Source organism: Luteimonas sp. YGD11-2 (assembly GCF_004118975.1).
Classification (GTDB): Bacteria; Pseudomonadota; Gammaproteobacteria; order Xanthomonadales; family Xanthomonadaceae; genus Luteimonas; species Luteimonas muca.
In genome coordinates, this window is the sequence record NZ_CP035376.1 from 623,767 (window position 1) to 679,343 (window position 55,577).

A 55,577-nucleotide genomic window follows, 5' to 3' on the forward strand; every position below is an offset into this window, starting at 1 on the left:
ATTCAGCAATCGGAGCGCCATGACCCGCCTGCAACTCGAACGCCACCAGGTATGGATCTATCTGGCCGCCATTGCCACCGGCCTGGTGCTGGGCGGCGTGCTCCCGGAAGTGCGTGCATCCGGCGAACTGCTGCTGTGGCCGGCGCTGGTGCTGTTGCTGTATGCCGCCTTCGCGCAGGTGCCGCTGCTGCAACTGCGGGCGGCCTTCGGCGACCGGCGCTTCCTGGTCGCGGTGGTGACCGGCAACTTCGTGCTGGTGCCACTGCTGGTGTTCGCGCTGGTGCAGCTGCTGCCGGCCGACCCGGCGCTGCGACTGGGCGTGGCGCTGGTGCTGCTGGTGCCCTGCACCGACTGGTTCATCGGTTTCGCGCAGATGGGCGGCGGCGACACCTCGCGGGCGATCGCGGTCACGCCGCTCAACCTGCTGCTGCAGTTGCTGCTGTTGCCGCTCTACCTGTGGGGGCTGCCCGGGGTGCCGTCGCTGCAGGGGGTGCCGGCGGCATCGGCATGGTCGGCCGCAGGCGTGGTGCTGGTGCCACTGGCCGCCGCATTCGCCACCGAGCGCTGGATCGGCCGGCAACCGGCGCGCGAATCCTTGCGCGAACGGCTGGCCTGGTGGCCGGTACCGCTGCTGGCGGTGGTGGTGCTGCTGGTGGCCGCCTCGCAGGCGGCGACGGTGCGGGCCGCGGCCGACATCCTGCCTCTGCTGGTGCCGCTGTTCACGGCCTACCTGCTGGGTGCAGCGCTGATCGCCGGGGCGCTGGCGCGGATGTTGCGCCTGCCCGCCCGCCACGGCCGCACGCTGTGCTTCAGCCTCGGCACCCGCAACTCGTTCGTGGTGCTGCCGCTGGCGCTGGCACTGCCGCAGGGCTGGTCGATCGCGGCGGTGGTGGTGGTGACGCAGTCGCTGGTGGAACTGCTGGGGATGCTGCTGTACCTGCGCTGGGTGCCGCGACTGTTCCGGGACTGATGCGTCGAGACCCCTCTCCCGCGTGCGGGAGAGGGGCAGGGGTGAGGGCTGTTCGGGCGGCCTACGGTTGCTGCCAGCTGGCGCGAAGGGCAAGGCCTGCGAAGTCGCGGATGCCTTCGACGCGGACATACCAGACGCCCGCCGCCGGCGCCGCGACCTGCACGGCCTCGTTGTTGCCCGGCCGTGCGGAGCGCGCATCCCAGGCTTGGGTGGTCGCGGGCTCGCCATGGCGCAGCAGCAGCGTCACGTCGCCGCTGCCGCCGTAGCTCATCACCCGCAGGTTGCGTGCGCCGGGCGGCAGTTCGATGCGGTAGAGCAGCGAGGTGCCCGCATCTCCCGCAAGCCCCGTGACCGGCACGCCATTGGCGAGTCCGGGCGCAGTCTGCGGATCCTCGACGATGCGCGTCGTCGCGCTGGCGCTGTTGTTCTCTTCCTCCGGGTCCGCGGTCTGCGAAGTCGCCGCCACCGCCAGGGTCAGCTCGCGGCCGAGTGCGTCGGCGGGTGCGGTGGCGGCGAGGCCGAAGACCGCATCGGCGCCGGCGCCGAGGCTGTCGATGGTGCAGGCCAGCGTGGTCCCGGTGGCACCTTGTTCCGGGGCGTCACAGCTCCAGCCCGCGGGTGCATCGATCTCCAGATCATCGAGCCCTGCATCGACCGCGAACCCGATGCCGGCGAACTGCGCCGCATCCGGACCGGCATTGGCGAGCGTTGCGGCGAATGCCATGGTCCGGCCGACCGCGGTTTCGGTCGCGTCCGCCTCGGCGGTCACCACGAGGTCGGCGTGCTGCACCGGTGCCATCCGCACCAGCAGCAGCGTCGGGTCGTGGTCGGACAGGCGCGTCGGGGTGTCCGCTTCGTTGCGGGCGATCTCCGGGAAGTCGGCATTGATGCGCGCGTGGCTGACCGCATGGCCGGCGACCGCAGGCGACTCCAGCAGCGCGCGGTTGACCAGGATGTGGTCGAGTGTCTGCGCCTGGTAGTCGAACACGAACGAGTAGCGCTGGGCCGCATCGGCATCGAGGGTGGTGTTGCGCAGATCGGGGTCGACCAGGTCCACGCCGTCGCCATCCACCGCGGTCTCGCCATCGGGGCTGGGCTGGCCGGTGACCACGCCCATCGCATGGACATGGCCGTCGTTGAACTCGAATGCGTTGAAGTCGCCCAGCACCACCAGCCCGCGCGCCGGATCCGCCTGCTGGATGCCCTGCACCAGACCGGCGAGGAATTCCGCCTGCGCCTGGCGCTTGGCGCGCACGCGTGCACCTGTGCTGATCCAGCCGCTGGCACCGCCGGTGTCGTCCTCGATGCCGCTCAGGGAACGCTGGTGGACGACGATCGCGGTCACCGGCAACGCACGGCCGTCGGCGAAGCGGATCGCGGCGTCCAGTCGCAGCGGCGGGCGGTCATTGAGCAGGCTGGTGCTGCCATCGGGATTGGCCAGCACGGCATCGGCGCCCTCCTGGACCACCGCGTGCACGTCCACCCGGGCAACGCCCGCGCCGTTGTCGCCACCGCGTACGAGCAGACCCACATCGATGCCACCGACGTCGTTGCCCTCTTCAAGGTAGGCCACATAGCCGGGATCGCCCTGGCCGTTGGCGATCGCATCGGCGTTGATGCGCGTGGCCAGCGCCTGCAGGGTGGACAGGTTTTCGACCTCGGTCACGCCGAGGATGTCGGGCAGGTGCAGGTAGCCGCGCACCGCCAGCGAGGCTTTGCGCAGGCGCCGTTCGAAGGCCTCGGCGGTGAGCACCGGCTCGCCGATCGCCGGGTCGTTGCCGGTGTCGAAGAAGCGCTCGAGGTTGTAGGTGGCGAAGGTCGCGTGGTCGGGGCCCGGCAGCAGTGCGGGACGCGGCTGGTCGGCGCCATCGCAGGCGACCGACAGTTCGGCTTCCGGATAGATGGTGTAGCGGCGGAAGCTGTAGTCCAGCGGGCCGGCGAGGCTGCCGTCGACGATGCGGCAGCCGGCGGCGAGGTTGGCGGTCGGCGCACCGATGGTGCTGCTGTTGACGGCGATCAGTTCCGGGTTGAAGTCCCAGCGCGGGATCGCCGGCGCACTGCTGCCCAGCGGGGCGGGGTCCATCAGCGGCAGGCCCGGCTCGCGGAACGGCCGCGGCGTGCCGGTCACCACCACCGCGAAGCGGCCGTTGCTGGTGGCCGTGGCCTGGGCTTCGTTGACGTTGCCGCCGGTGGGCGCGACCACGGTGAAGTCGGCCGCGCTGACCCGCATGCCCTCGTAGGGTTCGAGCTGGTCCAGTGCGCCGTCCGGACGCGGCAGTGCGGTGGTCAGCAGCACCGGTGCGGGAAGCGGATGCCCGCTGGAAAGCTGCACCACGCGCGCATCGGTGATCTCGGTCAGCGGCAGCTGGAACGGGTCGGCAGACGGCACATATTCGATCACCGTGCCCTGCACCAGCACGCGGTTGCCGACCGCGGCCGCATCCGGCGGCGCGGTGGACGTGAACACGAACACGCCCTCGGAGGTGGCCGGGTCGCCGTCGTCCTCGCCGTCGGCAGTCTGCAGGAAGAAGCCGTTGTTCCTGCGCGCGGTGACGATGCCTTCGGTCGCGACCGCGACGTTCTCGTATGGCGAACGCGCGCCGGCGCCCTGGATCGCATGGATCGCCAGCCGGGTGACGTCGTCGTTGAGGATGGTGCCGGTGGCCTCGCCACGCTGCAGCTGCGCGCCGTCCGGGCTGGACAGGGTGACCACGAAGGTCTCGTCGGGCTCGGTGACGGTGTCGCCGCGCACCTGCACCACCACGGTCTGCGATGTGTCGCCCTCGGCGAACTCGAGCGTGCCCGATGCGGCCAGGTAGTCGTCGTCGGCCAGGGTGGCGCTGCCGTCTGCGGTGGCGTAATCGACGCGCACGCCACCGGCGGGTGCGGGGCGGTCGAGGCGCACGTTGAAGAAGAACGGCGTGGAGCCGCTGTCGCCTTCGGCCGCCGCGGTGTCGGCGATGCTCAGCCACGGCGTGCCGCCGCCTGCGCAGGGCAGGGTGGGGGTGGCGCGATTGCGTGGCGCAGGCGCGCGAGCCGAGAAATCCGCGGCGTTGTCGTTGCTGTCGCTGCAGCCGTCGTCGGCGCGCCAGCCCGCCAGTGCCGCCGACAGCGCCGGCGCCGGGCCGCTGCCCTCGTACCAGTTGGCGCCGCCGAAACCGACCAGGTCGAGGATGCGCGCGACCTGGTCCGGGCTGCACGGCGTGCTGCCGCCGTTGCAGCCGAGGCCGGTGGTGCCGTCCACCAGCGCGACCTTGCCGGCCGCCGCGGCCATGTTGATGGTGCCGGTGGCGTTTACTTCCGGCAGCGGTGCGCCGTTGGCGCCGCCCGCCAGGCCGACCAGGAAGTACTGCCCCGGGGCGAGGTCGACATCCGGCAGGACCACCAGCTGCGTGGCGCTGGCGCCGAAGTTGCCGGTGCCGGTGGCACTGGCGTACTGCAGCGACCTGCCGCCCAGTGCTTCGGGCGTGTCGCCACGGTTGAACAGTTCGATGTAGTCGGCGTTGTGGACCGCACCGCTGTTGCCGCCGGCGCCGTACACCTGGCTGACCACCACCTGGGCATGGGCGGTCGCGCCCGGGCCGCACCCCAAAGCCACGGCCAGCAACAGCCGGCCTGCGAGCATGCGCATCGCGCCTCTCCCTGTCTGGCCCCCCGGTCCCGTGGCGATTCTGCACCGATCCCGTGGCCGGCGCATGACAGCGGGGCACGCGGATTGATCGGGTACCCTTCCGCCAATGAGCACCGACCGCAAACCGCCGGCTCCCGGCCACGCCGCGAACCTGCCGGCCTCGACCCGGCCGGCGTCGGAGCCGGCGACGGACAACCAGCGCGACCTTGAAGCCGGCATCCACACCGATCTCGAAGGGCGGATGACCTACGGCGGCTACCTGCGCCTGGACCGCCTGCTGTCGGCACAGGTGCCGCTGTCGGATCCGCCGCACCACGACGAGATGCTGTTCATCGTCCAGCACCACGTCTCCGAACTGTGGATCAAGCTGATGATCCACGAGCTGGGCGCCGCGATCGTGCACCTGCGGCGCGACGAGGTCGGGCGCTGCCGCAAGGTGCTGGCGCGCTGCAAGCAGGTGCTGCGCCAGCTGACCGAGCAGTGGTCGGTGCTGGAAACGCTCACCCCGTCGGAGTACATGGAATTCCGCGGGATCCTGGGGCCGTCGTCGGGGTTCCAGTCGCTGCAGTACCGCACGGTGGAATTCCTGCTGGGCAACAAGAACGAGCAGATGCTCGACGTGTTCGCCCACGACGCCGACGGCCAGGCCGCGCTCGAGAGCGTGCTGCGTGCGCCCAGCCTCTACGACGAATTCCTGCGCTACCTCGCGCGCTGGGGCCATGCGATCCCGCCCGCGCACCTCGAGCGCGACTGGAGCCGGCCGCACGTCATGGACCCGGCACTGGTGGAGGTGATGCGGGTGATCTACGCGGATACCGGCACCTGGTGGCGCGAGTACTCGCTGTGCGAGGACCTCGTCGATCTCGAGTCGCAGTTCCAGCTGTGGCGTTTCCGCCACATGCGCACGGTGATGCGCATCATCGGCTTCAAGCGCGGCACCGGAGGTTCCAGCGGCGTCGGCTTCCTGCGCCAGGCACTCGACCTCACCTTCTTCCCCGAGCTGTTCGAGGTGCGCACGCATCTCGCGCCACCTGCCGGCGCAACCGGCCGCTACTGACAGGCAGCCGCGGCAAAGCGGCTGCTAGGATGCCGGCACTCGAGTCACCGCACAGGGGAACCCCAGCATGAGTCATCCCGCTCCGGACGCCACGCCGACGCCGCGTGGCGCCGTCGCCCGATTCCTCGACGCCGTCGAGCGCGTAGGCAACAAGCTGCCTGATCCGGCAGTCCTGTTCCTGGGGCTGATGCTGGTGGTATGGGTGGTCTCCGCCGCGCTGGCGCAGGTCAACTTCGCCGAGATCGACCCGCGCAGCGGCGATCCGATCCAGATCAACAATCTCCTCGCTGGAACCAGCTTCACCGCCTTCATGGCGACGATGGTCTCCACCTTCGTCAACTTCGCGCCGCTCGGTGTGGTGCTGGTGGCGATGCTCGGCCTCGGCGTCGCCGAGCACACCGGCTTCATCAACGCGGCGCTGCGCGCGATCCTGTCGGTGACGCCGCGGATGCTGCTCACGCCGGTGCTGATCGCGGTCGGCATCTTCAGCCACGTCGCGGTGGATGCCGGTTACGTGTTGGTGATCCCGCTGGGCGCGGTGATCTTCTACGCCGCCGGGCGCCACCCGCTGGCGGGCATCGCCGCGGCCTTCGCGGGCGTATCCGGCGGGTTCTCCGCGACCTTCATTCCGTCGAGCCTCGATCCGCTGCTGGCGGGCCTGAGCCAGGAAGCCGCGCGCCTGATCGATCCGACCATCGTCCTGAGCCCGCTCAACAACTACTACTTCACCACCGCATCGACGGCGCTGGTGGTGGCGGTCGGCTGGTTCCTGACCGACCGCGTCATCGAACCGCGCCTTCGCAACACCGCGGTCGACGGCGACATGGCCGACATGCCCGCGATGGAAACGCTGACCGCGCGCGAGCGCACCGGGCTGTGGGCCGCGGTGGCATCGATGCTCGTGCTGGTCGCGGCGCTGGTGCTGACCAGCGTGCCCGTGGGCTCGGCGTGGCGTGCCGGCCCCGACTCGCCCAACGCCGGCGAACTGCTGGTGGCGACCGCACCGCTGATGCAGTCGATCGTGCCCCTGATCTTCATCCTGTTCCTGGTGCCGGGCATCGTCTACGGCTACATGGCGGGCACGGTGAAGAACCACCGCGACGTCGTCCAGGGCATGAGCCGGGCGATGAGCGGCATGGGCTACTACATCGTCATGGCGTTCTTCGCCGCGCAGTTCATCTACGCCTTCGGGCAGAGCAACCTCGGCGCGCTGCTGGCGATCAAGGGGGCCAACGCGCTGCAGGCGATGGGGCTGCCGATGGGCGTGACCCTGATCGGCATCGTGGCGCTGTCGGGCTTCGTCAACCTGATGGTCGGCTCGGCATCGGCGAAGTGGGCGCTGATTGGCGCGATCATGGTGCCGATGCTGATGCAGCTGGGCATCTCGCCCGACCTCACCCAGGCCGCGTACCGGGTGGGCGATTCCAGCACCAACATCATCACCCCGTTGCTGCCGTACTTCCCGCTGATCGTGGTGTTCTGCCAGCGCTACGTGAAGTCGAGCGGCATCGGCACGCTGCTGGCGCTGATGCTGCCGTATTCGCTGGCCCTGCTGGTGGTGTGGACGCTGTTCCTGCTGGCGTTCTGGGGCGTTGGCATCCCACTGGGCGTGGGCGCCAGCTACGAATACGTGCCGGGCTGATCCCGCACGTCGACGGACGTGCCCGCGGGTTTGACGCGGGCCGTCCCGGCGATCCATCCTCGCGCGTCCGCCGCGGCGGACAGCACCAGCCTCGTACCGAACATCCCTGGGGGAGTCCCGTCGCATGAGTTCCACGCCCACTGTCGAGCCGGCCGGCCCCGGCATGCACATGCCGGTTTCCGGCTCTCCACCCGACTTCCCGCAGGTCATGGGTCATCCGCGTCCGCTGTGGATGCTGTTCATGACCGAGTTCTGGGAACGCTTCGCGTTCTACGGCATGCGCTGGGCGCTGGTGCTCTACATCGTGGCGCAGTTCTATCGCGGCGATTCCTCGGGCGAAGCCCCGGCCAGCGAGCTCTACGGTGCCTACCTGGCGCTGGTCTATGCGGCGGCGATCTTCGGCGGCTATGTCGCCGACAAGCTGATCGGCTACCAGCGCTCGATCCTGCTCGGCGCGGTGTTCATGGCCATCGGCCTGTTCCTGATCGCGCTGCCCAGCGAGCAGTGGCTCAAGCTCGGCCTGGCCACGGTGATCGTCGGCAACGGCCTGTTCAAGCCGATCATCTCGACGATGGTGGGCAAGCTCTACGCCACCGGCGACCACCGCCGCGATTCCGGTTTCACCATCTTCTACATGGGCATCAACATGGGCGCGTTCATCGCGCCGATCCTGACCGGCCTGCTGGCCGAGAAGGTGTTCGGCAGCGACGGCATGCCGGCCTATACCGCGGTGTTCATCGCATCCGGCATCGGCATGCTGCTGAGCCTGGTGTGGTTCTGGTTCGGCCGCAGCCAGCTGCAGGGCGTCGGCGCGGCGCCGGTCGCAGCGTCCGGTAACGGCATGGGCCGCCTGTTGATGGTGGCGATCGGCACCGTCGTGGCGATCCCGGTGTTCTATTTCCTGCTCACCATCGAGGCCGGGCTGCTCAACTGGATCCTGCTGGCGCTGTTCGTGGTGCCGGCGATCATGCTGCTGGTCGAGGGCATCCGTGAAGGTTCCAGGCAGCGCGACATGGTGATCGCGATGCTGATCATCTTCGGCTTCAACGTGCTGTTCTGGATGTTCTTCGAACAGGCCGGCAGCTCGTTCAACTTCCTTGCCCAGAACATCGTCAACCGCGACCTCGGCGGCTGGATCTTCCCGGTGGGCTGGTTCCAGTCGGTGAATTCCATCGCGATCATCACCCTGGCACCGATCATCGCCTGGCTGTGGGTGAAGATGGGCAGTGCCAATCCGTCGATCCCGCGCAAGTTCGGCCTGGGGCTCATCTTCAACGGCCTGGCCTTCCTGCTGCTGATGCTCGCGCTGTCGAGCATGGTCGACCCGGAGACGCTGAAGATCCCGTTCTGGACGCTGTTCATGGTCTACGTGATCCAGTCCATCGGTGAGCTGTGCCTGTCGCCGATCGGGCTGTCGATGACCACCAAGCTGGCGCCGTCCAGGCTCACCGGTCTGGCGATGGGCGGCTGGTTCCTGTCGATCGCGATCGGCAACAACCTCTCGGGCATGTTCGCCTCCAGCGTGAGTGGCGAGGGCGGCATGACGGTGGCCTCCGCGCATGCCGGCTACACCTTCGGCTTCTGGGCGCTGCTGGGTGCCGGCGTGCTGCTGTTCCTGATCGCGCCGCTGATCCAGAAACTGATGCACGGCGTGAAGTAACCGCCGTCGCCTGCCCGCCTCGCGGGCAGGTGCTGCATGTCGCCGGTCCCGCGCGGGCCGGCGACGACATCCACGCCCTGTCCCGAGCCCTCGTCCGATGACCGACCACGCTGCCAACGTCCTGCCCCGCCCGTCGCCGCTGCAGCGCTGGGTCGCGCTGGTCCTGGTCAGCGTCGCGATGTTCGGCAACTACTACATCTACGACGCGTTCGGCCCGGTGGTGGACCTGCTGCGCGAGCAGGAAGGCTTCACCTACGACCAGATCAGCATGATCTTCAGTGCCTACAGCATCGCCGCGGTGGTGGTGCTGCTGATCGGCGGCTACGTGATCGACCGCTGGGGCACCAAGCGCTCGATCACCCTGTTCGCGCTGATCTGCCTGGCCGCCGCGGCGCTGATGGCGTCCACCGCGCGCTTCGAGACCATGCTGGCCGGCCGTTTCCTGCTCGGCATCGGCGCCGAGCCGTTGATCGTCGCCGCCACCGCGGCGCTGGCGAAATGGTTCAAGGGCAAGGAGCTGTCGTTCGCCTTCGGCATCAACCTGTCGATCGCCCGGCTCGGCTCGGCCTCCGCCGACTGGTCGACGTCGTTCGCAAGTCCGCTGTATTCGAACTGGCAGGACCCGCTGTGGCTGGCGACCGGCGTGGCCACGGTGGGCGTGACCGCGGCGATGCTGTACTGGATGGCCGAGTCGCGCGCCGAGGGCCGCGTGGACCTGGGCCAGGTCGACCGCACCGACAAGCTGCAGCTCAAGGGCATGTACGCCTTCAGCGCGTCGTACTGGTACATCGTCGGCCTGTGCGTGGTGTTCTACGCCACCGTGTTCCCGTTCCGTGCCTTCGCGATCGACTACTTCCAGCAGGCGCATGGTCTGGACCGCGAGACCGCCGGCATGCTCAGCAGCCTGCTGCCGATGGCCGCGATCGTGGTCACCCCGCTGTTCGGTCTGTGGGTGGACCGGGTCGGGCGGCGCTCGCTGTTCATGGCGGTCGGTTCGCTGGTGATGCTGCCGCTGTTCCTGCTGGTCACGTATGCGCCACCTGGCCCCGCCATCGGGATCTGGATTCCGTTTGCCGGCAGTGCCGAAGTGCCGCTCACCCTGCTGCTGGTGATGCTGATGCTGGGCGGCGTGTTCTCGCTGATCCCGGCGGTGATGTGGCCGTCGGTGGCCTATATCGTGCGTGAGAGCCGGCTGGGCGCGGCGTACTCGATGATGACGTTGTGCCAGCAGGTCGGCGTGGCACTGGTGCCGCTGGCGGTGGGACGCTTCAACACCGCGTTCGCGGCGGGGCCGCAGAACCCCGCGGGCTACGCGCCCGGCATGTGGTTCTACACCGCGCTCGCCGCGCTCGGCCTGCTGTTCTCGTGGCTGCTGTGGCGCGCGGAATCCGGCCCGGGTGCACACGGGCTCGAATACGCCTCCGGCCGCAAGCCCGGCTAGGCGCGCACCGCCGGTTCGCCGGCGGCTTCCAGTTCGGCCTCCATCTCCAGCGCATCCAGCCGGTCGAGCAGGCCGAACAGCAGGTCGCGTTCGTTCGTGGACATGCCGCGCAGCAGGCGCTGCTCGAATGCCAGCGCCAGCGGCGCGACCTCGCGATGGATGCGCCGGCCTTCCGCCGACAGCCGCAGCACCGAGCGGCGGCGGTCGCCGTCGTGGATCTCGCGCTCCAGCCGCCCACCTTCGAGCAGGCGCGACACCGCACGACTGACCGCCACCTTGTCCATCGCGGTGCGTTGCGCGACCTCGTTGGCCGACAGCCCGGGAAAGCGTTCGAGCACCGCGATCACGCGCCATTCGGTGATCGCGAGGCCGAAACGCTGCGAATAGACCTGGGCGATGGCGCTGCTCAGTCGGTTGGACAGCACGCTCAGCCGGTACGGCAGGAAGCGCTCCAGCTGCAGTGCATCGGCCGGTGACGGCGGGTGGGGCGGGGGTCGGATGGCCATGCTGCGACGCACCTTGCAAATGGTTACACGTGAAACTATAACGGCGGATACGTCCACCACAAGGCCGCGCACGCGGCCGGCCACCGAATCAAGGAGCCGCACATGAGCGCGCAACCGCAGACCTCGCCCCGGGCACCGAATCTCGGCATGCAGGTCACCACCTTCGAGAACCCGATGGGCATCAACGGGTTCGAGTTCGTCGAGTTCGCCGCGCCGGAAGGCCAGGGCGCGCGCATGCGCGACTACCTCGAGAAGCTCGGCTTCACCGCGATCGCAAAACACCGCAAGCGCGCGATCACCCTCTTCCGGCAGGGCACGATCAACTTCCTGTTGAACGAGGAACCCGATTCCTTCGCGTCCGACTTCGCCGCCCAGCACGGCCCGTCGGCCTGCGGGTTCGCGATCCGCTTCAAAAAGAAGCCTGCCGAAGTGCTCGAACACGTGCTCGCCCAGGGCGGCGAGAAGGCCGACCACAAGGCCGAGACCGGCGCGGTCGGCTTCCCGGCGATCAAGGGCATCGGCGACTGCATGCTGTACCTGGTCGACGATTCCGCGCCGGATGTCTATGCCGACTACGAGCCGCTGCCGGGCGTGGACCAGCATCCGCGCGGCTTCGGCCTGACCTTCATCGACCACCTCACCCACAACCTGTTCCTCGGAAACATGCAGAAGTGGTCGGACTACTACGAAAAGCTGTTCAACTTCCGCGAGATCCGCTATTTCGACATCAAGGGCGCCAAGACCGGCCTGCTGTCGAAGGCGATGACCGCACCCGACGGCGTGGTGCGCATCCCGCTCAACGAGTCCTCGGACGAGAAGAGCCAGATCAACGAATACCTGCGCGACTACAAGGGCGAGGGCATCCAGCACATCGCGCTGTTCACCGACGACATCTACGAGACGGTGGAGAAGATGCGCGAGGCCGGCATCGCCTTCCTCGACACGCCCGATGCGTATTTCGACGTCATCGACCAGCGCGTGCCCGACCATGGCGAGGATGTCGAGCGCCTGCGTCGCAATGCGATCCTGATCGACGCCGATCCCGAGACCAAGCAGCGCAAGCTGCTGCAGATCTTCGGCCAGAACGCGTTCGGCCCGATCTTCTTCGAGATCATCCAGCGCAAGGGCAACGAGGGCTTCGGCGAGGGCAACTTCCAGGCCCTGTTCGAGTCGATCGAGCGCGACCAGATGAAGCGCGGCGTGCTGTAACGCCGCATCCCTTCTCCCGCATGCGGGAGAAGCCGCCCCGAAGGGGCGGATGAGGGCACCACGCGTCGCCCTCACCCCACCCCCCTCCCACGTGCGGGAGAGGGGCTTCACCACAGGCAACGCCATGAACGCATCCACCGACGACAGCGTGATCCCGATGCCACAGGCCGATGCGCGGGCCATGCAGCCGCGCGGCTACATGAGCGGCTTCGGCAACCATTTCGCGACCGAGGCCGAGGCCGGCACCCTGCCGGAAGGGCAGAACTCGCCGCAACGTGTTGCCCATGGCCTGTATGCCGAGCAGCTGTCGGGGTCGGCGTTCACCGCGCCGCGTGCGGAGAACCGCCGCAGCTGGCTCTACCGCATCCGCCCGGCGGCGATGCACGGGCCGTTCGAGCGCTGCATGCAGCCGCGGCTGCACGACGACTTCGGCGACGGCCCGGTTTCGCCCGACCAGATGCGCTGGAGCCCGATGCCGCTGCCGGAAACGCCGGTGGATTTCATCGACGGCCTCTACACCGTGGCCGGCAACGGCTCGGCCGCGGCACAGACCGGCATCGCGGTGCGCGTATATGCCGCCAGCACGTCGATGCAGGGCCGTTACTACTACAGCGCCGACGGCGAGCAGCTGATCGTCCCGCAGCAGGGCCGGCTGCGCATCGCCACCGAAATGGGCGTGCTGGACGTGGAGCCGCAGGAGATCGCGGTAATCCCGCGCGGCGTGCGCTTCCGCGTCGAACTCCCGGATGGCCCGTCACGTGGCTATCTTTGCGAGAACTTCGGTGCCCACCTGCGCCTGCCCGACCTCGGGCCGATCGGTTCGAACGGCCTGGCCAACCCGCGCGACTTCCTCAGCCCGCAGGCCGCCTACGAGGACCTCGAGGGCAGCTTCGAACTCGTCGCCAAGTTCCAGGGTCACCTGTGGCGTGCCGATATCGGCCATTCGCCGCTCGACGTGGTCGGCTGGCACGGCAACTACGCGCCGTACAAGTACGATCTGCGCCGTTTCAACACCATCGGCTCGATCAGCTTCGACCACCCCGATCCGAGCATCTTCCTGGTGCTGACCTCGCCCAGCGACACGGCCGGCGTGGGCAACCTCGATTTCGCGATCTTCCCGCCGCGCTGGCTGGTGCAGCAGCACACGTTCCGGCCGCCGTGGTTCCACCGCAACGTGGCCAGCGAATTCATGGGCCTGGTGCACGGCGAGTACGACGCCAAGGCCGAAGGCTTCGCGCCCGGTGGCTGCTCGCTGCACAACTGCATGACCGGGCACGGCCCGGATGCGGCGACCTTCGAGAAGGCATCGAATGCGGATCTCTCCAGGCCCGACGTGATCCGCGACACCATGGCCTTCATGTTCGAGTCGCGGGCGGTGATCCGCCCGACGCAGCAGGCGGTCGATGCCGCCCACCGCCAGCGCGACTACCAGGCCTGCTGGGCCGGCCTGAAGCGCAACTTCAGCCCGCCACGCGGCTGAGCCGGGTCGGTACGACGCGCGACCCGCGCGCTGTCGCCGGCCACTCGCCGGCGCCGCAGGCATCCTGCCGATGCGACCCGGCGTGACTGACTGACACGCCGACTGGCTGCGCGCACATGCGCAGCCGTGCTCATTCCACGTGCGGGCGCTCGGCCTGCCGGGCGCGTTCATCCGCGCGCTCGTCGGCGTCATCGCGGATATGTCCGCCCGGGTCCGGCGTTGCCGAAGGGTCGCCGGGGCGGCCTTCCATCAGCGACAGCGCTGCGCGTGACATCAGGTGCGCCGAGACCGGCGCGGTCATGAAGAGGAACAGCGTGATCAGCAGCTCGCGCGGATGCAGGCCGGCCCCGTGCACGGTGTGGTAGAGGATCGAGGCGGCCAGGATGCAGCCGACGCCGAGCGTGCTCGCCTTGGTCGGGCCGTGGATGCGGGTGAAGAAGCTCGACAGCTTGACCAGCGCGAACGCGCCGAGGAACACGAAGAAGCAACCCACGACCAGCAGGAAGATGGCGAGGGTGTCGATGACGGCGTTCATTCCACGATGTCCCGGCGGATGACGTACTTCGACAGCACCACGGTGCCGAAGAACCCGAGCATGGCGATGATCAGTGCGGCCTCGAAATAGATTTCCGAGTCGAGGTGCATGCCGAACAGGATCAGCTGGGCGATGGTGCTGACGTACAGCGTGTCGAGCGCGAGGATGCGGTCGGGCGCGGAGGGGCCGCGGATCAACCGTATCAGCGAAAGCAGCATCGCCGAACCGACGACGACCATGCCAGCGACCACAGCGATATCGATCATGGGAACACCTTGCGCAGGGGCGCTTCGTAGCGTTGCTTGATGCCGGCCACCACCGCTTCCGGATCGTCGACATCGAGGAAGTGCACCAGCAGGTGCCTGCGGTCCTCCGACAGTTCCGCCGACACCGTGCCCGGGGTCAGGGTGATGACGCTGGTCAGGGCCGAGATTCCATGGATGTTGGTGAGTTCGAGTGGCACCCAGATGAACGCGGAGCGCAGTTTGCGTTCGGGCCCCAGGACCTGGCGGGCGACGGTGATGTTGGCGACCACCACGTCCCAGGCCAGCTTGAAGGCCAGCGGGATCAGCGCGGACGCATTCCCGATCTGCGCGAATTCGCGCTCCAGCCGCGCGGAGATCTGCGGCATCAACAGCGCCAGCAACAGCGCCATCAGCAGCGTGCCGAGGCTGTAGTCCTCCGCCATCAACACCCAGAAGATGAAGACGGTGATGCTCTGCGGTACCGAGGGAAACAGCTGTAGTTTCATGTCACGGCGTCCTCAGCAGGGGACGGGTCCCGCGGACCGACTCGATGTAATCGTCAGGCGACAGCAGCTGGGCCGCGGTCGCGCCGGTGTAGCGCAGCACCGGTTCGGCGGCGACGGTCATGGCGATGCCATAGGCCAGCAGCAGGCCGGTGGCGGCTAGTTCGAGCCGGGGAATCGTCGGTGGGGGCGAGCGGGGCAGGTCGCTTTCCTCGACACGCCAGAACAACCGGGTGCCGGTGCGGGTCAGCCCGATGATCGCCAGCAGGCTGCTGCCCAGCACGGCGGCAAACACCCAGCCGGTGTCCCCGTCCGGGGCCGCGCCCAGCAGCGCGAACTTGCCGATGAACCCCGACAGCGGCGGCAGGCCGGCGATGGAGATGGCGGCCACCATGTACAGCGACCCGGTCAGCCTCGGCAGCGGCGGTGCGGTGGGCAACACGCGGTCACCGAGAAGCCCGCGTTCGCGCTGCACGATGTGGGCAATCATGAACATCGCGGCGCCGGCAAAGCAGCTGTGCGGCAGGTAATACAGGCCGGCGGAGATGGTGCCGGGCTGCGCCAGCGCGAACGCCACGAACAGCGTACCGGCCGACAGCAGCACCAGGTACGCCGCGCTGATGCGCAGGCGCAGCGAACCCACCACGCCCACGCCGGCAAGCACCAGGGTGACGAGTCCGAACGCCAGCAGCGTGTCGCTGGCGAATCCGGCAAGCAGGCCGGCCTCTTCGCCGAACATCAGCGTCGACAGCCTGAGCAGTGCGTACAGCCCGACCTTGGTCATGATCGTGAACAACGCGGCGACGGTGGCCGGCGCCCGCGAGTAGGTTTCCGGCAGCCACAGGTACAGCGGCAGCAGCGCGGCCTTGGCGCAGAACACCACCAGCAGCAGCCCGCACGTCGCGCGCACGATGGCGAGATCCTCCGGTGCCACCTCGCGCAGGCGCACCGCGATCTCGGCCATGTTGAGCGTGCCGAGCAGGCCATAGAGCAGGCCGAGCGCCACCAGGAACAGGGTCGAAGCGACGATGTTGAAGACCACGTAGTGCATGCCGGCCTTCATGCGGTCGCCGCGGCCACCCGACAGCAGCAGGCCGTAGGAGGCGATCAGCAGCACCTCGAAGAACACGAACAGGTTGAATACGTCGCCGGTCAGGAAGGCACCGTTGAGGCCCGCGAGCTGGATCTGGAACAGGGCGTGGAAGTGCAGTGCGCGCTTGTCCCAGCCCGCGCAGGCGTACAGCAGGCAGGGGATCGCCAGCAACGTGCTGGTCAGTACCATCAATGCGCTGAGCCGGTCGAGCATCAGCACGATGCCCAGCCGCGCCGGCCAGTCGCCCAGCAGGTAGACGTCGATGCCGCCCTGCGACGCGCGTGCCATCAGCGCGACTGACGAGGCCAGCAGCAGGGCCATGCCGATCCACGCGCCGGTGCGCAGGACCTGGCTGTCGTGCCGGCGTTCGAGCAGCAGCAGAAACGCGCCGGTGATCAGCGGAATCAGGATCGGCGCGAGGACCAGGTGCTGCGTCATCGGTCACCCTTGTAGCCGGGCTCGCGGCCATCCACGTGGTCGCTCTGCAGGTCGGCGTGGTTGCGCATCGCCACCACCACCGCCACCGCGGTCATCGCGAAGGCGATGACGATCGCGGTCAGCACCAGCGCCTGGGGCAACGGGTCGGCATGGTTGGCCAGCGTCGCCTCGACGCCGTCGCGCAGCACCGGCGCCTTGCCGACCACCAGCCGGCCGGACGAGAAGATCAGCAGGTTGGTGGCGTACGACAACAGTGTCAGGCCCAGGATCACGTCGAACGTGCGGGCGCGCAGCAGCAGGTAGACGCCCGAGGCGGTGAGTACGCCGATCGCGCTGGCGAATGCGAATTCCATCAGTAGTTCTCCTCTGCGGCCCGCTGGCGGTGCTTGACGGTGCCCATCGTCGACAGGATCAGCAGCGCACCCGCGAAGACCACGATGTACACGCCGGTGTCGAACACCAGCGCGCTGGCAAGCGGCAGGCTGCCCACGATCGGCAGCTCGAGGTCGTAATGTCCGCTGGTCAGGAACGGCAGCCCGAACAGCAGCGAGCCGAGCCCGCCGATGCAGGCGATGAGCAGGCCCAGGCCCACGCCGCGCAGGTAATCGAAGCCGAACGTCGCCTCCACCGCGCGCGCACCCTGCAGCACGTACTTGATCAGCACCGGCACCGCGATCGCCAGGCCGGCGATGAAACCACCGCCGGGTGCGTTGTGGCCACGCAGGAACAGGTAGATCGACACCGTCAGCGTCAGCGGGAACAGCAGCTGGGTGAGGTCGGCGGGGATCGGCAGCTGCACCGGTGGCCCGGGCATGATCTCGTCGGGCTTGAGCCGCGCCCAGCGCAGCAGTGCGTGCACCACCAGCGCCGCCACCGCGAACACGGTGATCTCGCCGAAGGTATCGAAGCCGCGGAAGTCGACCAGGATGACGTTGACCACGTTGGCGCCATAGGCCTCGGGCAGCGAGCGTGCCAGCAACTCGCCGGAGATCGTCTGCGACGGCCTGAGCAGCATCCCGTATGCCAGCGCGAAGATGCCGATGCCGGCGGCCGCCGAGATGCCGGCATCGCGCCAGCGCCGGAACGGGGTGCGGGCCTGTTTCGACTGCTTGGGCAGGTAGTTGAGCGCCATCATCATCAGCGCGATGGTCACCATCTCCACCAGCAGCTGGGTCAGCGCGAGATCCGGTGCCGACAGCAGCGCGAACACCGCGCAGAGCATCAACCCGACCGCGCCGATCACGATGAGCGCCGTCAACCTGCGCCCGTGTGCGGCCACGGTCGCCAGGGTGCTGCCGACAAGCACGGTCCAGACAATCCACCCGATCAACGGCATCGGCTGCGGCGATGGCAGGGCGCCGTAGCCCGCGGCCTCCGCCGCCGCATCGCCGAGGAACGGCGCCGCGCCCACCACCAGCACCACCACGATCATCCAGAACAGGCTGCGGCGGATGCCCCCTGCGGCGACCCGTTCGGTGAAGCGGCCGGCGGCGGCGAACAGCTTCTCGATGTTGACCTGGAACAGGTGCCGGCCCCACGAGCGCAGCATGGCGTCGTGCAGGGCGAACAGCCGGCGCAGGGTGAAATACAGGAACACGCCGCCGACCAGGCCGATGATGCTCATCGCCAGCGGCAGGTTCCAGCCATGCCACACGGCGAGGCTGAACTCCGGTGCTGCAGGCCCCAGCGTGCCGGCGACCGCGGTCTCGAGGATGCCACTGACGGTCAGCGCGGGCAGCACGCCCACCGCCAGGCACATCACCACCAGCACCGCCACCGGCACGCGCATCCAGCGCACCGGCTCGTGCGGATCGGTATCGAGGTCGCGCGGGCCATCGCCGAAGAAGGTGTCGTGCACGAAACGCAGGCTGTAGGCCACGCCCAGCACGCCCGCCAGCCCCGCGGCAACGGTCACGAACAGCTGCATCGCACCCTGCGCTTCCACCTGCAGCGCCTCGGCGAAGAACATTTCCTTGGACAGGAAGCCGTTGAGCAGCGGCACGCCTGCCATCGCCAGCGAGGCGATGATCGCCAGCGCCGCGGTGTAGGGCATGAAGCGCCGCAGGTTGCCGAGCCGGCGCATGTCGCGGGTGCCGGTCTCGTGGTCGATGATGCCGGCGGCCATGAACAGCGAGGCCTTGAAGGTCGCGTGGTTGAGGATGTGGAACACGCCGGCGACCACCGCCATCGGCGTCGACAGCCCGAACAGCATGGTGATCAGGCCGAGGTGCGAGATGGTGGAATACGCCAGCAGGCCCTTGAGGTCATGCTGGAAGATCGCGTACCACGCACCCACCAGCAGGGTGATCGCACCGACGGTGGTGACCACGTAGAAGAACAGGTCGGTGCCGGCCAGCGCCGGATGCAGCCGCGCCAGCAGGAACACGCCCGCTTTCACCATCGTCGCCGAGTGCAGGTAGGCCGACACCGGGGTCGGCGCGGCCATCGCCTGCGGCAGCCAGAAGTGGAACGGGAACTGCGCGCTCTTGGTGAAGATGCCGAGCAGCACCAGGCCCAGGATCGCCGGATACCAGGTGTCGTCGCGGATCGCGTCGCCGGCCGCGAACACCGCATCGAGTTCGAAACTGCCCACCACGCGCCCGATCAGCAGGACGCCGCCAAGCAGGGCCAGTCCACCGAGTGCGGTGATCGTCAGCGCCATGCGCGCGCCCTGGCGTGCGTCCTCGCGGTGGGTCCAGAAGCCGATCAGCAGGAAGGAGCTGATCGAGGTGAGCTCCCAGAAGACCACCAGCAGCAACAGGTTGCCGGACAGCACCATGCCGAGCATGGCGCCCATGAAAAGCAGCAGGAACGAGTAGAAGCGCGGTGCGTTGTCGCGGCTGTCGAGGTAGTAGTGGGCGTACATCACGATCAGCGCGCCGATGCCCAGCACCAGGCCCGCGAACATCCACGCCAGGCCATCCAGCCGCAGCGACAGGTCGAGCCCGGCCGACGGTATCCACGGCAGGCTGGCGCGCAGGATGTCGCCGTCGATCACCGCCGGCGACATCAGCCCCAGCAACACGAGCCCAACCAGTGGCGCTGCCGCGGCCGTCCACGACACCGCGCCACGCGAGAGCGTGCGCGGCAGAGCGGCCACGACTGCCGCTGCCAGGAATGGGAGCGACAGCAGGAGATGCAGGGTCAAGGGCATGCAGGGAATACGTGATTCACGAGCGGCGCCCGATTCTAGCAGTGCCCTGCGACGGTCCTGTCCATACTCGCGCGCACGCGTAACCGCAAACGCCGCGTCCTGGAAACAGGCCGCCGTGGCGTTGTGTTGGCACCTGGGGCGCAAGCGCCGACACTAGCGGGCCCCTGTGTGCAAGGCCGCCCCGGTGTACGTGATCTTCGCTGATGCACTCGCGGAATCTTCCGTCCGGCACGCATGCGGGGCGGTCGCCGTGCTGGCTGGCGATATCTTCCGGTGACGCGGACGGACGCACGCCGTGCGCTGGTGTTCGGGGCCAGCGGACAGATCGGTGCGGCGCTGCTGGCGCGGCTGGCCGCGGCCGGCTGGGATGTCGACGCGGTCTCGCGTGCGCCGCCCTCCGCCAACGGGCCCGGCCTGCGCTGGCATGCGGGTGGCTTTCCCGACGTGGTGGCACCCGATGCCCACTTCGATGCGGTGTTCAGTTGCGGCCCGCTGGATGCATTCTCGTTGTGGTACGCGGATGCCACGCTGCGGGCCGCGCGGGTGATCGCATTCGGCTCCACCAGCCTCGAGACCAAACGTGCGGCGGGCGATCCCGGCGAGCGGGCGCTGGCGGCCACGCTGGCTGCCTCCGAAGCGCGGGTCTTCGCCGCGGCGCACGCCAGTGGCGCCACCGCCACGCTGTTGCGCCCGACGCTGGTCTACGGCGCCGCGCGCGATGCCAGCCTGAGCCGGATCGCCGCGCTCGCGCGGCGGACCGGTGTGTTCGTGCTGCCGCGCGATGCACGCGGCCTGCGCCAGCCGGTGCATGTCGACGATCTCGCGGAGGCGGCGCTGGCCGCAGTGTCGGCGCCTGCCGCCGCCGGCCAGGCCTATGCGCTGCCGGGTGGTGAAACGCTGCCCTACGACGCGATGGTACGGCGGGTGCTGGCGGCGCTGCCGGAGAGGCCGCGGCTGCTGCGGGTGCCGTCGCCGCTGTTCCGCATCGCTCTCGCGGCTGCGCACGCGGGCGGTCGACTGCACGGCCTGCCCGCCGGTGCGGTGGCGCGGATGCGCGAGGACCTGGTGTTCGATGCCACCCCGGCCGCGCGCGACCTCGGCTACGCGCCGCGGGAGTTCAGGCCGACGCGGGAGATGCTGGTCGCGGGCTGAAGGAAACGCTGTGCGCGGCGGCGCTCCGCTGCCCGGGCGCGGCTGTCAGCCCCCATCACCTCGAAACCGGGTGTCCTTTGCCTGGGGCCGAGTTTTCTTTTCCGGCTTACCAGCGCAGGCCGAGCTTCCGGTAGAGCTTCGACAGCACCCAGGCCGGGCCGATCAGCAGGTAGCGCAGGTCGGTGAAGAAGCTTGGCTTCTTCCCCTCGTAGAGCCTGCTGTGGCCGACGAACTGCGCGATCCACGCGACCACGAACACGATGATCGCGGTGACCAGCAGCCCGCGGGTGCCCAGCGACTGGTGCAGCAGCTGGGTGACCGCGGCCATCACCAGGAACACCGCGGCCATGCCGATGCCCAGCGGCCGCGAGGCGCGGAAGTAGAACAGCCATGCCGCGAACATCGCCATCGCCGCCCAGATACCGGGGCGGAACAGCCCGCCTTCAGCGACCGGGATGCACCACAGCAGCGCGATCACGCTCCACAGGATCAGCGGCACCGCGGCCACGTGGATGGCCTGGTTGGCCGGGTTGCGGTGGTCGTCGGAGTAGCTGGCGAACCAGCGGTCGATCGCGCGCGGGCCGTCGTCGTGTGTCGCGGTCATCCTCCCCTCCCGTGGGTCAATGCGCGGCGGCTTTCGAGAATAGCTGCAAAACCGCGACCCCGCTGACGATCAGGCCGATGCCGATCACCGCCGGAAGGTCCAGCGGCTGGCCCAGCACCAGCCAGCCGATCAGCGCGATCAGTGCGACGCCGACCCCCGACCAGATCGCGTAGGCCACCCCCACCGGCACCGTGCGCAGCACCAGCGACAGGCAGTAGAACGCGATCGCGTAGCCGACCACCACGACCAGCGAAGGCCACAGGCGGGTGAAGCCTTGGGATGCCTTCAGCGCGCTGGTGGCGATCACCTCGGCGATGATCGCCACCGCAAGAAACAGATAGCCGGTGTGCATGCCTGCGCTCCGATCGAAGCCGGCGGCCATGCTCGCACGCGGCCAGCGGGCCGGGCGCGAACGGCCGGCTCAGTCGATGCGGATGCCGGCCAGTTTCTGCAGGGCGTCGGCGTAGCGGGCGCGGGTGCGCTCGATCACCCCGGCCGGCAGCCGCGGGCCGGGCGGTGTCTTGTCCCAGTCCTGCGTTTCCAGCCAGTCGCGCACGATCTGCTTGTCGTAGCTCGGCGGGCTGGTGCCGACCCGGTATTCGTCGGCGGGCCAGTAGCGCGACGAGTCCGGGGTCAGCATCTCGTCCATCACGTACAGGCGGCCGTCGGCGTCGGTGCCGAACTCGAACTTGGTGTCGGCCAGCAGGATGCCGCGCGCCGCCGCGTATTCCGCGGCGTAGCGGTACAGCCGCAGGGTGGCATCGCGGATCTGCTCGGCGAGTTCCGCGCCGACCGTGCGCACCATGGTGTCGAAGTCGATGTTCTCGTCGTGCTCGCCCACCGCCGCCTTGGTCGACGGGGTGAAGATCGGCTCGGCCAGCTGCTCGGCCTGGCGCAGGCCGTCCGGCAGGCGGATGCCGCTGATGCGGCCGGTGCGCTGGTAGTCCTTCCAGCCGCTGCCGATGACATAACCGCGCGCGATCGCTTCCACCGGCACCGGCTTCAGCCGCCGGGTCACCACCGAGCGCTGCACGTAGGCGGCCGGATCCACGCCCTCGGGCAGCACCGCCTCGACCGGGATGCCGGTGAGATGGTTGGGCATCAGGTGCGCGGTCTTCTCGAACCAGAAGTTGCTGATCTGGCAGAGCATCTCGCCCTTGCCGGGAATCGGGTCGGGCAGCACCACATCGAACGCGGAGAGGCGGTCGGTGGCCACGATCAGCAGGTGGTCGCCGTTGCCGCGCTCGTCGGCAGGCAGCAGGGCGTCCGGCACGTCGAACACGTCGCGCACCTTGCCGCGGTGGCGCAGGGGCAGGGCGGGCAGCTCGGCTTCGGTCAGCGTCGTGGTCAAGGGCATAGCCCCGTGCGTGAGGGGTCGGCCAGTGTAGTGCGGTTTATGGCGGCGGTGCATGGTCATCGGACACCGCGGTTGCGGTCGCCTGTTCACCCCGATGCCGCGGCGGCGACGCCCCCTGCGTTTACACTGCCGGGATGAAACCCTGGTACGGAAAACTGCTCGGCTTCATCGCCGGCTGGCTGCTGCTCAGGCACCCGGTGGGCGGGCTGATCGGCCTGGTCATCGGGCACGCCTTCGATGCCGACTGGCTGCTTCCGCAGCGCGCCGCGCCGTACCGGGTGTTGGGCCTCGAGCGCGGTGCCAGCGACGAGGACATCGATCGCACCTACCGCAAGCTGATGGCGCAGTACCACCCGGACCGCGTTGCCAATGCGGCGCCGGAGCTGCAGGAGCAGGCCGCGCGACGTGCCGCCGAGATCAACGCCGCCTATTCGAAGATCCGCGGCAAGCGCCGCGGTCGCTGATCCCCTTTCCCGCTACCGCGAGCCGCAATGCAACCGACCGTCATCGCTCCGTCCATCCTGTCCGCCAACTTCGCCCGCCTCGGCGAGGAGGTCGATGCGGTACTCGCCGCGGGCGCGGACTGGGTCCATTTCGACGTGATGGACAACCATTACGTGCCCAACCTCACCATCGGCCCGCTGGTGTGCGAGGCGCTGCGCAGGCACGGCGTGACCGCGCCGATCGACGTGCACCTGATGGTCGAGCCGGTGGACCGCATCGTGCCGGACTTCGCGAAGGCCGGTGCCAGCCTGATCAGCTTCCATCCCGAGGCCTCGAAGCATGTGCACCGCACGATCCAGCTGATCCGCGCGGAAGGCTGCCAGGCCGGGCTGGTGCTCAACCCTGCAACGCCGGTCGAGGTGCTTGACTACGTGCTCGACGAGCTCGACCTGGTGCTGCTGATGTCGGTCAATCCCGGCTTCGGCGGCCAGGCCTTCATTCCGTCCACGCTGGAGAAGCTGCGCCGGGTGCGCGAACGAATCGATGCCAGCGGGCGCGCCATCCGCCTGGAGATCGACGGCGGGGTGAAGCCGGACAACATCGGCGGGATCGCAGCCGCCGGTGCCGATACCTTCGTGGCCGGCTCGGCGATCTTCGGCCAGCCGGACTATGCCGACGTGGTCCGCCGGATGCGTGCCGGGGTGGATGCCGTGCGCGGGCAGCGCCCCGCCTGACCGCCGCCGCGGCCGGGAGCGTCCGTGCTCCCGGCCGCATGACATGGAGGCAATCCCGCCTCCGCCCGTCGTCCCTGCAATGGCCTCCCATGCTGGACAGGTGCGATGACGTGCCGGTGACACAGCGCTGACGCGGTGATGTCGCGCGCCGCCTTCATGCGCGGCCGGCATGTCCGCGCCCTACACTCCGCCGCGGCACCTCCGCCGCGTCCTGCCTGTCCACCATGACCCCACCGTGCTGGTACCTGATCCTCAATGCCAAGGCTGCCGGCAACGACGCGGTGCGCGAGGCGGTCACCGCCGCGCGTGCATCCGGTCATGCGATCGAGGTGCGGCTGACCTGGGAAGACGGTGACGCCCTGCGCTACGTGCGCGAAGCACTCGCCGCCGGCGCGCAGCGGGTGATCGCGGGCGGCGGCGATGGCACCCTGCGCGATGTCGCCGCCGCGCTGGCCGATGCCGCGGGCGATGCCGATGCACTGCCGGTGTTCGGCGTGCTGCCACTGGGCACCGCCAACGACTTCGCCACCGCTGCCGGCGTGCCGGAGGCGCTGGACGAGGCCTTCGCTCTGGCGACCCGCGGCAGGGCCATGGCAATCGACCTGCTGCGCATCACCCACGACGATGGGGCCACCTGGTCGCTCAACCTCGTCAGCGGCGGCTTCGGTACCGAGATCACCGTGGAGACCCGCGAAGGGCTGAAGAAGATGCTCGGCGGCCTGGCCTACCTGGTCACCGGGATCGCGCGGATGGGCCGCATCGACCCGGTGCCGGTGTCGCTGCGCGGCCCCGGCTTCGAATGGGAGGGCGACTTCATCGCGCTGGGGGTCGGCAATGGCCGCCAGGCCGGCGGCGGCCAGGCACTGTGTCCGGATGCACAGGTGGACGACGGCCTGCTCGACGTCACCGTGGTGCCGCAGCTCGAAGGCGAGGTCGCCGCGACGGTGGGCACCCTGGTGGGTTCCGGCAAGGACGCCGCACTCGACCGCGTTGCCACCCGCGCACGCCTGCCGTGGATCGGGATCACCATGCCGCAGCCGCTGATGCTCAACATCGACGGCGAGCCGGTGACCGGCACGCGCTTCCGCATCGACTGCGTGCCGCGACGGCTGCGGGTGGTGCTGCCGGAGGATTCGCCGCTGCTGTCGGCGGGCGTCGCGCTGGCGTCGTGAACCGTCGCCGGCCGCAGGGCGAGCCGGTACAGTAGCGCCCATGCAACGTTCCGACTTCCCGGCCCGCGCCCACGCGTGGCGATGGTGACGCCACCGCGTCGCCGTCCGTCCGTCCACCGTGGAGCCAGCGCTTGATCACCCAGCAGCAGTTCGACCGTTTCGCCGCCGAAGGCCATACCCGCATCCCCGTCGCCCGTGAGGTCCTGTCCGACCTCGATACGCCGCTGTCGGTGTATCTGAAGCTCGCCGACGGGCCGTACACCTACCTGTTCGAATCGGTCGAGGGCGGCGAGCGCTTCGGCCGCTACTCGATCATCGGCCTGCCGGCCTCCCGCGTGGTCGAGTTCCACGGCCACGCGATGTCGGTGCGCGAGCACGGCGAGGTGGTGGAGCACCGCGAGGTCGAGGACCCGTTCGTCGAGGTCGAGCGACTGCGCACCGCGGAGTCGGTGCCGCGCATCGAGGGCCTGCCGGCGTTCACCGGCGGCCTGGTCGGCTGGTTCGGCTTCGAATGCATCGGCTATATCGAGCCGCGCCTGGCCGATGCGGCCGATGCCCCCGCGCGCCGAGACGAACTCGGCACCGCCGACATCCTGCTGATGCAGTCCGAAGAAGTGGCGGTGTTCGACAACCTGCGCGGGCGGCTGTACCTGGTCGTCCACGCCGATCCGCGCCTGCCCCAGGCCTGGGCACGCGCCAACCGCCGCCTCGATGCGCTGGCCCACCGGCTGCGCCACGGTGGCGCCGGCTATCCGGAGACCCTGCAGCCGGCCGCGCTCGACGAGGCCGACTTCGTATCCGGCTTCACCCGCGAAGGCTTCATCGACGCGGTCGAGCGGTCGAAGGAATACATCCGCGCCGGCGACGTGTTCCAGGTGGTGCTGTCGCAGCGGATGTCGGTGCCGTTCAACGCGCGCCCGGTGGACGTCTACCGCGCGCTGCGTGCGTTGAATCCATCGCCGTACATGTACTTCCTGGATGTTGGCGGTACCCAGGTGGTGGGTTCGTCACCGGAGATCCTGGTGCGCCAGCAGGGCGGCACGGTCACCGTGCGGCCGATCGCCGGCACCCGCCCGCGCGGCGCCACGCCGGACGAGGACGCCGCGCTGGAAGCCGAGCTGCTGGCCGACCCCAAGGAACGCGCCGAGCACCTGATGCTGATCGACCTCGGTCGCAACGACGTCGGCCGCGTGGCCGAGGCGGGCAGCGTGGAGGTCGGCGAACGGTTCGTCATCGAACGCTACAGCCACGTCATGCATATCGTCAGCGAGGTCACCGGCCGCCTGCGCGAGGGCCTCGACTATGTCGACGTGCTGCGCGCGACCTTCCCGGCGGGCACCGTCAGCGGCGCGCCGAAGATCCGCGCGCTGGAAGTGATCCGCGAGCTCGAACCGGTGCGGCGCAATGTCTATTCGGGCGCGGTGGGATACATCGGCTGGCATGGCGATGCCGATACCGCCATCGCCATCCGCACCGCGGTGATCCAGGACGGCCGCCTGCACGTGCAGGCCGGCGCCGGCATCGTCTACGACTCCGACCCGCAGAAGGAGTGGGACGAGACGATGAACAAGGGCCGCGCGCTGTTCCGCGCGGTGGCGCAGGCGGCGAAGGGCCTGTAGCGCACTACCCCTCTCCCGCGCGCGGGAGAGGGGCAGGGGTGAGGGTGTCTCCGGCATCGCCCGTCACCGCCCGCCGCGCCTGCGCACGCCCCAGCCACAGCGCCAGCACCGCCCACACCAGTGCCAGCGGGATCACCACGCTCACCAGCCCACCCATGGCCAGGCCCAGCCGGCCGAGCATGCCTTCGGTCTGCGCGCCGACCACGTCGCCGGCGCGGTACACGAAGGTGTCGATAAAGGCCTTGGCCTTGTACTTGTCCTCGCGCGCGACCACGGTGAACAGCGCCTCGCGCGCGGGCCGGGTGATGCCGCGCTGCACCGCGCGGTTGGTGGCCTCCAGCAGCACCAGCACCACGAACGAGCCGTAGATCGCCAGCCCGATGAAGCCGATGGCGGTGGCGATCGGCAGGATCGCCAGCGCGACGCCGAGGCCGAAGCGGCGGATGATCCGGCCGGTCAGCGTGACCTGCAGTACCAGCACCGCCACCTGCGTCCACATGTCGATGTTGCCGAGGATCGCGGCGCGCGTGTCCATGTCGTCGGCGACCGCCGCGACCATCTGCAGGCGGGTGAAGTAGATGAAGGTCGCGACCACCGTCATCAGCAGCACATAGCCGGCGATGCCGGCCAGGTACGGCGAGGCGAACACCGCGCGCAATCCCGCCCATGCGCTGCCGCCGATGCGCTCGGGATCGTGGGTACGCGCAGGCGCATTGCCCGCCGCCGATGTCGGACGCAGGCGCACCAGCAGCCATGCGCAGGCCAGAGCCAGCAGCAGGAAGCCGCCGGCCACCAGCAGCAGCGCCGGCGTGCCCAGCGGTTCGGCCAGCCGAGAGGTCAGCCAGGGGCCGAAGATCGCGCCCAGCGTGCCGCCCACCGAGACCAGCGCGAACACCCGCTTGCCCTGGTCGCTGGTGAAGCGATCGGCCATCAGCGCCCAGAACACCATGGTCACGAACAGGTTGAAGACGCTGAACCAGACGTAGAACACCTGCCCGCTGCGCGCGCCGATGGCGCCGGGCGCGAACACCAGCAGCGCCCAGAAGCCGACCAGGCTGGCAACGAAGAACCCGTACGTTGCACCGATCGCCTGCAGTCGCCTGAAGCGGCTGACCAGCCAGCCGAACACCGGGTTGACCGCAAGCGTCACCACCGCGGTACCGATAAACAGCCAGCGCACGCTGTCGATGCCGCGCTCCATGCCGAGCGCATCGCGCGCCGGCCGCAGCAGCATCAGCGCGGTCAGCACGAAGAAGAAGAACAGGGCCGCGACCAGCACCGGTGTGCCCTCGCCCTGGCGCAGGTTGACGAACCGCAGCAGGCGGGACGTGCTGGACGCGCTGGATGGGGGCTCGGCGACAGGTGGCATCGGGGCTCCTCGGGAATGGCGGCCGCATGCGGATGCGGACTTCCGCAGTATGCCGCGCAGGGCCTGCCACGCATGTGTCCCGCGGCATGGGTGGCGCCGCCATCAGGGGTCGGTGCGGCTGCTAAGCTTGCCCGCCTTTTACACCCACCCCTGCGCGCGGACCGACCGATGCTGTTGATGATCGACAATTACGACAGCTTCACCTGGAACCTCGTGCAGTACCTGCAGGCACTGGGCGCCGAGGTACGGGTGGTGCGCAACGACGAGCTGACGGTCGCGGAGATCGACCGGCTGGCACCGGAGCGCATCGTGATCTCGCCGGGGCCGTGCACGCCGAACGAGGCCGGTGTCTCGGTGGCGGTGGTGGAAACGCTCGGTCCGCGGATTCCGATCCTCGGCGTGTGCCTCGGGCACCAGGGCATCGGCCAGGCCTATGGCGGCCGGGTGGTGCGCGCAGGCCGGATCATGCACGGCAAGACCTCGCCGATCCGCCACCACGGGCTGGGCGTGTTCGCCGGGCTCCCGGACGGCTACGAGGCCACCCGCTACCACTCGCTGGTGGTCGAGCGCGAGTCGCTGCCGGATTGCCTCGAGGTCACCGCGTGGACCGAGCACGACGGCGGCGGCATCGAGGAGATCATGGGCCTGCGCCACCGCGAGCATCCGGTGGAGGGCGTGCAGTTCCATCCGGAATCCATCCTCACCGAGCATGGCCACGCGCTGCTGAAGAACTTCCTGGTGCGCTGAGCGGCACCCGGCACGCTGCGATCCACGCCCGCGGGTTTCGCGCGGCCGGCGGTTGCGGGTAAGGTCATCCGCCGCATTCGCGACCCCACGGATCCAGCATGCCCATCACCCCGCAGGACGCGCTGCAGCGCACGATCGAACACCGCGAGATCTTCCACGACGAGATGGTCGATCTGATGCGCCAGATCATGCGCGGCGAGGTGTCGCCGATGATGACCGCGGCGATCCTGACCGGGTTGCGGGTCAAGAAGGAAACGGTCGGCGAGATCGCCGGCGCCGCCGCTGTGATGCGCGAGTTCGCGCGTCCGGTGGAGATCGCCGACCGACGTCACCTGGTCGACGTGGTCGGCACCGGCGGCGATGGCGCGCACACCTTCAACATCTCGACCTGCTCGGCATTCGTCGCGGCGGCGGCCGGAGCACGCGTTGCCAAGCACGGCAACCGCAGCGTGTCGTCGAAGTCCGGCGCCGCCGACGTGCTGGAAGCGCTGGGCGCGGCAATCGAACTGCAGCCGCCGCAGGTGGCCGAATCGGTGGCGCGCACCGGCGTCGGCTTCATGTTCGCGCCGGTGCACCACCCGGCGATGAAGGTGGTGGCGCCGGTACGCCGCGAGATGGGTGTGCGCACGATCTTCAACATCCTGGGCCCGCTGACCAACCCCGCCCATGCGCCGGCGATCCTGATGGGCGTGTTCCATCCCGACCTCGTCGGCATCCAGACCCGCGTGCTGCAGCGGCTGGGTGCCGAACGCGCGCTCGTTGTGTGGGGCCGCGACGGCATGGACGAACTCTCGCTCGGTGCCGGCACCCTGGTGGGCGAACTGCGCGACGGCGAGGTCCGCGAATACGAGGTGCATCCCGAGGACTTCGGCATCGCGATGTCGGCCAGCCGCAACCTCAAGGTGGCCGATGCGGCCGAATCGAAGGCGATGCTGCTGTCGGTACTGGATGGGGCGCCGGGCCCCGCGCGCGACATCGTCCTGCTCAACGCCGGCGCGACGCTGTACGTGGCGGGCGTGACCGGCTCGATCGCCGAAGGCATCGAGCGGGCACGCGCGGTGCTCGCCGATGGCAGCGCACGCCGGAAGCTGGACGGGTTTGTCGCCACCACCGTGGAGCTGGCGCAGGCGGAAGACGGCGCGAACGGGGACAATGGCGGCGGTTCCTCCGTCGCGGCAGCAGGCCCATGACCGACATCCTCGAACGCATCCTCCAACGCAAGCGCGAGGAGGTCGCCGAACGCCGGCGTGTCCGCCCGCTGGACGAACTGCGCGAGCGGGTGCCGCACGCACCGGCACCGCGCGGCTTCGCCCGTGCCATCGAGCGGGCCATCTCCGCCGGGCGGCCGGCGGTGATTGCCGAGGTCAAGAAGGCGAGCCCGTCGAAGGGCGTCATCCGCGAGGACTTCCGCCCCGACGACATCGCGCGCAGCTACGCCGCCGCCGGTGCTGCCTGCCTGTCGGTGCTCACCGACCGCGACTTCTTCCAGGGCGCCGATGAATACCTGGTCGCCGCACGTGCCAGCTGCGAGCTGCCGGTGCTGCGCAAGGACTTCGTCGTCGACCCGTACCAGATCCACGAGGCGCGCGTGCTGGGCGCCGACTGCGTGCTGCTGATCGTCGCCGCGCTCGACGATGCGGCGCTGCAGTCACTGTCGGCGCTGGCGCAGTCGCTGGGCATGGACGTGCTGGTCGAGGCCCACGATGGCGACGAGCTCACGCGTGCATTGCAACTGCCGGCGCATGCCGGCCGGCCGCCGCTGATCGGCATCAACAACCGCAGCCTGCGCAGCTTCGAGGTCTCGCTGGAGACCACGCTGTCGCTGCGCGACCGCGTCACCGGTGGGCGGCGGCTGGTGACCGAGAGCGGCGTCCACACGCGCGCCGATGTCGAACGCCTGCGTGCGGCCGACATCCACGCGTTCCTGGTCGGCGAGGCGTTCATGCGCGAAGCCGATCCGGGCGAGGCGCTGCGGCGGCTGTTCTTCGCGGAGGCCGCGGCATGAACGCGCCGTTGCCGTTTCCGATCGAGCGCGAGGGCGCGCCGACCATCGTGTTCGACTTCGACCACACGCTCTACGACGGCGACTCCGGCAGCCACCTGTTCGCCTGGCTGATCAGGCGCAGCGCGTGGCGGATGGCGCTGGCGCTGCTGGCCACGCCGGTGCTGGGCCCGATGATCGCGTTCCTGCCCACGCGCCGGCGTGGCATCTCAGGGTTCGTCTGGATCGGCACCGTCGGCCTGCACCGGCCGCGCACGCTCGAGCTGCTGATCGACCGCTACGTGGCGCAGCACACCGAGGAACTGCGCAGCCGCCTGTTGCCGGTCGCCCTGGACGTGCTGCACGGCCACCGCATGGCCGGCGACCGCGTGGTGGTCGCCACCGGCGCGCCGCCGGAACTGGCCCGCGCGATCCTCGGCTTCGTCGCCCATGAAACGGTGCCGGTGATCGGCAGCCTGACCGGGCCGCGTGCCGGGGCCATCCTCGTTACCCGCCACTGCCATGCCGAGGAGAAGATGCGGATGCTGCGCGAGGCCGGCTACGACGGCGTCGACATCGCCTATTCCGACAGCACCGCCGACATGCCACTGCTGCGCGCCGCGCGTGCGCCGGTGGTGGTCAACCCCAAGCACGGCGCGATCGAGCTGTTCCGGCGCGTGCTGCCGCCAGGCACGCCGATCCTCAACTGGGGTTGCGCGGGCCGCGGCGGGGAGCCGGTGGCGTCCTGAGCGCCGGCACGAGGCGCGCTGTCACCGGCGCGTTCTGTCCACAGCGCGTGTGGATGGGGCATGGCGAACGCTGTGCACAAGTGGGGCAAGTCGTTGGCCGGCAAGGCGGGGCTGTTGCACTGGCGAGGAATTGGCCAGTGCCCGGACGCTTCAGAACATCGTCAGTCCCGCGCGCACGATGTTGTAGCCGCTGATCGCGGCGACCAGCACGCCCACCGCGCCCAGCACCCAGCGCTCGCGCACGTGCCTGACCAGCACCGCCGACAGCGGCGCCGCGACCATGCCGCCGACCAGCAGGCCGAGCACGGTCTCCAGATGCTCCAGGCCCATCGACAGGAAGAACGTCAGCGAGATGGCCAGGGTGACCAGGAATTCCGATGCGTTGACGGTGCCGATGGTGGTGCGCGCAAGCCCGCCGCGGGCGAGCAGGGTGGAGGTCGCCATCGGCCCCCAGCCGCCACCGCCGCTGGCATCCAGCAGGCCGGCCACGAAGCCCAGCAGCGGGACCCGCTTCACCTCGCGCGGCGGCCGCGCACGGCCCGCCGCACGCACTAGGATCAGCACCGCCAGCACCAGCAGGTAGGCGTAGACGAACGGCCGCATCGCATCCCCGGGCAGGCGCGTCAGCAGCCATGCGCCGATCACGCCACCGACCATGCCGGGCAGCGCAAGCCGCAGGAACAGCCGCCGGTCGACATTGCCGAAGGCCATGTGCGACACGCCGGACGCGCCGGTGGTGAAGATCTCGGCGGTATGCACGCTCGCGCTCACTGCCGCGGGCGGCAGGCCCATGCCCAGCAGGATCGACGACGCCACCAGCCCGAACGCCATGCCCAGCGCACCATCGATGAGCTGGGCGCCGAGCCCGATCAGCACGAACCACCAGAACGCGTCGGTCAGTTCCATGGGGATTGCTACCGCGGCGGTGGCCGGTCGCGCAGGGTAATGACGGGCAGCGTGAAGCCCGCGGTGATGTCAGTGGCTGTGCAGGCGGGCGTGCGGGGCCGGGGCGCCCACGCACTCCCGGGCCATGACGCTCAGGCGTCGCCGAGGTGCTTGATGAAGCGCAGGGTGCCGTCGCTGTAGCCGCAGGCCTTGTAGAAGGCGTGGGCATCGCTGCGCTGCGAGCCGCTGGTGATCTCCAGCCGTGCCGCGCCGCCGAAGCGCGCGCGGCGTTCGGCTTCCTTCAGCAGCCTGCGGCCGAGACCGCGCCCCTGGGCGTCGTTGCGCACCACCAGCGCGGTGATGCGGCAGGTGGTGGTGCCCAGCGGCAGGTAGTACATGAAGTCCAGCGCCAGCAGGCCGCAGACCACGCCATCGCAGCGCGCCACCACCAGTGCCTGACGGTCGTTGTCGACGATGGCGCTGATCCGGCGTGCGGCGTCGTCGACATCGCAGGGATAGCCCATCTCCGACAGCAGCGCGGCGACATCGTCGGCGTCGACCAGCGACGCGCTGCGCAGGTCGGCATCCGTCAGCACGCCGTGGCCGGCCGTGATCATCCGGGTCAGCGGGTTCCGTACAGCACGATGGTCTTGCCGCGGGCGTGTAGCTTGCCGTCCACCTGCAGCTTCTTCAGCACGCGGCCGGCCATCTCGCGCGAGCAGCCCACCAGCCGCGCCAGTTCCTGTCGCGAGACGCGCAACTGCGTGCCCTGCGGGTGGCTCATCGCCTCCGGCTCACGGGTGAGGTCGTGCAGGGTGCGGGTGATGCGGTCGGTCACGTCGAGGAAGGCGAGGCGCCCGGCCTTGCGGCTGGTGTCGACCAGGCGCCGCGACAGCTGCGCACCGATCGCATACAGGATGCGGGTGGCGTCGTTGGCCAGGGGACCTTCCAGCAGCGCCTGCAGGCGCTCGTAGCTGATCTCGGCCAGTTCGCAGGGCATGCGCGTGCGCAGGATCACCTCGCGACGGTTGGTGTCGATGAACAGGCCCATTTCACCGACGAATTCACCGTTGCCGAAGTAGCCGAGCACCAGCTCGCGGCCGTCGTCCTCCTCGGCGATGATGCTGACCGAGCCGCTGACCACGTAATAGAGCGTGCCGGCAGGGTCGCCGGGACGGAACACATCGGTGCGCGCCGGATAACGGCGGCGATGACAATGGGCGAGGAATCGTTCGATGGTCGCCGGCGTAGGCATAAGGGGGTGCACCGGTCGTTGGAGGGGTGGGATGACGGCCACAGCGCGTGCGCTCATTGCCTGAACAGTCGGGGAAGCACTGGAGAGTAGGCGGTCCAGACGCCCCGGGCAAACTCCCGTACAGCGAAGTCTGCCGGATTGCCCCATAATTCGCCTTTCGCCGTTTCCAGCCAGAGGTCGACCGAGTGGTCAAGCCGCTGCCCCGCCTGAAGCTCCAGGGGTTCAACAATCTGACGAAGGCCCTGTCCTTCAACATCTACGACGTGTGCTACGCGTCTTCCGAGGACGAGCGCCGTCGTTACATCGAGTACATCGATGAGGCGTACAACGCGGACCGCCTGACGCAGATCCTCACGGACGTGGCCGAGATCATCGGCGCCAACATCCTCAACATCGCGCGCCAGGATTACGACCCGCAGGGCGCGTCGGTGACCATCCTCATCTCCGAGGAACCGGTGATCGACAAGTCGGCGGCCAAGGGCGTGATTTCCGACGCCGTGGTCGCGCATCTCGACAAGTCGCACATCACCGTGCACACCTATCCGGAAACCCACCCGGACAACGGCATCGCCACCTTCCGTGCCGACATCGATGTCGCCACCTGCGGGGTGATCTCGCCGCTGAAGGCGCTGAACTACCTGATCGAGAGCCTCGAGTCCGACATCGTGGTGATGGACTACCGCGTGCGCGGCTTCACCCGCGACATCAAGGGCAAGAAGCACTACATCGACCACAAGATCAATTCGATCCAGGACTACCTCGCCAAGAACATCAAGTCGCGCTACGACGCACTCGATGTGAACGTCTACCAGGAAAACATCTTCCACACCAAGATGCACCTGAAGGACTTCGATCTCGACCAGTACCTGTTCGAGGAAAAGGCGCGCAACCTGTCGTTCAAGGACCGGATGAAGATCGAGGCGCGCCTGAAGCGCGAGATCGAGGAGCTCTACCACGGCCGCAACCTGGCCGACTGAGCGCCGCTGGCGCGATGCCGGCGCCCGCTGTCCGATCCGATGATGAAAGCCCCGCGCAAGCGGGGCTTCTCGTTTCTGCAGGGGCGTCAGAGCCGGTAGGCCACCGTCTTCATCGCCTTCGATGCCAGCCGCATCACCGCCGGGATCGGCTGCGGCAGCACGCGGGCGCCGGCGCGCTCGGCCTCGTCGGCATGACGGGCCTCGTCGGCCTTCATGGTCTCGAGGATCGCGCGGCTGCGCAGGTCGGCCGGCGGCAGCGTCTGCAGGTGTTCGTCCAGGTGCGCCTCGACCTGGCGTTCCGTCTCGACCACGAAGCCGAGGTTCCAGCCGTCCCCGCGCAGCCCCGCCGCCAGGCCGATGGCATAGCTGCCGGCGTACCACAGCGGATTGAACAGGCTGGGGCGGGCGTCGAGCTCGCGCAGGCGTTCGGCGCACCAGGCGAGATGGTCGGTCTCCTCCTGCGCCGCCGCCATCAGGTGCTCGCGGGTGTGCGCATCGCGCGCGACCGCGGCCTGGCCGACGTACAGCGCCTGCGCGCATATCTCGCCGACATGGTTGATGCGCATCAGGCCGGCGGCGTGGCGACGCTCGTCGGCATCCAGTGCGACATCCGGGGTGTCCGTCGCGGGATTGGCGCGGGTGGCGGCCGGGTCGCCAAGCACGGTGTCCATGGCGTGCTGGGCCTGGGCGAGGATGCGGTCGAGCGGGGAGAGCTGTCGGGCGTGCATGGTGTCGTGGCGGGCGGGGGTCGTGCATCATGTTCGCCCCGGCGTGGCGATGGCGCCAGGGGTCCAGGTGCGGAAAGTCCGGCTGCTTGCGGCACGCGGCCGCGCCGGCTATCATTCCGCTTCTTTGTTGCACCGAAAACGCGAGGCGACGTTCCGCCGGCCGCAAGGGCCTTCCCGGAACCAGCCCGACCATCGACCTTTCGAGTACCAGTATTCCGTCATGAAGACTTTCACCGCCAAGTCCGAGACCGTCCAGCGCGACTGGTACCTCGTCGATGCCTCCGGCAAGACGCTCGGCCGCCTCAGCAGCGAAATCGCCCGCCGCCTCCGTGGCAAGCACAAGCCCGTCTACACCCCGCACGTCGATACCGGTGACTACATCATCGTGATCAACGCCGAGAAGGTGGCCGTGACCGGCAAGAAGCTGACCGACAAGCTCTACCACCGCTTCACCGGCTACATCGGCAACCTCAAGACCGAGACGCTGGCGCAGGCGCTGGAGCGTCATCCGGAGCGCGTGATCGAGACCGCGGTGAAGGGCATGCTGCCGAAGAACACGCTGGGCCGCGCGATGTACCGCAAGCTCAAGGTCTACAAGGGTGCGGAGCATCCGCACACCGCCCAGCAGCCGCAGCCCCTGGAACTCTAAGTCATGGCTATCACCCAGAATTACGGCACCGGCCGTCGCAAGTCCTCCGTCGCCCGCGTGTTCCTGCGCAAGGGCAGCGGCAACATCAACGTCAACGGCCGTCCGCTCGACGAGTTCTTCGGCCGCGAGACCGCGCGCATGATCGTGCGCCAGCCGCTCGAGCTGACCCAGTCGACCGACAAGTTCGACGTGCTGGTCACCGCGTCCGGCGGCGGAACCACCGGCCAGGCCGGTGCGATCCGCCTCGGCATCGCCCGCGCGCTGGTGGAGTACGACGAGTCGCTGAAGACCGAGCTGCGCAAGGCCGGCTTCATGACCCGTGACGCCCGCGAGGTCGAGCGCAAGAAGGTCGGTCTGCACAAGGCCCGCCGCGCCACCCAGTTCTCCAAGCGTTAATTCAATCGCGCCGGGCCTGCGTACCCTCTGTACGCATCCGGCCGGTCGACGCTACAATCCGCTTCCCACAGCCCCGTCGCCAAGCGGTAAGGCACCTGACTCTGACTCAGGCATTCGGAGGTTCGAATCCTTCCGGGGCTGCCAGATCCACCTCCCGCCACGTGCGGGAGGTCCGAAGAACCCGCCGCAAGGCGGGTTTTTCCGTTGTGGAGGGAGGGCAGCCGGCCGCTGCGATGTGGACGGCCGCAATCGTGGACGCTTGGCGCCAGCGGTGTTCCCAGCCCAGACAGCCGCGGGCACCCGCAGCACGACGTGGGGTGCGCGGATCGGCTCCGTGTTCCCGGGCGTCCGCCTGCTGCCGGGGATGGCCGCGCCCCAGACAATCGCGCTGGTTCCGCCAGCGGCGTGGCAGGACAATATGCGGGCGGCGGTTCGCCGCGCACCCCCGGACCCCACATGACGCCCGACCTCGCTCCCCCCTGCACCCCGCTTGCCGATGTCGCCGGGGCGATGCGTACGCATGGCTATGCCGTGCTTGCGGCGGACGACGTGGCCGCACTTGCCGGCGTGCCGGTGGCGGCGTTCGATGACATCCGCGAAAGCTGGGAACGGTTGCCGCCCGACACCTACCTGCTGGATGGCGGCCGCTATCGCCGTCGCCGGCATTCGTGCTTTGTGGTCGACCACGAAACAGGCGGGCTGCAGCTTGCGCCGCACCGCGCGCACTGGCAGCCGCGCGACTACAACGCACTGCATGGCGGCATGCGCCGCTGGTTCGAGCCGGTCGAGGAACCGGTGGTGGCGGCACCGGCGTGGACCGGTCTGCTGCAGGGACTTGCCGGTCTCGGCGACGCATTGCGCGGCGCGCAACCCTGGTACGTGGAAGCGCACCAGTTCCGCATCGACACCAGCGACGGCATCGGCCGGCCGACGCCCGAAGGCGCGCATCGTGATGGCGTCGACCTGGTCGCCGTGTGCATGGTGGGCCGCCATGCGATCAAGGGCGGCGAGACCCGGGTGTTCGACGCCGATGGCCCGGACGGGCAACGCTTCACCCTGTCGGAGCCGTGGTCGCTGCTGCTGCTCGACGATGCGCGGGTGATCCATGAGTCCACGCCGATCCAGCCGGTGGATGGGCACGGCCATCGCGACACGCTGGTCATCACCCTGCGTGCGGGGAACTTCCAGGGCGACGAGTAAGGCGCGCCGTTGCCGCGGACCAACGTGGATCAACGCGGATCGAGATGCCCTGGGGCGCGCACGCTTCCGCGAACTATTCAGCCCAGCCTGCCTTCGTCACCTGTGCGGTGTGGCAACGCTCCTTCCCGGCGCTGATCCGCGCTCACCCGCGGCGGAAGCCACGGCCCGGACACGGCCGTTACAATTGCCGGCCTCTAATGTTCTTGCGGAGCGGCAATGAAGCTTGGTTCCCTGAAGGAGGGCGGCCGTGACGGCACCCTCGTCGTCGTCTCGCGTGACCTGGCCCGCGCCGTGCGCGCCGATGGCATCGCGCCGACCCTGCAGCGCGCACTCGAGGACTGGTCGAACACGGCCCCGCGCCTCAACATGCTCGCGCAGCAGCTGGAAGCCGGTGATGCCGCCGGCGCATTCGACCTCGACGTCAGCGCGCTCGCATCGCCACTGCCGCGCGCGTACGAATTCGTCGACGGTAGCGCCTACCTGCCGCATGTCGAACGGGTGCGCCGCGCGCGTGGTGCCGAGGTGCCGGAGAGCTTCTACACCGACCCGCTGATGTACCAGGCCACCAGTGCCGGCTTCCTTGGCCCGCGTGATCCGGTGCGCGTGGTCAGCGAGGACTACGGCATCGACCTCGAGGCCGAGATCGTGGTGATCACCGACGACGTGCCGATGGCCGCGACGCCGGAAGAGGCCGCGGGGCATATCCAGCTGGTCGGGCTGGTCAACGACGTGTCGCTGCGCAACCTGATCCCCGGCGAGCTCGCCAAGGGCTTCGGCTTCCTGCAGTCCAAGCCGCGCTCGGCGCTGAGCCCGGTGTTCGTCACCCCCGACGAACTCGGCGATGCCTGGCAGGGCAACAAGCTGCACCTGCCGCTGGTGACCCACGTCAACGGCGAATGGTTCGGCGCGCCGGAGGCCGGCGTGGACATGCAGTTCGACTTCGCACAGCTGGTCGCGCATGCAGCGAAGACGCGGCCGCTGTCGGCCGGCACCATCGTGGGCTCGGGCACCATCGCCAACCAGGACACCAGCAAGGGTGCCTCGTGCTTCGCCGAGAAGCGCACGGTGGAAGCGCTCGAGCACGGCAAGCCGCTGACCCCGTTCCTCTCCTTCGGCGACACGGTGCGCATCGAGATGCTGGATGCGCACGGCGAGTCGATCTTCGGCGCGATCGAACAGCGCATCGAACGACAGGCGGTCTGAGCACCGGCGCGCGCGGCATTCCCCGCGCGCGCTGAACGCGTTAAGGTGCACGGCTGGCACGGGGGTGCCCAAGGGGAACGGGGACACATGAGCGAGCGCCTGGCGCTGTATTCCTACTGGCGATCGAGCGCCGCCTATCGCGTGCGCATCGGCCTGAACCTCAAGCGCCTGCCGTACGACATCGTGCCCGTGCATCTGGTACGCAACGGCGGCGAACAGCTTGCGCCGGAGTACGCCGAGCACGCGCCGCAGAAGCTGGTGCCGATGCTGGTGCACGGCCAGCGCCGCATGCGGCAGTCGCTGTCGATCCTGGAATACCTCGACGAGGTCTGGCCGGAGCCGCCGCTGCTGCCGTCGACCGCGCGTGGGCGCCAGCGTGTGCGCGAACTGGCGCAGCTCGTCGCCTGCGAGATCCATCCGCTCAACAACCTGCGGGTGATGCGCTTCCTCGAGCACGAATGGAACGTGCCGCAGCCCGAGCGCGAGGTGTGGCTCAAACACTGGATGGTGGAAGGGCTGGGTGCGTTCGAGGCGCTGCTTGACGGCCATCCGTCCACCGATGCCTTCTGCGAAGGGACGACCCCGGGGTTGGCGGACTGCTGTCTGGTGCCGCAGCTCTACAACGCCCGCCGGTTCGGCGTCGACCTGTCGCCATTCCCGACGCTGCTGCGCATCGAGCAGGCCTGCCTGGCGCTACCGGCGTTCGATGCTGCGCGCCCGGAGAAGCAGCCCGACGCGCCCTGAGGCGCGTCGGCAATCGTAGTTACGGCCCTGCCGCGACGCAGGGCGGGTGAAGCGGGGCAGGGCGCCGGATGCTGTCCGGCGCGCCTGCAATCAGCGCAGCATTTCCTCGCCGTGCGAGTACACGTCGGCGTAGGGATCGTGCACGTCGCCGCCTTGGGAGAGCCGGAACTTCAGCGCCAGGCCATCGCGCGAGTCGGCCGCCTTCAGCGCCTCCTCCATCTCGATGCGGCCTTCCTTGTACAGGCGGAACAGGCACTGGTCGAAGCTCTCCATGCCTTCCTCCAGCGACTCCTCCATCGCCTGCTTGATCTCGTGCACCTGACCGCGGCGCAAGAGGTCGCGGATCATCGGCGTGTTGATCAGCACTTCCGCCGCCGGCATGCGCCGACCGTCCCGGCCGACCACCAGGCGCTGGCTGACCACCGCCTTGAGGTTGAGCGCGAGGTTCATCAGCACGTTCTTGTGCGCGGCCTCGTTGAAGAAGTTGAGGATCCGCTCGATCGTCTGGTCGGCGTTGTTGGAGTGCAGCGTCGCCAGGCACAGGTGACCGGTCTCGGCGAACGCGATCGCGGCCTCCATCGTGGTGGCGTCGAGGATCTCGCCGATCAGGATGACGTCGGGCGCTTCGCGCATCGCATTCTTGAGCGCGTTGTGGAACGTGTGGGTGTCGAGCCCCACCTCGCGCTGGTTGACGATCGACTTCTTGTGCCGGTGCAGGTATTCGATCGGATCCTCGATGGTGAGGATGTGCCCGGAGGTGGTGCTGTTGCGGTGGTCGATCATCGACGCCAGCGTGGTCGACTTGCCGGAACCGGTGGAGCCGACGATCAGCACCAGCCCGCGCGGGGCCATGACGATCTCCTTGAGCACCTGCGGCAGCTGCAGTTCCTCGATGGACGGTATGGTGCTGCGGATCGAGCGGATCACCATGCCCATCTCGCCACGCTGCTTGAACACGTTGACGCGGAAGCGCCCGGCGTCCTGCAGCGACAGCGCCATGTTGAGCTCGAGCTCGCGCTCGAACACCGGCACCTGCCCCTCATCCATCAACGAATAGGCGATCTTCTTGACCATCCCGGCGGGCAGCCCGGTGTTGCCGAGCGGGTACAGCTTGCCCTCGACCTTGATGTACACCGGCGCGCCGGTGGTCAGGAACATGTCCGACGCGTTCTTTTCCGTCATCAGCTTCAGGAAATAGCCGATGTCCATGCACGATCCCCTTGGTGTGGCCCGCCGGTCATTGCGCGGCGGGCACATGCTGCAGACAATTGGCCGCAGGTTCCCCTTCCGGCGCGGCCCGATGTCCACTTTCGCACACTTCCCACGGTTCCTGCAGGCCTGCGCACTGGCAAGCGTGCTGGCGCTCACAGCTTGCGCCACCGTTCCGCCGCCCACGTCGGAGGTCTCGACCGCGCAGCAGGCGGTGAGCCGTGCCGCCGGTGCCGATGCCGACCAGTACGCCTTCCAGGACATCGAGCAGGCGCGCGCACTGCTGGCGCAGGCGCAGTCCGCGCTCGCCGCCGGCCGCGACGCCGAGGCGCGTTCCGCCGCGCTGTCCGCGGCCGCGCTCGCCGACCTGGCCGCGGCCCGAAGCCGCGAGGCGGTCGCGCAGTCCGAACTCGCCCGCCACCGCGCACAGATCACCGACCTGCGCCGTCAGCTGCAGATCGACGAGGAATGAACATGAAAGCCACCGTTGCCGCGTTGCCGCTCTTCCTGCTGGCGGTCGCCTTCGCTGGGCCGGCCTGCGCCCAGGCGATCGACGAGACCGGCATCCTCGGCCGGCGCCTGCAGGCGCTCGAGGCGGACCCCGCCACCAGCGGCTTCGCGCAGCTGGAGCGCCTGCAGGCGCGCCAGGCGATCGATGCCTACGCCAACGCCCGCGCGCGCGATCGCGATGCACTGCGCCAGGTGGCCGGCTGGCGCGTGGACACCGCGGAAACCGCGGTGCGTACCGAGGCGCTGCGTCGGGAGATCGACCGCCTCGACCGCACCCGCGCCGATCTGCTGGTCGAAGCCAGCCGTCAGGAAGCCGCCCGCGCGCGCGCCGAAGCCGAGCGGCTGCGCATCCAGGCACAGATCCAGGCCGAGGAGGCCGCGCGCCTGCGTGCGGCCGCGGATTCCGAATTCACCGCGCGCCAGCAGGCGGAAACGGTGCTCGAAGGGGTGGCCAGCGACCAGGCCGCGAAGCTGCGGGCCGCGCGTGCGCGCGACGCCGAACTGGCCCGCCGCGAAGCCGAGCTGATGCGGCAGGCCGAACAGGACATCGACTGAGTTCGCCTTCGGCCTGGGCCGCGTGCTCAGACGGGGTTCAATAAAATCAAGGGCTTGGGTGAATGGGGCGTGGTCGCGCAGTGATGCGATAATCGCCCCGCGGGTGTCACGTCACCCCATCTGACCGGTCCCGCAACACGGTCGCCTGGGCGCTTGCCGGCCCTGTGGCCGAGGAGTAGGGTCGGATCGAAGCGGTGCCATCGCGGCACCGCCATCCAGGCCACTGCATATGTCGTACGTGCCCATTGCCGAAGCCGCGTCAGCCCGCCCGACCGCGGTGCTGCGCGGCCGGATGGCAGGGCGCACCCCGCATGGCCTGACCCCCTGGAACGCCCCGGTATCCGCCGGGGCGTTCCTGTCTGTGCAACAGAGCTGCTGACAGGAGGCTTCCATCATGTTCGAAGGGCAACCCCAGGCCGAAATCGAAGCGGTGTTCCAGGCCAATCCAGAATTCCGGCGCCTGTACCACCACCACAAGGAACTGGACAAGAAAGTCATGGATGCCGAACTCGGCGTGCTGCCGATCGATGAGACGACCCTGGCGCAGATGAAGCGCGAAAAACTCCAGGCCAAGGACCGACTGGTCCAGATGTACGACAGCCTGCAGAACCACTGATCGTGTCCCAACCCGCGGGCGCCCCCGGTTCCCTCGTCGGCCGGGGCCGCCCGCGGGGTATCGGGGAGACGGGGATGCGATAATCGGCGGTCCGCTCAAGCCTGCGATCCCGATGCCCATCCACGCCTCCGTCCTCGAACTCATCGCCGACACGCCGATCGTCCGCGCCCAGCGCCTCGACACCGGCGTGTGCGAGCTCTACTTCAAGCTCGAGAACCAGAACCCGGGCGGGTCCATCAAGGACCGTATCGGCATGAGCATGATCGAGGCCGCGGAGGCCCGCGGCGACATCAGGCCCGGCGACACCCTGGTCGAGGGCACTGCCGGCAACACCGGCATTGGCCTGGCGCTGGTAGCGCAGCAGAAGGGCTACCGCCTGGTCCTCGTCGTCCCGGACAAGATGAGCCGCGAGAAGATCTTCAACCTCAAGGCGATGGGCGCCGAAGTGGTGCTGACCCGCTCGGACGTCGGCAAGGGGCATCCGGAGTACTACCAGGACCTCGCCGCGCGCGTCGCCGCCGAGACCCCGGGCGCGTACTTCATCAACCAGTTCGGCAACCCCGACAACCCGGCCGCGCACGAGCACGGCACCGGGCCCGAGATCCTGCGGCAGATGGCCGAGGTCGGCGGGCTGGATGCGATCGTGTTCGGCTGTGGCAGCTCCGGCACCATGACCGGCCTGTCGCGCTGCTTTGCCGAGCACGCGCCCGATGTGGAGATGATCCTCGCCGACCCGGTCGGCTCGATCCTCACCGAATACATCAACGAGGGCACGCTCAGCGACAAGTCCGCCAGCTGGATGGTCGAGGGCATCGGCGAGGACTTCCTGCCGTCGATCTCCGACTTCTCGCGGGTGAAGAAGGCCTATGCGATTGGCGACAAGGAAAGCTTCCTGACCGCGCGCGAGCTGCTGGAGAAGGAAGGCATCCTCGGCGGGTCGTCCACCGGCACCCTGCTGGCCGCGGCGCTGAAGTACTGCCGCGAGCAGGCCACGCCGAAGAAGGTGCTGGTGTTCGTCTGCGACACCGGCAACAAGTACCTGTCGAAGATGTACAACGACTACTGGATGCTCGACAACGGCTTCCTCGAGCGTGAGCAGCACGGCGACCTGCGCGACCTGATCCTGCGCCCGTACGCACAGCGCGACACCGTGGTGGTGGCGCCGACCGACCTGCTGGTCACCGCCTACCAGCGGATGAAGCTCTACGACGTCTCCCAGTTGCCGGTGATGGAGGGCGACCGGCTGGTCGGCATCGTCGACGAGTCCGACGTGCTGCTGCACGTGTATGGCGAAGAGGCCCGCTTCCGCGACCCGGTCTCGACCGCGATGGTCAGCAAGCTCGACCGGCTGGACGTGAAGTCGCCGATCGAGGCGCTGCTGCCGGTGTTCGACCGGGGGCAGGTGGCGATCGTGGTCGACGGGGAGCGGTTCCTCGGCCTGATCACCCGCATCGATCTGCTGAACTATCTGCGGCGGCGGGTGCAGTAAGACGGATCCACCGCCTCGATCCTCACTCTGCCGTCCGCGGGAGAACCTGCTCAAACCCTTCTCCCGCGCGCGGGAGACAGATCGGCAGGAGTGCCGATCTGGACGGCGAAGCCGCCTGCAAGGCGAGCGACATGGATGTCGCGAGTCCAGGTGGCCCAACGGGCCGGATGAGGGCGCTTTGCGTCACCACTGAACCGAAGATTCAGCCCTCGCTGCTAGAATCGGGCCACTTTTACGGAGTCCCCCGATGTCCGACAAATCCCCCGCGCATGACGAGCGCGCGCTTTCGCTCGCGACCCTGGCGATCCACGGCGGTCAGCATCCGGATCCGTCCACCGGCGCGGTGATGACGCCGATCTACGCGACGTCCACCTACGCCCAGTCGAGCCCCGGCGAGCACCAGGGCTTCGAGTACTCGCGCACGCACAACCCCACGCGCTTCGCCTATGAGCGCGGCGTCGCCGCACTCGAAGGCGGCAGCCGCGGCTTCGCGTTCGCTTCGGGCCTGGCCGCGTCGTCAACTGTGCTGGAACTGCTGGATGCCGGCAGCCACATCATCGCCATGGACGACGTCTACGGCGGCACCTACCGCCTGTTCGAGCGTGTCCGCCGCCGCACCGCCGGGCTGGAAGTGAGCTGGGTCGACCTCAGCGACACCGACGCATTCGAGGCGGCGATCCGCCCCGAAACCCGGATGGTCTGGATCGAGACGCCGACCAACCCGATGCTGAAGCTGGTCGACATCGAGAAGATCGCCGCGATCGCCCGAAAGCGCGGCCTGCTGGTGGTGGTCGACAACACCTTCGCCTCGCCGATCCTGCAGCGTCCACTCACGCTGGGTGCCGACCTGGTGCTGCACTCGGCAACCAAGTACCTCAACGGCCACTCCGACATGGTCGGCGGCATGGTCGTGGTTGGTGACAACGCCGAGCTCGCCGAGCAGCTGGCGTTCCTGCAGAACTCGATTGGCGGCGTGCAGGGTCCGTTCGACAGCTTCCTCGCCCTGCGTGGCCTGAAGACGCTGCACCTGCGCATGAAGGCGCACTGCGAGAATGCGCAGGCGATCGCCGAGTTCCTGCAGGGGCATTCCGCCGTGGAGCAGGTGATCTATCCGGGGCTCGCGTCGCATCCGCAGCACGAGCTGGCAAAGAAGCAGATGGACGGTTTCGGCGGCATCGTCTCGGTGCGCGTCAAGGGCGGCTACGAGGCGGCCAAGCGCTTCTGCGAGCGCACGCAACTGTTCACCCTGGCCGAATCGCTGGGCGGCGTGGAGAGCCTGGTCAACCACCCGGCGGTGATGACGCATGCGTCGGTGCCGGTGGAGCGGCGGGCGACGCTGGGGATTGCGGATGATCTGGTGCGGTTGAGTGTGGGGGTGGAGGCCGCGACCGATCTGACTTCCGATCTCGACGCAGCCCTGCGATAACAGAAAAGCCCCGGGTAACCGGGGCTTTCGACCTTTACGAACGGTCCAACGCGCCGTTTTCTACTTCGTCAGAGGACATTCGATCCGCACGCCTTCCCGGCCTGCCTTGCTCAATGTGTCCCAATAGAAAGCGCAGGCGAGCATGTTCGTGCTCGAGCTCTTCATCGCCGACATGGCGTTCACCATGAGCTGGGGTTGCCCGACGATCTCATCCAGCCTGCTCTGGTCCACATCCTCTTCGGCGAACTGCAACGTGCCCGAGCCATCGAGCTCGTGCACGTCCTTCAACAGTTCGACGAGTCCGAATTCATTGGTCGGAGCCGAGGAGCCCGGAGCAGGATCACCGCCAAGAATCACCTCGACGCGCACCTTTTCCCCTGCGCTGGCCAGTGCCTGCTCCGCGTCGGGGGGCAGCGTCACCTCGATCTTGACTCCAGTCACCTCGGGCGGCGGGCCCGCAGGGGAGTTCGCCACCTGGGCCGGCACCGTCTGATCCGCGCTCGACGCAGTGGCGGTCTGGTCGCCATCCGCGTCGGTATCGGCTTCCCGGCGCGCACAGCTGGCGAGCAGCACGGCGAGCGCGAGGAAGGCTGTCATTTTCGTTAGAGCGTTGAGCTTCATCGGGTAGTCCGCGTCAATCAGAAATGGGAGGGGAAAGCAGCAACGGCGCAGGGGGACGCTGAGGGGGCAGTACCGGGCCTGGCGGTTGTACCGGCAACGCCTCTTCCAGATCCAGCAGATCGAAGCGGTCGGCGACCACTCGGCTGAGCTCGGTTGCCTGATCCTGTGATTCCACGATGTACGGAATGATCAGGAGCACGAGCTCGGTCTTTGCCTGCTTCAAGGTCTGACTCTTGAAAAGATTGCCGAGGATGGGAACATCCTTGATGAACGGTATTCCGCTCTCGGTATTGGTGTTGCTCGTCGATATCAGACCGGCCATCACCACGGACCCGCCATCCCGAAGGCTGAGGGAAGTGTTGAGGCTGCGATTGAAAATCGACGGCGATCCGGCCGTTGAGTCGGAGCTCAGCGGAAGCGCCTCGCTGACTTCCTGGCTGATCTCCAGGTCGATCCGGTCATCCGAATAGACCGTCGGCTTGATGTTGAGAATTACGCCCGTCTTCCGATACTGGATCGACTGCAGCAGGTTGGTGTTGCCATCCGTCTGCTGGTTCGAGGTCGTGGTCATGGTGACTGTCGGAACCTCCGTGCCGACGTCGATGCTCGCCTCGCTGCCGCTTTTCACCAGCAGCCTCGGCGTGGAAAGGATGCTGACACGGTTGTCGGATGCGAGCGCCGTCAATGCAAGCCGGTTCTGACCTGCAACATCAACCAGGTAGGTCAGCCCACCTGATGGTCCCGGGTTGTTTCCGCCGGAGCCGCTACCGCTGTAGATGCTGCCGTCGAAGCGCCCCCAGCCATTCTTGGCGAACCAGCTCAGGCCGTACTCGAGATCGTCATTGAGCGTTACCTCCGCGATCGTGACTTCGATCATGACCTGGCGAGGCGCGCGGTCCATCTGGCGGATCAAGCCGAGCATCCGTTCCCATTGCGCGGGATCACCCTGGAAGATGAGCGCATTGCGTGGCTCGTCGACGAGGATCGACGAGCCCGGTGCCGTGCGAACTGCGGCTGCACCCTGGCTGGGCGCTCCGCCAGCAGTCCCTGCCCCCGCCGTAGCGGCCGGAGTGTTGGCGGTGGTCCCCTGAAGGCTGTTGGTAAGCACACTGGCAATGTCGATCGCCTTCGTGTTTCGCACCTGGTAATAGAACATTGATTCGGAACCGGCGTGCTGGCTCGGCCGATCGAGTTCGCGTGCCCACGAGACCGCGTAATTCAACGTGTCCTGGCTGGTCGCGAACACGATGACGGAATTCGCTGCAGCGATCGGCAGCACGATCACGCTTGCGGGCGAACCGGCGCTACGGTTTGCGCTGTACCCCTGGAGATTGAGGACTTCAGTGAGCCGGTTTGAAAGTTCGTCAGCCGTCATGAAGACAGGCTCGAGCCGTGTGCTGACCCGACCCCGCATCAGCGGCCTGTCAAAGACACGAAGTGCTTCGATTGCCTGACGCACCTGGCTCGGGCGCCCCTGCAGCAGGATTGCATTGCGCGCGGTCTCCTCGGTGATGCGCAACTCCTGGCCGAACAACGTCGTCAACCAGCGAACAGCGTCACCGCTACGGACCACCTCAAGCTCGATCAGCTGGAACACGGGCCGATGGGAAGTGGGAACACTTGGTAATGCGCGACCGCTGACAACCAAAGGGGGGGTCGCGGACGTGCCCTGCGCCGCCATCCGCAACTGCACCAGGCCACCCTCGAACTCCACGGACACCCCATATTCCGCCAGCACCTGTCGTGTGAGGCGGAACAGTTCGATCGGGCGCAGGTTCTCCTGGGTGTTGAGCGTCACCAGCTCCTGAAGTTGCGCTACCTGTGGGTCGATGTTGAGGTTCAGGCCGAGGATATTGTTGAACACCTCGTTTGCCAGAACGGTGATCGGCAAGTCCTGTACGTTGATTCGTACGGGCGTGTCGGGCATCGGCGGCAACATTTCGCCGGAGCCCAGTGAAACGCTTGCACTGCTGGGCATGTCCACGCGCGGCGTGGCGCTCTGGACCAGATCCGTGGGCTGTGCGCTGTTGTCCACGATGGGGTCGGCCTGCACATACTGCGGCTTCGCTGGAACAGCGAGCGGAGCTGGTGCGCGGGTCCGTTCGTGTGGGCTTGCGCAGGCCGCCAGGAGCGTAACGGCAAACGCGATGCCGATGGTTGGGCGATAAAAGGTCATGAAGCTCTCTTATTCCGAAGCAGCTGGCGTGACATCACACGAGCCCGACGAGCGGATGGGTTGCTTGCGGTGCATCTGGTAAACGCGTGTGCAGCCTTCGAGGTCAACTGTGATTGTGTCGCGGTCGATGCTGACCAGCCTGCTTCCATCCGGCAGCAATTCCCCGGCGACGAGGCGGCGCGCCTGCCTGGTCCCCGCTTCAATCACCAGTGCCTGCGTAAGTCCGGCTTCGGTCAGCCCGGCAAGCTGCCATGCCACGGCTGCAGACGGTGCGTCCCCACCCTCCGATGCGTCCGCCTGCCATCGCAACTTCCCTGCCTCGGTGAAGGCGTCGGAGGAGAAGCGGGCGATCTGCTCGCGCGGGGGGAGCGACCATTGGCCCACATCGTCACGTTGACGCGGGATGGGCGGCGGTGGCCACGAGGCACCAATGATAAGGCCTCCTATGATGCAAGCTGCCACGACAAGGTACACACGCCTCATGGCGTTGCCTGCTGGTCAGCCGGCGCAATCCGGTAGAACGCATTGACGCCAAAGCTCGCCAGCTGATTGACGTCACTGCGAATCTCCGCGCTCTCGATCACGACGAGATTGGCACTGCTCTCGATCTGTCGTGCCACATTGAGGGCCTCGCGTGCCGTCATCCCGGCGCGCAGGGTGGCGCGAATCCGGAACAGGCCTGGCATCGATTCCACCGGGGCCGCGCCCTCCACGGAAATGCGAACGCTTTCGGTGTCGGCGATGCTGTTGCCCAGCCCGGCAAGCCAGCCCTGCACGGCGGCCTGCGCAACGCCGCTGGTGGGGGCAGATGGAATCTCCGCCAGAAGGCTTTCGTGCAGCTCAGCCGACTCGCGCTGGCGCGCGATCCAGACGTCCTGGCCCTGCAACGAACGGATCTGGCGCAGACGCGCCTCCTGCTCGATGGACATGTCCTGCGCGTGCGATCGCAGACTCTCGAGTCCCTGCAAGCCAAGGACGGCAGCGAGAACGCCGATCACCAACAATGCCCATCGCAACCAGGGGGTCGCGTTGAGCTGCTCGCGAAGCTTGGCAGTCAGCTGGGCTCGATTCACGTCTCACCAGTCGGCGGCAGCACGGGCGTGATAAGCGCGCGGATAACGATCTCGCCACCACGCCCGACATCAGTGGTAACTCCTTCGAAATAGGGCGAGGCTTCCCAGGTTTCGACCAGGGACTGCGGATCCGCGTTTGCTCCTGACAATGTGATCTCCACGCGTTCCGGCACCGGCTGGCTCCACTGAGAGATGTGCGCATCGCCGGGAACAAGCCGGGCGGCTTCGGCCAGCAGCTCGATGAGCGAGCGGGGAGCGCGCAGGGCGATCAGCTGGTCGATGGCAACCCGATGGCCGTCAGCGGCTTCGCGCGCCGCAAGAATCCGCTTGAGCGGATCGTCGAGCTGCTCCGCTGCGCGCTCGGCCTGCAAGGTGTCCAGGTGACTCCTCAACAGACTGCCCGTCTGTACTGCCGCAATGGTAACCACCAGCAAGGCTGCCGCGAGAGCGGCAGTGGGTAGATGCCGCTCCAGTCCGGAGAGCTGCAAGGACGCGCGCCCCGTGCCCGTCCGAGCGCCCCAAGGCCTGGCCTGCGTACTCGACTCCACTGCCGCGGGCGCGCCCACCCCCGGGGATACCTGCCCTGCGGCGCGGACATAGCTGTGCCATTGCTCGGCGGTGGGTAACGTGGGCCACCATCGACTGGCGGTCAGCGATCCTTCGTGCCAGACGCGCCCCTCGAAACCTTCGTGAAGCGCGAGAAGCTCGGCCCCGGTGGTATGGGGACTTCTGACATACAGGGGTTCGGGCTCGAAGCGGACCTTGCCCACGCGCACCTGCCTTGACGACAGCAGTTCCTCGACCCTCGATCGCGACCAGTACCACACTGCGGCCCGGCCATCGGGCCCCCAGGCAACGCCAAACTCCGGGTCCGGGAACGGCGCGGCACGCCGTACGGCCAGGCCGACGAAATCGCGCTGCTGCTTCTCCGGAACCCGGCTGGCATCCACGTGCACGAACAGGCAAAGTGCCCGCCCGACGAGGCAGACGAGGGCATCACTGCCTTCACTCTCCAGCGTCAGGTTCGAGTCTTTTCCCAGCAGGATCCGGCGGGGTGAAAAGCGGCGTTGAAGGCGCTTCACCCAGGGCATCGTCCGATTGATTCTCACGCGCGAGGATGACCTCGTAGTCGATTTGCCAAGGCGGACCACCGATGGCGTAAGGCGTCAGGCTCCAGTGAACGAGTCTCTTAACGCCTCGACGACGATCCCACAGGATAAGGTTGCCGGCCCGGTTTGGAAAGAGGGTGACGTTGTCCTCCATGAAAGGCGGGATGGGGAACAATTCCCGCACCTGCCAAACGGAGACGATCGGGGAGTGCACCCGGTATGAAACCAGTCGCTGTGCGCTGGCCTCGTCCATGCCCGGGATCAGCGCCAGCACGCTTGCGGGAGCACTGTTGAGGTTGATGGTGCCACCGCGGTGCGCGGAAAGAATGCCCAGAAGCCGGTCATCGTCCAGGGACGCAAGCGCGTCATCCCATTGCAGGATGCGCCGGAACTCCAGGGGCGTGGCAACGGCCCGGTTGGGCGGCGGCGGGCGGCCAGCCTTCTCGTAATGCTCCGCTTCGGCCCCGTCCAGGCGGTGGAGTGAGTCGGGATCCTGATAGTCGAGCCGTTTGGCTTCCAGGCCGGACCACTGTTCGGGTGGCACCCCCAGCTTGGAGTAGAAGGCCTCGAGCAGTGCAGGCGAAGCCCAGTTCGGGCTCAGCAGCCCTGCATCGTCCTGCAGTGCGAACGCCGCGTTTCCGAGGCCCCGGTAGCTGGTCCCATCGAGCCGGATGTCGTTGCCCGTGGGTAGCGCACTTGCGCCATCCGCATCGTCATCGAGCATTGCAGCCGTTGCAGCAGGCGATGGGAGCGCCGCAAGGCCGGCAATGTTTCGCCGATGGGTGGAGAGCATGAACAGCAGCGTCTCCTGCGTGGAGCGCATATCGAGATCGCCCTCGAAGCGCTCGATCTCGACCTGGGCTTCTTCCACTGCGCGCCGCCCGGACGTGGCAACCGCCGACGCGAGTACGGTCAGCACCACGACCAGCGCCAGCACGATCACGAGTACGAAGCCGCCTTCTGACTGGCGGCGCCGCTTCGGACTAATCCGTCTCGGGTTCATACATCACCGGAACCGGATTGCGCATGCCGATCACCGGGGCCAGCCAGACCCGCTGATCCCCAAGTGCGCCTTCAAGAACCAGACCCACGGCGGCCGGCAGGTGGTCGTTGAGGCCCAGCGCGGGTGGCCATTGCGGGTGCAGGCCACCTTCCGGGTCGAGATACTCGAATCGGGCGTCGGCGACTTCACCCAGAGGCAGCTCCAGCGCCTGGCTCCCTTCCTCCAACGACAGGACCACCACGCCACCCGCCCCGCGTTCGATCCGCCAGCTCACCGCGGTGGCGCCACCCTGTGTTGCGAGCACCGGTTGCAGTGTCACGCCTGTCCACTGGTCCCCTTGGCCCGCGAAGGGCGTATCTTCCACCGGGTGCAGCCCCCGGACTGACGATTCCAGCCAGCTGCGCGACAGCATCATCTGCCGGCCCTGCAGGGTCAGGGTTTCGATGGCGGCATTTGCGCGTCGCCATTGCCCCAGTGACTGGAACCCGAGCGCCAGGGCCATGCTGGCGATGACCAGTACCACCAGCATTTCCAGCAGGGTCATGCCGGACTCACTGGACCTGCTCATTCTTCTTCCAGGTTGATGGGGCGGGTGATCTCCCATCCGGCCTTTCGGAAGTTGAAGGTCCGTACCACGCGCTCGTCGCGCAGGGCCTCCACCTCGACGTCGTAGAGGATGAAGTCGAACTGGGTGGGAAACCCGACGCTGCTCAGCCCTGGCCGACGCTCCGTCAGTTCCGTGGCCTGCCAGCGCACCTGCAACGGCCCGATGTCGCGCTCACCCCTGGGGTGTTCGAAAGGATTGATGTCCTCGACCAGTGCCAGTGCGGTGCGGGCGTCCTCGAGCGACCGCGCCTGTGCCTGCGCCCGGGTCAGTGCGAAGGTGGATGTGGACAGCCAGCTGTAGAGCGCCAGCAGCGACGTGGCCATGACCACCATCGCCACGATGGCCTCCAGCAGGGTGAACCCGGTCGCGCGCGCACGTACGGGCGGTCGGCAGGCGCGCACCGTCACTGGCCGTCCGCAGCAACGCGGCGCACCGCGCAGAACGGTGCTGCCACACGGAAATCGATGAGCTGGCGCGTGGTATGCAGGATGCCCGCGGCATCCGAACACGCACCGTTTGCGCGCACCGTCAGTGGTGAGTGCATTTCGAGGCGCCAGCCGTCGGGCAGCTCGACGTGCGTCGCATCCGGTATCGCCAGGTCCTGGGTCGTAGGGTCCGGCAGGACAAGTTCGCGTCCGGCCGCGCGCGCGCGCAGCGGCAGCGCGCTGATGGACTGCAGCACCTCGTCCACCTCACCGGCTTCGCGCCAGCTGGTGATCATCCGGTAGCCCGCCGGGGCCACCAGCGACGTCGCCAGCGCGAGCAGGGCAACCACCACGAGGATTTCCAGCAGGGTATAGCCCCGCACGCGACTCACGAATCCGGCAGTTGACCGACATCGGCGTCGTGGCCCTCGCCACCGCGCTGGCCGTCGGCACCGAACGAGTACAGGGTGAAGGAATGGTGCCCGGACGGCCTGGGCGAGTACTGGTACGCATTGCCCCATGGATCCTGCGGCACGCCGTCTTCCAGGTAAGGACCCTGCCAGCGCTGCGCCATCGCAGGGTCTGTCGGGCGTTCCGTCAGCAGCCGGAGGCCTTCCTCCTGCGTCGGCACCCGGCCGATGTCCAGGCGCATCGTTTCCAGAGCCCCGCGCAGCATCCGCACCTGGGTCTCCGCGGTCTGCACCTTGGCGCGGTCCGCCTGGCTGAAGAGCCGCGGCCCGACCAGGCCCATGATGAGGCCGATGATCACGAGGACCACGATCATCTCGAGCAGGGTGAACCCGCGCGCCAGGCGGGGCTTGGAGGGATGGCGGCGCATACGCATGTCGGAGATCCAGGACGGGACCCGCCCATTCTATCCGCGCGCAGGCGTGCGGGGAGGGGTTGTAGTCGGGCCATGACACAATACGCGCCCGAAATGCCGCCGGATCCGTAATGAGTGCCCAGCCTGCCATCGGGGATGCGCCCCCCCTGCTCGGTGAGCTGCTGCTCGCCCGCGAGGCGATCCGGCCTTCCGATCTCGAGCGGGCGCTGGAACTGCAGCGCTCCGTGGGCGCGCGGCTGGGCAGCTTGCTGGTGCGCATCGGTGCGTTGTCGGAAGACCAACTGGTCGAGGCACTGTCCAGCCAGCTGGCGCTGCCGGTTGTCGGGCGCGACGTCGCCCTGCCAGCGACGCCCGGCGAATGGGTGCTTCCCGAAGGTGGGGGTGAACCGGGGTTCGACTGGCTGCAGGACCGCGAGGTGCTGCTGTGGCAGGACCCGGATGGCCAGGCCTGGTGTGCGGGTCGGGATCCGCTTGATCCCTCGCTGCGCGAAGCACTGGACTATCTGTATGCCGGTCGCGACATCCGCCCGGCGCTCGCGCCGGCCCAGCTGGTGGAACGCACCCTTGACCAGCTGATCAGGGAGCAGGGCGAGGGCGGTCGCTACGACGGCGACGATGTTCGCCACCTTCGCGAGCTGGCCGAAGAGGCGCCGGTGGTCGAGCTGGTCAACAACCTGATGGCGCAGGCAGTGGAGCAGCGCGCCTCGGACATCCACCTGGAGCCCGAAGAACACCAGTTCGTGGTCCGCTTCCGGATCGATGGCGTGCTGTATGCCCGCCTGCGCCTGCCACGCGAGCGCTTCAATGCCGTGGCATCGCGCCTGAAGCTCATCTCCGGCATGGATATCGCGGAGCGCCGGTTGCCGCAGGACGGCCGCCTGAGCACGCGGGCCAGCGGCCAGCTGATGGACATCCGCGCCTCCGCGCTGCCCGGTGTTCACGGCGAATCGATCGTGCTGCGCCTGCTGCCCAAGGAGCGCAAGGATCTTGCGCTGGAGCGGCTGGGCATGGAGGCCGACCATCTGCAGATGCTGCAGGGATGGAGCCGGGAGGCTCACGGCATCGTGCTGGTCACCGGCCCGACCGGTTCGGGCAAGTCGACCACCCTGTACGCCACGCTGGCCGCCAGCAACGACGGGCTGAAGAAGATCATCACCGTCGAGGACCCGGTGGAATTCCAGCTCCCCGGCATCACCCAGATCCAGGCCCATGCCGATATCGGGCTGACCTTCGCGACCGCGCTGCGGTCCATCCTGCGCCAGGACCCTGACGTGATCATGGTGGGCGAGATCCGCGACCGCGAGACCGCCGAGATCGCCATCCAGTCCGCGCTGACCGGGCATCTGGTGCTGTCGACCGTGCATACCAATGACGCGCTGGGTGCGTTCACCCGTCTCATCGACATGGGCGTGGAGCCGTTCCTGGTCGCCACCCCGCTGAAGGGGGTGCAGGCGCAGCGGCTGGTGCGGCGGCTTTGCGCCCAGTGCGCCCGCCCGGGCGCATCCGTGCTGCCGGCCATCATGGAGGAAGCCGCGCACTGGGCCGGGCGCGTCCTTGGCGCAGGCTCCGAGCCAAGGTGGATGGAGGCCGTCGGCTGCCCCCACTGCCAGGGCACGGGGTATCGCGGCCGCGTCGGTATCTACGAACTGGTGCCGGTCGACGAGGCCATGCAGCAGTCGGTGGTCGCGGGTGCAACGCACCAGCAGCTGCGTGCCATGGCGCGCGAGCGCGGCTACCGCTTCCTGCGCGAGGACGGCCTGCTCAAGGCCTGGCAGGGCATGACCACGGTGGATGAAGTGCTGCGGGTGACGGCAGTCTGATGGCGAGGTTCCGGTTCAAGTCGATCAACGCCGAAGGGGCGGTGCTCGAGGGCGACATCGCTGCCGCGACCGAGCGTGAAGCGGCGCGGCTGCTCGAGCGCCGGGGGTTGTCGGTGGTATCGCTGCGCCCGGACAAGGTCCAGGCCCTCCCGGGCAGGCGGGGCCTGCGCGAGCGCCGCATGCGCGGTCGCGACGTCATCCTGGCGCTGCATGAACTCTCCACCCTGCTGGAGTCCGGGGTGGGCCTGGCCGAGGCGGTCGGCGCGCAGTCCCGGTCGGCACACCATCCGCGCCTGCTCGCGGCCTTCGAGACCATTTCGGCCGCTCTGCGTCGAGGTCAGTCGTTCTCGCAGGCGTTGCTCGACACCGGCCTCCCGTTGCCGCCATACGTCGGGACCCTGGTGCTCAGCGGTGAGAAATCCGGCCAGCTGGGCAAGGCGCTGCGGGATGCGGTGAGCCAGATGGAATACGACCAGCAGGTGCAGTCGGAGATCCGCCAGGCGCTGACCTACCCAGCGGTGCTGGTGACCGCGGGCATCGGGGCGGTCATCCTGATGTTCACCTT

56 protein-coding genes and 1 tRNA gene (1 of these 57 running past the window's edge) are annotated in these 55,577 nt (G+C 68.4%); 30 read left to right on the forward strand and 27 right to left on the reverse strand.

Going from position 1 to position 55,577, the window contains the following annotated elements; translation table 11 throughout:
- Positions 1-19: 19 nt before the first annotated feature.
- Positions 20-970: a bile acid:sodium symporter gene (locus ERL55_RS02785; protein WP_129135070.1), complete on the forward strand. Its 951-nt coding sequence runs from the start codon at positions 20-22 to the stop codon at positions 968-970.
- A 61-nt stretch (positions 971-1,031) separates the two neighbouring features.
- Here ERL55_RS02785 and ERL55_RS02790 read toward each other — a convergent pair whose 3' ends face one another.
- Positions 1,032-4,601, reverse strand: coding sequence for a Calx-beta domain-containing protein (locus ERL55_RS02790; protein WP_164972099.1), 3,570 nt, complete (start codon positions 4,599-4,601; stop codon positions 1,032-1,034).
- Between the two features lie 106 nt (positions 4,602-4,707).
- Between ERL55_RS02790 and ERL55_RS02795 the strand changes: the two genes are divergently transcribed.
- From ERL55_RS02795 to ERL55_RS02810, 4 genes are all read left to right on the forward strand, one after another.
- Positions 4,708-5,658, forward strand: coding sequence for a tryptophan 2,3-dioxygenase family protein (locus tag ERL55_RS02795; protein WP_129135072.1), 951 nt, complete (start codon positions 4,708-4,710; stop codon positions 5,656-5,658).
- A gap of 67 nt (positions 5,659-5,725) precedes the next feature.
- Positions 5,726-7,300 (forward strand): AbgT family transporter, encoded by a 1,575-nt coding sequence (locus ERL55_RS02800; protein WP_129135073.1) that lies wholly within the window; start codon positions 5,726-5,728, stop codon positions 7,298-7,300.
- A gap of 163 nt (positions 7,301-7,463) precedes the next feature.
- Entirely contained in the window at positions 7,464-8,960 is a 1,497-nt protein-coding gene (locus tag ERL55_RS02805; protein ID WP_129137176.1) for an oligopeptide:H+ symporter, read from the forward strand.
- Between the two features lie 97 nt (positions 8,961-9,057).
- Positions 9,058-10,401, forward strand: coding sequence for an MFS transporter (locus ERL55_RS02810; RefSeq protein WP_129135074.1), 1,344 nt, complete (start codon positions 9,058-9,060; stop codon positions 10,399-10,401).
- Here ERL55_RS02810 and ERL55_RS02815 read toward each other — a convergent pair.
- Positions 10,398-10,907 carry a MarR family transcriptional regulator gene (locus ERL55_RS02815; RefSeq protein WP_129135075.1) on the reverse strand — a complete coding sequence of 170 codons (510 nt, stop codon included), beginning with the start codon at positions 10,905-10,907 and terminating at the stop codon, positions 10,398-10,400. The two genes, ERL55_RS02810 and ERL55_RS02815, sit on opposite strands and share 4 nt — an antisense overlap.
- Before the next feature lie 102 nt (positions 10,908-11,009).
- Here ERL55_RS02815 and hppD point away from each other — a divergent pair, with 102 nt between their 5' ends.
- Entirely contained in the window at positions 11,010-12,116 is a 1,107-nt protein-coding gene (gene hppD / locus ERL55_RS02820; protein ID WP_129135076.1) for a 4-hydroxyphenylpyruvate dioxygenase, read from the forward strand.
- 181 nt (positions 12,117-12,297) lie between these two features.
- The gene (gene hmgA / locus ERL55_RS02825) at positions 12,298-13,596 is read left to right on the forward strand and encodes a homogentisate 1,2-dioxygenase (protein WP_129137177.1); all 1,299 of its coding nucleotides are present in this window, start codon (positions 12,298-12,300) and stop codon (positions 13,594-13,596) included.
- 130 nt (positions 13,597-13,726) lie between these two features.
- On the opposite strand, the gene ERL55_RS02830 is transcribed toward hmgA, so the two are convergent.
- The 6 genes from ERL55_RS02830 to ERL55_RS02855 are packed head-to-tail and all read right to left on the reverse strand — an operon-like array spanning position 13,727 to position 19,564.
- Entirely contained in the window at positions 13,727-14,131 is a 405-nt protein-coding gene (locus tag ERL55_RS02830) for a Na+/H+ antiporter subunit G (RefSeq protein ID WP_129135077.1), read from the reverse strand.
- On the reverse strand, positions 14,128-14,397 hold the full coding sequence (locus tag ERL55_RS02835; protein ID WP_100324375.1) for a K+/H+ antiporter subunit F: 270 nt from the start codon (positions 14,395-14,397) through the stop codon (positions 14,128-14,130). The genes ERL55_RS02830 and ERL55_RS02835 overlap by 4 nt, the downstream gene beginning before the upstream one ends.
- A complete protein-coding gene (locus tag ERL55_RS02840) occupies positions 14,394-14,882 on the reverse strand; it encodes a Na+/H+ antiporter subunit E (protein WP_129135078.1) in 489 nt (162 codons plus the stop codon). Before ERL55_RS02840 ends, ERL55_RS02835 begins: the two co-directional genes overlap by 4 nt.
- A 1-nt stretch (position 14,883) precedes the next feature.
- Positions 14,884-16,410 carry a monovalent cation/H+ antiporter subunit D gene (locus tag ERL55_RS02845; protein WP_129135079.1) on the reverse strand — a complete coding sequence of 509 codons (1,527 nt, stop codon included), beginning with the start codon at positions 16,408-16,410 and terminating at the stop codon, positions 14,884-14,886.
- Positions 16,407-16,763, reverse strand: a complete 357-nt coding sequence (locus ERL55_RS02850; RefSeq protein ID WP_129135080.1) for a Na+/H+ antiporter subunit C — start codon at positions 16,761-16,763, stop codon at positions 16,407-16,409. The genes ERL55_RS02845 and ERL55_RS02850 overlap by 4 nt, the downstream gene beginning before the upstream one ends.
- Positions 16,763-19,564: a monovalent cation/H+ antiporter subunit A gene (locus ERL55_RS02855; RefSeq protein ID WP_129135081.1), complete on the reverse strand. Its 2,802-nt coding sequence runs from the start codon at positions 19,562-19,564 to the stop codon at positions 16,763-16,765. The genes ERL55_RS02850 and ERL55_RS02855 overlap by 1 nt, the downstream gene beginning before the upstream one ends.
- Positions 19,565-19,837: 273 nt before the next feature.
- Between ERL55_RS02855 and ERL55_RS02860 the strand changes: the two genes are divergently transcribed.
- Positions 19,838-20,716: an NAD-dependent epimerase/dehydratase family protein gene (locus ERL55_RS02860; RefSeq protein WP_241685818.1), complete on the forward strand. Its 879-nt coding sequence runs from the start codon at positions 19,838-19,840 to the stop codon at positions 20,714-20,716.
- A gap of 106 nt (positions 20,717-20,822) precedes the next feature.
- Here ERL55_RS02860 and ERL55_RS02865 read toward each other — a convergent pair whose 3' ends face one another.
- From ERL55_RS02865 to ERL55_RS02875, 3 genes are all read right to left on the reverse strand, one after another.
- Positions 20,823-21,320, reverse strand: coding sequence for an Mpo1-like protein (locus ERL55_RS02865; protein WP_129135083.1), 498 nt, complete (start codon positions 21,318-21,320; stop codon positions 20,823-20,825).
- Between the two features lie 16 nt (positions 21,321-21,336).
- Positions 21,337-21,672: an SMR family transporter gene (locus ERL55_RS02870; RefSeq protein ID WP_129135084.1), complete on the reverse strand. Its 336-nt coding sequence runs from the start codon at positions 21,670-21,672 to the stop codon at positions 21,337-21,339.
- A 69-nt stretch (positions 21,673-21,741) separates the two neighbouring features.
- Positions 21,742-22,671: a phosphoribosylaminoimidazolesuccinocarboxamide synthase gene (locus ERL55_RS02875; protein ID WP_164972100.1), complete on the reverse strand. Its 930-nt coding sequence runs from the start codon at positions 22,669-22,671 to the stop codon at positions 21,742-21,744.
- A gap of 140 nt (positions 22,672-22,811) precedes the next feature.
- Between ERL55_RS02875 and ERL55_RS02880 the strand changes: the two genes are divergently transcribed.
- The 4 genes from ERL55_RS02880 (at position 22,812) to trpE (ending at position 26,646) form a co-directional block, all read left to right on the forward strand.
- The gene (locus ERL55_RS02880) at positions 22,812-23,141 is read left to right on the forward strand and encodes a J domain-containing protein (protein WP_129135086.1); all 330 of its coding nucleotides are present in this window, start codon (positions 22,812-22,814) and stop codon (positions 23,139-23,141) included.
- Between the two features lie 27 nt (positions 23,142-23,168).
- Positions 23,169-23,855 carry a ribulose-phosphate 3-epimerase gene (rpe, locus tag ERL55_RS02885; protein WP_129135087.1) on the forward strand — a complete coding sequence of 229 codons (687 nt, stop codon included), beginning with the start codon at positions 23,169-23,171 and terminating at the stop codon, positions 23,853-23,855.
- A 224-nt stretch (positions 23,856-24,079) separates the two neighbouring features.
- Positions 24,080-25,027, forward strand: a complete 948-nt coding sequence (gene yegS / locus ERL55_RS02890; protein ID WP_129135088.1) for a lipid kinase YegS — start codon at positions 24,080-24,082, stop codon at positions 25,025-25,027.
- 131 nt (positions 25,028-25,158) lie between these two features.
- The gene (gene trpE / locus ERL55_RS02895) at positions 25,159-26,646 is read left to right on the forward strand and encodes an anthranilate synthase component I (protein WP_129135089.1); all 1,488 of its coding nucleotides are present in this window, start codon (positions 25,159-25,161) and stop codon (positions 26,644-26,646) included.
- Positions 26,647-26,650: 4 nt separating this feature from the next.
- Here trpE and ERL55_RS02900 read toward each other — a convergent pair whose 3' ends face one another.
- The gene (locus ERL55_RS02900; RefSeq protein WP_129135090.1) at positions 26,651-28,015 is read right to left on the reverse strand and encodes an MFS transporter; all 1,365 of its coding nucleotides are present in this window, start codon (positions 28,013-28,015) and stop codon (positions 26,651-26,653) included.
- A 168-nt stretch (positions 28,016-28,183) separates the two neighbouring features.
- On the opposite strand from ERL55_RS02900, the gene ERL55_RS02905 reads away from it, so the two are divergent.
- The 4 genes from ERL55_RS02905 (at position 28,184) to ERL55_RS02920 (ending at position 31,492) form a co-directional block, all read left to right on the forward strand.
- A complete protein-coding gene (locus ERL55_RS02905) occupies positions 28,184-28,762 on the forward strand; it encodes an aminodeoxychorismate/anthranilate synthase component II (protein ID WP_129135091.1) in 579 nt (192 codons plus the stop codon).
- A 98-nt stretch (positions 28,763-28,860) separates the two neighbouring features.
- The gene (trpD, locus tag ERL55_RS02910; RefSeq protein WP_129135092.1) at positions 28,861-29,952 is read left to right on the forward strand and encodes an anthranilate phosphoribosyltransferase; all 1,092 of its coding nucleotides are present in this window, start codon (positions 28,861-28,863) and stop codon (positions 29,950-29,952) included.
- Complete coding sequence (gene trpC, locus ERL55_RS02915; protein WP_129135093.1) at positions 29,949-30,767, forward strand: indole-3-glycerol phosphate synthase TrpC; 819 nt, start codon at positions 29,949-29,951, stop codon at positions 30,765-30,767. The genes trpD and trpC overlap by 4 nt, the downstream gene beginning before the upstream one ends.
- Positions 30,764-31,492: a haloacid dehalogenase-like hydrolase gene (locus ERL55_RS02920; RefSeq protein ID WP_129135094.1), complete on the forward strand. Its 729-nt coding sequence runs from the start codon at positions 30,764-30,766 to the stop codon at positions 31,490-31,492. Before trpC ends, ERL55_RS02920 begins: the two co-directional genes overlap by 4 nt.
- Positions 31,493-31,642: 150 nt before the next feature.
- Here ERL55_RS02920 and ERL55_RS02925 read toward each other — a convergent pair whose 3' ends face one another.
- The 3 genes from ERL55_RS02925 to crp all read right to left on the reverse strand — a co-directional run bounded on the left by ERL55_RS02925 (position 31,643) and on the right by crp (position 33,632).
- On the reverse strand, positions 31,643-32,398 hold the full coding sequence (locus tag ERL55_RS02925; RefSeq protein WP_129135095.1) for a sulfite exporter TauE/SafE family protein: 756 nt from the start codon (positions 32,396-32,398) through the stop codon (positions 31,643-31,645).
- 131 nt (positions 32,399-32,529) lie between these two features.
- Positions 32,530-32,994, reverse strand: coding sequence for a GNAT family N-acetyltransferase (locus tag ERL55_RS02930; RefSeq protein ID WP_129135096.1), 465 nt, complete (start codon positions 32,992-32,994; stop codon positions 32,530-32,532).
- Positions 32,995-32,999: 5 nt separating this feature from the next.
- The gene (gene crp, locus ERL55_RS02935; RefSeq protein ID WP_129135097.1) at positions 33,000-33,632 is read right to left on the reverse strand and encodes a cAMP-activated global transcriptional regulator CRP; all 633 of its coding nucleotides are present in this window, start codon (positions 33,630-33,632) and stop codon (positions 33,000-33,002) included.
- 185 nt (positions 33,633-33,817) lie between these two features.
- Here crp and speD point away from each other — a divergent pair, with 185 nt between their 5' ends.
- A complete protein-coding gene (speD, locus tag ERL55_RS02940; protein WP_129135098.1) occupies positions 33,818-34,609 on the forward strand; it encodes an adenosylmethionine decarboxylase in 792 nt (263 codons plus the stop codon).
- An 86-nt stretch (positions 34,610-34,695) separates the two neighbouring features.
- Here the strand turns inward: speD and coq7 are convergent, their stop codons facing one another.
- Positions 34,696-35,337, reverse strand: a complete 642-nt coding sequence (gene coq7 / locus ERL55_RS02945) for a 2-polyprenyl-3-methyl-6-methoxy-1,4-benzoquinone monooxygenase (RefSeq protein ID WP_129135099.1) — start codon at positions 35,335-35,337, stop codon at positions 34,696-34,698.
- Positions 35,338-35,557: 220 nt separating this feature from the next.
- Here coq7 and rplM point away from each other — a divergent pair, with 220 nt between their 5' ends.
- The 6 genes from rplM to maiA all read left to right on the forward strand — a co-directional run bounded on the left by rplM (position 35,558) and on the right by maiA (position 39,529).
- Complete coding sequence (rplM, locus tag ERL55_RS02950) at positions 35,558-35,986, forward strand: 50S ribosomal protein L13 (protein WP_100324397.1); 429 nt, start codon at positions 35,558-35,560, stop codon at positions 35,984-35,986.
- Between the two features lie 3 nt (positions 35,987-35,989).
- On the forward strand, positions 35,990-36,382 hold the full coding sequence (rpsI, locus tag ERL55_RS02955) for a 30S ribosomal protein S9 (protein ID WP_100324398.1): 393 nt from the start codon (positions 35,990-35,992) through the stop codon (positions 36,380-36,382).
- 69 nt (positions 36,383-36,451) lie between these two features.
- Positions 36,452-36,526, forward strand: a tRNA-Gln gene (locus tag ERL55_RS02960).
- 312 nt (positions 36,527-36,838) lie between these two features.
- Complete coding sequence (locus ERL55_RS02965) at positions 36,839-37,582, forward strand: 2OG-Fe dioxygenase family protein (protein WP_129135100.1); 744 nt, start codon at positions 36,839-36,841, stop codon at positions 37,580-37,582.
- 216 nt (positions 37,583-37,798) lie between these two features.
- The gene (locus ERL55_RS02970; RefSeq protein WP_129135101.1) at positions 37,799-38,785 is read left to right on the forward strand and encodes a fumarylacetoacetate hydrolase family protein; all 987 of its coding nucleotides are present in this window, start codon (positions 37,799-37,801) and stop codon (positions 38,783-38,785) included.
- Between the two features lie 87 nt (positions 38,786-38,872).
- Positions 38,873-39,529 carry a maleylacetoacetate isomerase gene (gene maiA, locus ERL55_RS02975; protein WP_129135102.1) on the forward strand — a complete coding sequence of 219 codons (657 nt, stop codon included), beginning with the start codon at positions 38,873-38,875 and terminating at the stop codon, positions 39,527-39,529.
- A gap of 90 nt (positions 39,530-39,619) precedes the next feature.
- On the opposite strand, the gene ERL55_RS02980 is transcribed toward maiA, so the two are convergent.
- Positions 39,620-40,738 (reverse strand): PilT/PilU family type 4a pilus ATPase, encoded by a 1,119-nt coding sequence (locus tag ERL55_RS02980; RefSeq protein ID WP_129135103.1) that lies wholly within the window; start codon positions 40,736-40,738, stop codon positions 39,620-39,622.
- Between the two features lie 91 nt (positions 40,739-40,829).
- On the opposite strand from ERL55_RS02980, the gene ERL55_RS02985 reads away from it, so the two are divergent.
- The 5 genes from ERL55_RS02985 (at position 40,830) to ERL55_RS03005 (ending at position 45,334) form a co-directional block, all read left to right on the forward strand.
- Positions 40,830-41,210 (forward strand): DUF4398 domain-containing protein, encoded by a 381-nt coding sequence (locus ERL55_RS02985; protein ID WP_129135104.1) that lies wholly within the window; start codon positions 40,830-40,832, stop codon positions 41,208-41,210.
- 2 nt (positions 41,211-41,212) lie between these two features.
- Positions 41,213-41,803: a hypothetical protein gene (locus ERL55_RS02990; protein WP_129135105.1), complete on the forward strand. Its 591-nt coding sequence runs from the start codon at positions 41,213-41,215 to the stop codon at positions 41,801-41,803.
- A gap of 394 nt (positions 41,804-42,197) precedes the next feature.
- Positions 42,198-42,419, forward strand: coding sequence for a YdcH family protein (locus ERL55_RS02995; protein ID WP_129135106.1), 222 nt, complete (start codon positions 42,198-42,200; stop codon positions 42,417-42,419).
- 112 nt (positions 42,420-42,531) lie between these two features.
- A complete protein-coding gene (locus ERL55_RS03000) occupies positions 42,532-43,908 on the forward strand; it encodes a pyridoxal-phosphate dependent enzyme (RefSeq protein ID WP_129135107.1) in 1,377 nt (458 codons plus the stop codon).
- Between the two features lie 247 nt (positions 43,909-44,155).
- Positions 44,156-45,334, forward strand: coding sequence for a cystathionine gamma-synthase (locus ERL55_RS03005; protein ID WP_129135108.1), 1,179 nt, complete (start codon positions 44,156-44,158; stop codon positions 45,332-45,334).
- 60 nt (positions 45,335-45,394) lie between these two features.
- Here ERL55_RS03005 and ERL55_RS03010 read toward each other — a convergent pair whose 3' ends face one another.
- The 10 genes from ERL55_RS03010 to gspG all read right to left on the reverse strand — a co-directional run bounded on the left by ERL55_RS03010 (position 45,395) and on the right by gspG (position 53,192).
- The gene (locus tag ERL55_RS03010; RefSeq protein ID WP_129135109.1) at positions 45,395-45,955 is read right to left on the reverse strand and encodes a hypothetical protein; all 561 of its coding nucleotides are present in this window, start codon (positions 45,953-45,955) and stop codon (positions 45,395-45,397) included.
- A gap of 13 nt (positions 45,956-45,968) precedes the next feature.
- The gene (locus ERL55_RS03015; protein ID WP_129135110.1) at positions 45,969-48,131 is read right to left on the reverse strand and encodes a secretin N-terminal domain-containing protein; all 2,163 of its coding nucleotides are present in this window, start codon (positions 48,129-48,131) and stop codon (positions 45,969-45,971) included.
- A 9-nt stretch (positions 48,132-48,140) separates the two neighbouring features.
- On the reverse strand, positions 48,141-48,389 hold the full coding sequence (locus ERL55_RS15015) for a hypothetical protein (RefSeq protein ID WP_206733352.1): 249 nt from the start codon (positions 48,387-48,389) through the stop codon (positions 48,141-48,143).
- Between the two features lie 221 nt (positions 48,390-48,610).
- Positions 48,611-49,204, reverse strand: coding sequence for a hypothetical protein (locus tag ERL55_RS03025; protein WP_129135112.1), 594 nt, complete (start codon positions 49,202-49,204; stop codon positions 48,611-48,613).
- On the reverse strand, positions 49,201-50,295 hold the full coding sequence (locus tag ERL55_RS03030) for a hypothetical protein (RefSeq protein ID WP_129135113.1): 1,095 nt from the start codon (positions 50,293-50,295) through the stop codon (positions 49,201-49,203). The genes ERL55_RS03025 and ERL55_RS03030 overlap by 4 nt, the downstream gene beginning before the upstream one ends.
- Positions 50,210-51,256, reverse strand: a complete 1,047-nt coding sequence (locus tag ERL55_RS03035; protein WP_164972101.1) for a type II secretion system protein GspK — start codon at positions 51,254-51,256, stop codon at positions 50,210-50,212. The genes ERL55_RS03030 and ERL55_RS03035 overlap by 86 nt, the downstream gene beginning before the upstream one ends.
- A gap of 40 nt (positions 51,257-51,296) precedes the next feature.
- Positions 51,297-51,860, reverse strand: a complete 564-nt coding sequence (locus ERL55_RS03040) for a type II secretion system protein (protein ID WP_164972102.1) — start codon at positions 51,858-51,860, stop codon at positions 51,297-51,299.
- Positions 51,861-51,880: 20 nt separating this feature from the next.
- Positions 51,881-52,330, reverse strand: a complete 450-nt coding sequence (locus ERL55_RS03045) for a prepilin-type N-terminal cleavage/methylation domain-containing protein (protein WP_206733353.1) — start codon at positions 52,328-52,330, stop codon at positions 51,881-51,883.
- Entirely contained in the window at positions 52,327-52,731 is a 405-nt protein-coding gene (locus tag ERL55_RS03050) for a prepilin-type N-terminal cleavage/methylation domain-containing protein (RefSeq protein ID WP_164972104.1), read from the reverse strand. Before ERL55_RS03050 ends, ERL55_RS03045 begins: the two co-directional genes overlap by 4 nt.
- A 5-nt stretch (positions 52,732-52,736) precedes the next feature.
- On the reverse strand, positions 52,737-53,192 hold the full coding sequence (gene gspG / locus ERL55_RS03055; protein ID WP_206733354.1) for a type II secretion system major pseudopilin GspG: 456 nt from the start codon (positions 53,190-53,192) through the stop codon (positions 52,737-52,739).
- A gap of 110 nt (positions 53,193-53,302) precedes the next feature.
- Here gspG and ERL55_RS03060 point away from each other — a divergent pair, with 110 nt between their 5' ends.
- Together ERL55_RS03060 and ERL55_RS03065 are read left to right on the forward strand one after the other, a co-directional pair.
- Positions 53,303-55,012 (forward strand): GspE/PulE family protein, encoded by a 1,710-nt coding sequence (locus ERL55_RS03060; RefSeq protein WP_129135118.1) that lies wholly within the window; start codon positions 53,303-53,305, stop codon positions 55,010-55,012.
- A gap of 41 nt (positions 55,013-55,053) precedes the next feature.
- Positions 55,054-55,577, forward strand: the 5' end (the start) of a protein-coding gene (locus tag ERL55_RS03065; RefSeq protein WP_206733355.1) for a type II secretion system F family protein. The gene runs 643 nt beyond the window's last position; 524 of the gene's 1,167 nt are visible here — the first part of the coding sequence; its start codon is at positions 55,054-55,056; its stop codon lies off the right edge, out of view.

Coding starts and splice junctions, on each gene's coding strand:
- ERL55_RS02785 (WP_129135070.1), top strand. CDS start 20: ATGACCCGCCTGCAACTCGAACGCCACCAGGTATGGATCTATCTGGCC.
- ERL55_RS02790 (WP_164972099.1), bottom strand. CDS start 4,601: ATGCGCATGCTCGCAGGCCGGCTGTTGCTGGCCGTGGCTTTGGGGTGC.
- ERL55_RS02795 (WP_129135072.1), top strand. CDS start 4,708: ATGAGCACCGACCGCAAACCGCCGGCTCCCGGCCACGCCGCGAACCTG.
- ERL55_RS02800 (WP_129135073.1), top strand. CDS start 5,726: ATGAGTCATCCCGCTCCGGACGCCACGCCGACGCCGCGTGGCGCCGTC.
- ERL55_RS02805 (WP_129137176.1), top strand. CDS start 7,464: ATGCACATGCCGGTTTCCGGCTCTCCACCCGACTTCCCGCAGGTCATG.
- ERL55_RS02810 (WP_129135074.1), top strand. CDS start 9,058: ATGACCGACCACGCTGCCAACGTCCTGCCCCGCCCGTCGCCGCTGCAG.
- ERL55_RS02815 (WP_129135075.1), bottom strand. CDS start 10,907: ATGGCCATCCGACCCCCGCCCCACCCGCCGTCACCGGCCGATGCACTG.
- hppD (WP_129135076.1), top strand. CDS start 11,010: ATGAGCGCGCAACCGCAGACCTCGCCCCGGGCACCGAATCTCGGCATG.
- hmgA (WP_129137177.1), top strand. CDS start 12,298: ATGCAGCCGCGCGGCTACATGAGCGGCTTCGGCAACCATTTCGCGACC.
- ERL55_RS02830 (WP_129135077.1), bottom strand. CDS start 14,131: ATGAACGCCGTCATCGACACCCTCGCCATCTTCCTGCTGGTCGTGGGT.
- ERL55_RS02835 (WP_100324375.1), bottom strand. CDS start 14,397: ATGATCGATATCGCTGTGGTCGCTGGCATGGTCGTCGTCGGTTCGGCG.
- ERL55_RS02840 (WP_129135078.1), bottom strand. CDS start 14,882: ATGAAACTACAGCTGTTTCCCTCGGTACCGCAGAGCATCACCGTCTTC.
- ERL55_RS02845 (WP_129135079.1), bottom strand. CDS start 16,410: ATGACGCAGCACCTGGTCCTCGCGCCGATCCTGATTCCGCTGATCACC.
- ERL55_RS02850 (WP_129135080.1), bottom strand. CDS start 16,763: ATGGAATTCGCATTCGCCAGCGCGATCGGCGTACTCACCGCCTCGGGC.
- ERL55_RS02855 (WP_129135081.1), bottom strand. CDS start 19,564: ATGCCCTTGACCCTGCATCTCCTGCTGTCGCTCCCATTCCTGGCAGCG.
- ERL55_RS02865 (WP_129135083.1), bottom strand. CDS start 21,320: ATGACCGCGACACACGACGACGGCCCGCGCGCGATCGACCGCTGGTTC.
- ERL55_RS02870 (WP_129135084.1), bottom strand. CDS start 21,672: ATGCACACCGGCTATCTGTTTCTTGCGGTGGCGATCATCGCCGAGGTG.
- ERL55_RS02880 (WP_129135086.1), top strand. CDS start 22,812: ATGAAACCCTGGTACGGAAAACTGCTCGGCTTCATCGCCGGCTGGCTG.
- rpe (WP_129135087.1), top strand. CDS start 23,169: ATGCAACCGACCGTCATCGCTCCGTCCATCCTGTCCGCCAACTTCGCC.
- yegS (WP_129135088.1), top strand. CDS start 24,080: ATGACCCCACCGTGCTGGTACCTGATCCTCAATGCCAAGGCTGCCGGC.
- ERL55_RS02900 (WP_129135090.1), bottom strand. CDS start 28,015: ATGCCACCTGTCGCCGAGCCCCCATCCAGCGCGTCCAGCACGTCCCGC.
- ERL55_RS02905 (WP_129135091.1), top strand. CDS start 28,184: ATGCTGTTGATGATCGACAATTACGACAGCTTCACCTGGAACCTCGTG.
- trpD (WP_129135092.1), top strand. CDS start 28,861: ATGCCCATCACCCCGCAGGACGCGCTGCAGCGCACGATCGAACACCGC.
- trpC (WP_129135093.1), top strand. CDS start 29,949: ATGACCGACATCCTCGAACGCATCCTCCAACGCAAGCGCGAGGAGGTC.
- ERL55_RS02920 (WP_129135094.1), top strand. CDS start 30,764: ATGAACGCGCCGTTGCCGTTTCCGATCGAGCGCGAGGGCGCGCCGACC.
- ERL55_RS02925 (WP_129135095.1), bottom strand. CDS start 32,398: ATGGAACTGACCGACGCGTTCTGGTGGTTCGTGCTGATCGGGCTCGGC.
- ERL55_RS02930 (WP_129135096.1), bottom strand. CDS start 32,994: ATGATCACGGCCGGCCACGGCGTGCTGACGGATGCCGACCTGCGCAGC.
- crp (WP_129135097.1), bottom strand. CDS start 33,632: ATGCCTACGCCGGCGACCATCGAACGATTCCTCGCCCATTGTCATCGC.
- coq7 (WP_129135099.1), bottom strand. CDS start 35,337: ATGCACGCCCGACAGCTCTCCCCGCTCGACCGCATCCTCGCCCAGGCC.
- rplM (WP_100324397.1), top strand. CDS start 35,558: ATGAAGACTTTCACCGCCAAGTCCGAGACCGTCCAGCGCGACTGGTAC.
- rpsI (WP_100324398.1), top strand. CDS start 35,990: ATGGCTATCACCCAGAATTACGGCACCGGCCGTCGCAAGTCCTCCGTC.
- ERL55_RS02965 (WP_129135100.1), top strand. CDS start 36,839: ATGACGCCCGACCTCGCTCCCCCCTGCACCCCGCTTGCCGATGTCGCC.
- ERL55_RS02970 (WP_129135101.1), top strand. CDS start 37,799: ATGAAGCTTGGTTCCCTGAAGGAGGGCGGCCGTGACGGCACCCTCGTC.
- maiA (WP_129135102.1), top strand. CDS start 38,873: ATGAGCGAGCGCCTGGCGCTGTATTCCTACTGGCGATCGAGCGCCGCC.
- ERL55_RS02980 (WP_129135103.1), bottom strand. CDS start 40,738: ATGGACATCGGCTATTTCCTGAAGCTGATGACGGAAAAGAACGCGTCG.
- ERL55_RS02985 (WP_129135104.1), top strand. CDS start 40,830: ATGTCCACTTTCGCACACTTCCCACGGTTCCTGCAGGCCTGCGCACTG.
- ERL55_RS02990 (WP_129135105.1), top strand. CDS start 41,213: ATGAAAGCCACCGTTGCCGCGTTGCCGCTCTTCCTGCTGGCGGTCGCC.
- ERL55_RS02995 (WP_129135106.1), top strand. CDS start 42,198: ATGTTCGAAGGGCAACCCCAGGCCGAAATCGAAGCGGTGTTCCAGGCC.
- ERL55_RS03000 (WP_129135107.1), top strand. CDS start 42,532: ATGCCCATCCACGCCTCCGTCCTCGAACTCATCGCCGACACGCCGATC.
- ERL55_RS03005 (WP_129135108.1), top strand. CDS start 44,156: ATGTCCGACAAATCCCCCGCGCATGACGAGCGCGCGCTTTCGCTCGCG.
- ERL55_RS03010 (WP_129135109.1), bottom strand. CDS start 45,955: ATGAAGCTCAACGCTCTAACGAAAATGACAGCCTTCCTCGCGCTCGCC.
- ERL55_RS03015 (WP_129135110.1), bottom strand. CDS start 48,131: ATGACCTTTTATCGCCCAACCATCGGCATCGCGTTTGCCGTTACGCTC.
- ERL55_RS03030 (WP_129135113.1), bottom strand. CDS start 50,295: ATGCCCTGGGTGAAGCGCCTTCAACGCCGCTTTTCACCCCGCCGGATC.
- ERL55_RS03040 (WP_164972102.1), bottom strand. CDS start 51,860: ATGACCCTGCTGGAAATGCTGGTGGTACTGGTCATCGCCAGCATGGCC.
- gspG (WP_206733354.1), bottom strand. CDS start 53,192: ATGCGTATGCGCCGCCATCCCTCCAAGCCCCGCCTGGCGCGCGGGTTC.
- ERL55_RS03060 (WP_129135118.1), top strand. CDS start 53,303: ATGAGTGCCCAGCCTGCCATCGGGGATGCGCCCCCCCTGCTCGGTGAG.